The organism is Serratia odorifera (assembly GCF_041448735.1).
Classification (GTDB): Bacteria; Pseudomonadota; Gammaproteobacteria; order Enterobacterales; family Enterobacteriaceae; genus Serratia_F; species Serratia_F odorifera.
The window spans coordinates 173,014-227,540 of the sequence record NZ_JBGMUT010000006.1 but is presented as its reverse complement, the minus strand read 5'-3'; the positions used below and the strand labels follow the sequence as shown (position 1 = coordinate 227,540).

Below are 54,527 nucleotides of genomic sequence, written 5' to 3'. Positions count from 1 at the left end.
CCCTGCGGGCCAACGCCGAGGCGTTGTTCAAAACTGTTCCCGACAGTTTTGTCTTCATCCTCTTATAAAATCCGGGCGTAAAAAAACCCGCTTAAAAGCGGGTTTCTTTGAAAGTGGTCGGCGAGAGAGGATTCGAACCTCCGACCCACTGGTCCCAAACCAGTTGCGCTACCAAGCTGCGCTACTCGCCGATTCTGTGTTGCTGATACTACGCAATTTCAAAGCTTATGTCTATGTAAATATTAAAATTTATCAGACATTTTGTGTGGTGCGAAGAGAGGGACTTGAACCCTCACGTCCGTAAGAACACTAACACCTGAAGCTAGCGCGTCTACCAATTCCGCCACCTTCGCACTGTCACAAAATCGCTTTTACTCTTTCTTTACCCCTTGGGTAAAGTGGGGTGGCTAATGGGACTCGAACCCACGACAACTGGAATCACAATCCAGGGCTCTACCAACTGAGCTATAGCCACCATTTCTTTACTACTTCACGCGGTAATGATACCACCGCAGCTCTTGCGCACAAACTTAATGGCGCGCCCGACAGGATTCGAACCTGAGACCTCTGCCTCCGGAGGGCAGCGCTCTATCCAGCTGAGCTACGGGCGCGTAGCGCCGTTGCGGGTGGGGATACTACGGTTTTATCCCAATCCTGTCTAGTGCTTTTTCGCAGAAATGTTGTGTTTGATTACGCTTTGCGCAGTCCAACGCAGGAAAGGGCTGTCCGTAGCCTGTTTCCATCGCTTATTGCTGCTTTTCTGGCCGAATTTCAGCCTGATGCTGTTTCTTGTGCATGCCGAAAACAACGTAACACAGACTGACCAGCGCCAGGAAAATCGTTCCGACCAGCAGTGAAATACGCGTATCCGGATTGATTCCCATGCCAACCAGCACGCAAAGCAGGAAAGCAATGGTCAGATAGTTTATGTACGGGAACATGATCGACTTGAAGGCGTGGGTCTTGATCGCCTCCTGATGCGCACGACGGAAGTAAAGCTGGCTTATCAGCACCACGAACCATGGCACCATGCCCGGCAGCACGCTGGCGCTGTAGACATAGACGAACACCTGTTGCGGGTTTGGAATCAGGTAGTTCAACGCCGACCCCAGCAACAGGCAGGCAATGGTCACGGCGATACAGTAGACCGGCACGCCGCTGGCGGAGAGTCGGGTCAGCACCGCCGGCAGTTGGCGATTGTTGGCCAACGCGTACAGCATGCGCCCGCCGCTGTACATGCCGCTGTTACAGCCGGACAGCGCGGCGGTCAGCACCACGAAGTTGATAATGCCGGCGGCGGCCACAATGCCGATTTTGGCAAAGGTCAGCACAAACGGACTGCCAGCGGTGCCGATGCCGTTCCATGGGAAGATGGTAACGATCACGAAAATCGCCCCGACGTAAAAAATCAGGATGCGCCACAGGATGTTGTTGATCGCGCGCTTTAACGTCACCTGTGGATTTTTGGCCTCACCGGCGGTAATGCCCACCAGTTCCACGCCCTGATAAGAAGCGACCACGATACACAGTGCAAACAGGAATCCCTTCCAGCCACCGGCAAAGAAGCCGCCGTGCGCCGTCAGGTTGGCAAAACCAATCGGTTGGCCGCCGTTGCCGAAACCAAAGAAAATCACCCCCAGCCCCACCAGGATCATCACGATAATAGTGGTGACCTTGATCATGGCGAACCAGAACTCCAACTCACCGTACAAACGCACCGCCGCCAGGTTGGCCAATGCCACCATCGCCACGGCAATCAACGCCGGCAGCCATTGCGGTATTTCCGGGAACCAGAACTGTACGTAGACGCCGATAGCGGTAATTTCCGAAATGCCGACCGCGATCCACATAAACCAGTATCCCCAGGCGGTCAGATAGCCAAAGTAGGGGCTCATGTACTTATGTGCGTATACCGCGAACGAACCGGCTACCGGCTCCAGGAACAGCATCTCGCCCATCGAACGCATGATAAAGAACACAAACAGCCCGGCAATGATGTAAGCCAGCAGCACCGAAGGCCCCGCCCATTTCAAGGTACTGGCCGATCCCATGAACAGGCCGACGCCAATAGTGCCACCCAGCGCAATCAGTTCGATGTGTCGGGCTTCCAGCCCACGCTGTAGCCCCTGCGGTTTTTCTTTGCTTGCCATAATTCCTCTGTCGTTACTCTTTTGCCGTGTTTGCGTCTGTCGTTATAGTTTTAACCGGCCAGCTGCGGCCAAAATGGTGCCAGACCCGTGGTTTAAGGCCGTGGGGCGCGATCGTTCCGTATTTTGCCGCTATAAGCAAACCGCAATTTAAAATGTTATGAAATAAGCAGAGGGAAAATAGTAACGGCAGGTTATAGATATGCTGGGTATTTATGCAAAAAGCAGGATATTTAAACACTATTGAAGGCCGGAGCAGCATAAGCCGCCCCGGTAACGGCGTTACAATTTGCCGCCGTAATAGTAAGCGACGAATCTCAGCAGTTTGATCTGCCGGCGGATGCGGCTCGGTTGGCTAAGCAGCCGATACAGCCACTCCAGTCCCATGTTCTGCCAAACCTTGGGAGCGCGCTTGACGTGACCGGTAAAGACGTCGTAAGTGCCACCCACGCCCATATACAGCGCCTGTGGATGTACTGCTCGGCAGTCACGCATCAGGATTTCCTGCTTCGGCGACCCCATCGCCACGGTGACGATCGCCGCCCCGCTGGCGTGAATACGCGCAAACAGCGCGTCACGCTGCTCCGGCTTAAAGTAACCGTCCTGCGTGCCGACGATATTCACCTGCCATTGGCGGCGCAGTTTGTCTGCCGTTTCCGCCAGTATCGCCGGCTTGCCGCCAATCAAGAACACCGGCGTGCCTTGCTGACCGGCACGCTGCATCAGCGCCTCCCACAGATCGGCCCCCGCCACGCGTGAAACCTCGGCGCCGGGAAACTTGCGGCGCATTGCCCGCACCATGCTGATACCGTCGGCGTACTTATACTCCGCGCCGTCCAGCAAGGCGCGTAACTCGGCATCCTGCTCGGCCGCCAGTAGCTTTTCCGCATTCATCGCCACCAGGGTGCCCTGCTTCATCTTGCCGCCGTCGAACAAAAAATCCAGACAGTGCGCCATATTACGGAACCCCCATAGGCGAAAACCGCGCAGCGCATATTGAGGAACCGAAACCTTTGTTTCCATTGTTATTGTTACCCTTACAGTAATCCGTCAGCGCGCGGGGCGGCGGCCTGTTGCAGCGTACGGGAACGCATCACCCGCGCCTTGATCAACCCCGCCGCATCAAACAGCCAGTACAGTAGTTTCGCCAGCACCAGGCAGGCGCCAAAAATAAGGCAGAAGAACACCACGCGCGAGACGAACGAATCCAGCCCTTCGCGCGCCAGCACAATCATGTTAAATACCGCGCCAAAACAGAAGGCTTGCAGAATAGCCGCTTTATAGCGGTTCTCTTCGCTGCGTCCCAGCTCATATAGCCAGTCGAACCATTTGATGATCAAACCGACCACCACCGCCCCCAGCGGAATAAACAGCGCCCCGCCCATCACCACCAGCGAACCGATCAGCGTCGGCGAGATCGCCAACCCGGAATTGTTTTCCAGCACTTCCCAGGTAAAGTAGTTGGCGGTATTGAGCACCACGTCCGGCCGGCCCGGCCACAGCCAGGAAGGGATGAACACGTAAAAATCGCGCACGATCGGCGCCAGCCCCTGGAAATCGATTTTGTCGTAGTTTTGCAGCAGCAACGCCAGGTTTTCCCACGGCGAGAAGGTATCGCGCGTCAGGTACAGGAAGGTATAAAACGCCTCTGCGCCGCTGACGTCGAGGCTATAGCGCTTCAGCGCCAGCCAGAACATGCCGACAATGCCGAACACCCCGGCGGCCGCCAGCATCCACAGCGTAATCCAGCCGCGTACGATGCCGATAAACAGGAACAGGGCAAAGGCAATGATGATGTTGGCGCGCGTGCCGCCGACGATGACGTAGGTCAGAATGCCGAACGACACCGTGGCCGCCAGGAAGAAGAACCATGCGCGCACGTCCTGTTTGAGGAAGTACACCACCAGCATCGCCGGAATAAAGAAATAGAAAAAGCGCTTGAGCGCCACGCCGGACACGTCACTGGAGAAAATCTGGCTATAGGAGTTTAGCTTGAACAACAGGAAACCGTTCTGCATAAAGAAAATGCCGACGGTACCGATAGCCACCAGCGCCAACAGTACCCAGGTCAGGTTGGTTTCCACCCGGTTCATGCTAAACACCGGCTTGCGTACTTCGCGGCTGCGCTGGCGCAAGCGGGTTTTGTAGCTGACATAATAAATGGCATAAAAGCAGGTGGCGGACAGCAGCGCATACAGCAGATACTCCACCGGCACGATTTCCACACCGAACTGAAACACCAGCAGGCAGCTCAACGGGAAGCCGAAGAAAAACGTCAGCAGATACAGCAACGAAAAGAACACGTTGAAGTTAAAGCGAATGCGTCGAAACTCCTGATAGGTCAGGGTGAGAATAAACACCAGACCGATCAGGTAAACGACAAACAACCCACCAAATTGCGCTAGCGTCATGGCGTTTCTCCCGCAGCCAGCGCCAACGCCTGCTGCCAGCCATCGACGTAGTTCGGATTGAAGAAGGCGATGTCTTGCTTGTCGACCGCTGCCAACTGGCGCTGCGCTTCGCGTACCACCGCTTCATCCAGCGAGTCACCGTAGAACAGCACCGGCAAATGTTGTTCGGCCAGATCCTGCCAGAACGGGTTCTGACGGCTGAGCACGAACGGCACGCCAAACTGAATCAGCAGGCACAGCGTGCCGATACCCTGCTGGCGATCAAAGATAAAGTACCCCAGATCGCAGCTGCGCAGCATGTTCAGGTAATCGTCGAACGCCACCTGCCGGGTCAGCAACTGCAGGTTTTTGTCGCCGAACAGCTGCACACCCGCCGCCCGCACCTGTTCGATATAGCCGTCGTTGTTGGCCGGATAGCCCATGGGTACTATCACCCGCACGCCAGCGCCAAACTGCTGGTGGATAGCGGTCAGCGCTTCTATATGGCGGTTGGTGCGGTCGCCGGAGTTACCCACCAGAATGGTCATCGGACCGGCGAGGTTTTTTTCGACTTCCACGCCGGTGAGCGCCGGATCCATACGGGTCGGGAAATACAGCAGCGACGCCGGTACCCGGGCGTGGCGTTGCTGGTAATGAATCAGATCGCCGCGCGTGGCAAACACGTGTCCAACCCGCCCTTGTGCAATACGGCGCAGCAGATAGAACAGCCGGAACTTCCAACTGGTGGCGTTTTCGTACAGATCCGCGCCCCAGATATGCCAGCTCACCTGGCGCGGCGCGATTTTACCGCTTAGCAGCGCCAGCCATAGCGTGGGGTTGAACTGTCCATGCCAGAAGTAACGGCTGTCGCGATCGGCGCCGGCGCGAGCTATCACCGCCTGCGCCAGGCTTTTCTTGTCCGGAAAGCTCTCGATCGTCAGCGCAGGAAACTGCCCCAACGCCGCCACGTCCTGCGCCGCGACCATAAAATGGCTCACCTGCCGGGATGGCAGGCGGGTTGCCAGCACGTCATTGAAGAAGCGCAGCACGGTCTGATTGTGATGAGGGATATCAGATCCCAGTACGTGAATCAGTATGGTCATACTCGTCTACGATAAAGAATAAATATCAGGCTACACAGCGTGAAATACACGATGTAGGTGGCCATATAGGCTTGTGCCGCGCCCAACGCCCCGTGCAGCGGGATCAGCCAATGCGCGAACGCCGTCAGCAGGACAAACTGGCTGACTTCGGCCAACAGGTAAAAACGTAGCGACGCTTTGGCGATCACCAGATAACCAAACACGTAGGCGCCGACCTTCAGCACGTCGCCCACCAGTTGCCAGGCGAACAGATCGCGCATGGCGATAAACTTGTCCGAAAACAGCAGCCAGATGGCGAAATCGCGCAGCAGCCAGACGGCAAAGCTCGCGGCGGCCACCGCTGGTAGCACGAACGTCAGCGAGCGGACGATTTCGCGGGTAATCGCCCCTTTGTCACTCAAACGCGACAGCGTCGGCAGCAGATAAACGGTAAACGATGCGGTGATAAACTGCAGGTAGGCATCGGAAATGCTGCTCACCCCCTGCCAAATCCCCACCTCGTCCCAGCTGTAATGCGCCGCCAGCAGGTTACGCATCATGACATAGGCCACCGGCAGCGTCACGGAGGTGATCAGCGCCATGATGGTGAACTTGCCCAGATGGCTGGCCAACGCCTTGTCCCATGCCAGCGCCAGATAGCGCAACGGCAGGTTGTCGCGCCGCCACAGCAGTATGCCCGCCGGCAGCACCACCAGCGCCGGCACCAGCGCCAGTCCGGCCAGCGCCCCCTCGTAACCGCCCAGTTTGAAGCAGATGACAAAGGCGACAACGCCAATCAGGCTGCCGCCAATCACCGCAGCGGCGTTACCCATCGCGTCGCGATAGCCCTTGAGAATGGCTAAAAACAGGTTGGCGTAGGCGATGCCCATCTGAATAAACGCCACCGCGCGTATCACGTTGACGTATTGCGCATGGCCAAACAGCCCAATGCTGATCGGCTGTGCCGCAAACAGAAACACCAACGCCAGCAGCGTCGAAAAGCCGAGCACAATGCTGGACGCGGTGCCGACCGCCATGCGCAGGCGCTGCGGATCCTGGTGAAACTCCGCCACGTACTTGGTGACGCCATTAAAAATCCCGGCGCCGGACAGCACGCCGAGCACGGTAATCAACTGGCGGAAGTTACCCGCCTGGCCAACGCCGCTGGGGCCGAACGCCACCGCCAGCAATTTGACCACCAGCAACCCCACGCCAATCTTGATCAGCGTAGAGCCGGCGGTCCAGACCGATGCTTTTGCCAACGACATATCAGGCGAGGTAGCTCAACACGGTGTTGATGACCGTACGCTGATTGACATCAGACAGGTTATAGAACAGCGGCAGGCGCACCAGACGCTCGCTTTCCTTGCTGGTGAAGCGATCGTCACCGGCAAAACGGCCAAACTTTTCGCCGGCCGGGCAGGCATGCAGCGGAATGTAATGGAACACCGTCATGATTTCCGCTTCTTTCAGGTAGTCGATAAAGGCGGAACGGTCGTTGATGTCCTTCAGCTTGAGGTAGAACATGTGCGCGTTGTGCACGCAGCCCTGCGGGATAACCGGTAAATCGATGCGCCCGGCATCGGCCAGCGGCTTGAAGGCGTCGTAATAGCTCTGCCACAGGCGCAGGCGGCGCTGATTGATACGCTCGGCGGCTTCCAGCTGCGCCCACAGATAGGCGGCCTGCAAGTCGGACATCAGGTAGCTGGAGCCGATATCGCGCCAGGTGTATTTATCCACCTGGCCACGGAAGAACTGGCTGCGGTTGGTGCCTTTTTCACGCACGATTTCCGCCCGGTCAATCAGCGTTGGATCGTTGATCAGCGTGGCACCGCCCTCACCGCCGGCGGTGTAGTTCTTGGTTTCATGGAAACTGAACGCGCCGATGTGGCCGATGGTGCCCAGCGCCTTGCCCTTGTAGGTAGACATCACGCCCTGGGCCGCGTCTTCCACCACGTACAGATTGTACTTGGTGGCCAACGCCATGATGGTGTCCATTTCGCACGCCACGCCGGCGTAATGCACCGGTACGATAACGCGGGTTTTTTCGGTGATGGCCGCTTCGATTTTGCTTTCATCAATATTCATGGTGTCTGGACGTACGTCGACAAACACCATCTTGGCGCCGCGCAGCACAAAGGCGTTGGCGGTAGACACGAAGGTGAAGCTCGGCATGATCACTTCGTCACCCGGCTGAATGTCGAGCAGGATGGCGGCCATTTCCAGCGAGGCGGTACAGGACGGGGTCAACAGCACCTTCGGGCTGGCGAAATGCTGCTCCATCCATTGCTGACAGCGGCGGGTAAAACCGCCGTCGCCGCACAGTTTGCCGCTGCTCATCGCCGCCTGCATATAGTCGAGTTCAGTGCCAACAACCGGTGGTGCGTTAAATGGGATCATGTTTTCCTCGGTATAACCAATACGCGGTGCTTTCAATCAAAGCCCCGTGCCGTTGATAGAGCCGTAGCGCGGCGACGTTACTGATTTGCGTCGCCACCCACAGGCGCTGTATCCGCCGCTGCCGGCACCAGTCGATGGCCGCCGCCATCAGTTGTGCCCCAATGCCCTGCCCGCCAGTGCCAGGCAGCGCCGCCAACAGGCCGATGCGCGCCTGCCCTTCGCCGATATCGCGCAGGCTGACAAAGCCGGTCGGCTGCCGCGCCTCGTTTAACGTCAGCAGGCATTGATGGTCAAAAGTGCCCAGCACCGCTTTTTCGATCCAGGTGGCATAAAATCGCCCACTGTCCTGTGCGGCATACCATGGCATGCGAAAGCGGCTGGCGGTGAAGACGTTTTCTGCCGCCGCCCGCAGTACGGGGATATCCGACGGCGTTGCGACCCGCAGCAGCGGGGGCTGAATAGAAGCACATTCCGTGCCAATAGCTAGCGCAAGGTCAATCTCGCCCTCCGCCAGCCGGAAGCCGTAAGCCGCCAGCGCATCGGCCAGATCCAGCCGCGCGGCAGGAATTTTGGCCTGTACCAGCGCATAGGCGTCCAGCGCGTCGCTGGTCAGCAGCGGCGCGGCGGGGTCAAAATGCAGTTTTGCGCTGCGGCGCTGGAAGTAGTCGCTCTCCCAGCTCAGCGGTTCAATACTGGCGCGGACGGACATGCAGCAAATCCAGTAGATATTTGCCGTAGCCGGTCTTGGACAGCGCCTGCGCGGCGCGCCTGACGCCTTCGTCGTCCAGCCAGCCGTTGCGCCAGGCAATCTCTTCCAGGCAGGCAATCTTGAAGCCCTGGCGCTTTTCCACCGTTTGCACGAAGGTACTGGCCTCGATCAGGCTGTCGTGAGTGCCGGTGTCCAGCCAGGCGAAACCGCGTCCCAGCAGTTCAACGTTCAACTGGCCGCGCTCCATATACATCTGATTGATGGTGGTGATTTCCAGCTCGCCTCGCGCTGACGGCTTGACCTGCTTGGCAAAATCAACCACTTGATTATCATAGAAATACAGGCCGGTTACCGCCCAGTTTGACTTCGGTTTCTGCGGTTTTTCCTCGATGGACAGCGCGCGGAAGTCCTCGTCAAACTCCACCACGCCAAAACGTTCCGGATCCATCACCTGGTAGCCGAACACCGTCGCGCCCTGGTTGCGCGCCACCACGTTTTTCAGTTTTGGGCTAAAGCCCTGGCCGAAATAGATGTTGTCGCCCAGCACCAGGCAGCTCGGCTCGCCGCCGATAAATTCCTCACCGATCAGGAATGCCTGCGCCAGCCCGTCCGGGCTCGGCTGCTCGGCGTAGCTGAGATTGATGCCGAACTCCGCGCCGCTGCCCAGCAGACGGCGGAAAGATGGCAGATCTTCCGGGGTGGAAATAATCAATACGTCCCGAATACCGGCCAGCATCAGCACCGATAACGGGTAGTAAATCATCGGCTTGTCGTAAATCGGCAGTAATTGCTTGGAGATGCCGCGGGTGATGGGATGCAGACGCGTTCCTGAACCACCGGCGAGAATAATACCTTTCATAATGCCCTCCTGAACTGACGACAATGGCGCCGCCGCAACGCCTGCGGCACCTTATCGATATGAGGTTACTGGCTCAGGCCCAGGCGTTCGCCCGCGTAGGAACCGTCCTGCACGCGACGCCACCAGGTTTCATTGGCCAGATACCAGGCTACCGTTTTGCGGATGCCGCTTTCGAAGGTTTCCTGCGGACGCCAACCCAGCTCACGCTCGATTTTACCGGCGTCGATGGCATAACGCATATCGTGGCCCGGACGATCCTTAACGTAGGTGATCAGGTCGCGGTACTGCGCCACGCCCTGCGGTTTGCTCGGAGCCAGCTGTTCCAGCAGATCGCAAATGGTCTGTACTACGTCGATATTCTTGCGCTCGTTGTGGCCGCCAATGTTGTAGGTTTCGCCCACTTTGCCGGTGGTCGCCACCAGATACAGCGCCCGAGCGTGATCTTCAACGTACAGCCAGTCACGTACCTGTGCACCGTCGCCATACACCGGCAGCGGCTTGCCGGAAATCGCGTTCAGAATTACCAGCGGGATCAGTTTTTCCGGGAAGTGATACGGCCCGTAGTTATTGGAACAGTTGGTGATCAGCGTCGGCAAACCGTAGGTACGCAACCAGGCGCGCACCAGATGGTCACTGGAAGCCTTGGAGGCGGAATACGGGCTGCTCGGCGCATACGGCGTGGTTTCGGTGAACAGATCGTCGGTGCCGTGCAGATCGCCGTACACTTCGTCGGTGGAAATATGGTGGAAACGGAAATCCTGCTGCCGCGGCGTGGCCAGCTGCTGCCAGTAATGACGCGCCGCTTCCAGCAGGGTGTAGGTGCCCACCACGTTGGTTTCGATAAACGCCGCCGGGCCGTCGATTGAGCGATCGACGTGGCTTTCCGCCGCCAGGTGCATCACCGCATCCGGCTGGTACTGGGCAAACACCCGATCCAGCGCGGCGCGATCGCAGATGTCCACCTGCTCGAACGCATAGCGCTCGCTGGCGACCGCCGGTGCCAGCGACTCAAGGTTGCCGGCATAGGTCAGTTTATCCACCACCACCACGCTGTCCGCGGTGGCGTCAATGATATGCCTTACCACGGCGGAGCCGATAAAACCTGCGCCGCCGGTAACCAGAATACGACTCAACGCCACACTCCTTTGGTATCGACAATCCAGCTTTGCTTGATGTCTTCAGGCGCAATCGCCTTGAATTCGTTGTGATCGACCAGCATCACCAGCACGTCTGCCTGCTGCAGCGCACCGGCGATGTCTTTCAGCGTGACATGGCCAGCCAGCGTCTTCGGCAGTTGCTCGACGTTCGGCTCCACCACCAGCGTTTCCCCCTGATGCCATTCGGCAATCAGATGCGCCACTTCCACCGCCGGGCTTTCACGCAGATCGTCAATATTGGGTTTGAATGCCAGGCCGAAGCAGGCGATTTTCACTTCGGATGCGCGCTTATCGGTCGCCGCCAGGCAATCCGCTACCGCGGCCTTGACGCGATCGACCACCCACAGCGGTTTGCCGTCGTTCACCAGACGGGCGGTGTGGATCAGGCGCGCCTGTTGCGGATTCTGCGATACGATAAACCACGGGTCGACCGCGATGCAGTGCCCGCCAACGCCCGGACCAGGCTGCAGGATATTGACGCGAGGATGGCGGTTCGCCAGGCGAATCAGCTCCCAGACGTTGATCCCTTGATCGGCGCAGATCAGCGACAGTTCGTTGGCAAAGGCGATATTGACGTCGCGGAAGCTGTTTTCGGTCAGCTTGCACATCTCGGCGGTGCGTGAGTTGGTGATCACACAGTCACCTTCAAGGAAAATCTTGTACAGCGCGCTGGCGCGCTCGGAGCATTTTGGCGTCATGCCGCCAATCACCCGATCGTTTTGAATCAGTTCGACCATCACCTGCCCAGGCAGAACGCGCTCGGGGCAATAGGCGATATTCACGTCGGCGGCTTCGCCGGCGTCCTGCGGGAAGCTCAGATCGCTGCGCGCTTCGGCCAGCCACTGCGCCATCTGTTCGGTCGCGCCCACCGGCGAGGTCGACTCCAGAATCACCAGATCGCCTTTCTTCAGCACCGGCGCCAACGATCTGGCCGCCGCTTCGACATAGGCCAGATCCGGCTGATGATCGCCTTTGAACGGCGTCGGCACCGCGATCAGGAACGCGTCGGCCGGCAGCGGGCTGGTCACCGCCTGCAGGTAGCCGCCGTCAACGGCCGTTTTCACCACTTGGTCCAGATCGGGCTCAACGATATGAATGGCGCCGCGATTGATGGTGTCGACCGCGTGCTGGTTAACATCTACGCCTACCACTTTTTTCTTGCGCGAAGCAAACGCCGCTGCCGTTGGCAGGCCGATGTAGCCCAGGCCGATAACTGAAATAGTGTCAAAACTCATAGTGTCACCTGATGATTCTTCAAAGCTTCGAGGATACGCTGGCAGGCATGCCCGTCACCGTATGGGTTATGCGCGCGGCTCATGGCGTGATATTCGTCGTCGTCCGTCAGCAGACGGCTCACCGAATCGACGATCGTCGCCACATCAGTACCGACCAGGCGCACCGTACCGGCATCAACCGCCTCCGGCCGTTCGGTGGTGTCTCGCATTACCAGCACCGGCTTGCCCAACGACGGGGCCTCTTCTTGAATACCGCCGGAGTCGGTCAAAATAATGGTGGAATGCGCCATCAGATAGACAAACGGCAGATAATCTTGCGGATCGATCAGCATGATGTTGCCGATGCCTTTCAGAATGCGGTTAACCGGTTCGCTGACGTTCGGGTTGAGGTGTACCGGGTAGACGACCTGCACCTCAGGATGCTGGCGGGCAATTTCTGCCAATGCGCTGCAAATGCGCTCAAAGCCGCCGCCGAAGCTTTCGCGCCGGTGGCCGGTCACCAGGATCAGTTTTTTACTGACGTCGAGGAACGGATAGCGTTGCGACAGACTGTCGCGCAGCGCTGCGTCGTTCATGATGCGGTCGCGCACCCAGAACAGCGCATCGATCACCGTGTTGCCGGTGACAAAAATACGTTGATCCGGCAGCGATTCACGCAGCAGGTTTTGCCGCGAATTTTCCGTTGGCGCAAAATGGTACATCGCCAGATGACCGGTAAGCTTGCGGTTGGCTTCTTCAGGCCACGGAGAATAAAGATCGCCGGTACGCAAACCGGCCTCGACGTGGCCAACCGGAATACGTTGATAAAACGCCGCCAGACTGGTCGCCAGCGTGGTGGTGGTGTCACCATGAACCAATACCACGTCCGGTTTGAACTCTTCCAGAACCCCTTTCAGGCCTTCCAGGATCCGGCAGGTGATTTCGCTCAGCCCTTGGCCGGGTTTCATGATATCCAAATCGTAATCGGGAACGATTTCAAATAGCCGTAATACCTGATCCAACATCTCACGATGCTGTGCCGTTACGCAGACTCTTGATTCAAAGGCCTCGTCCTTGGCCAAGGCATGTACCAGCGGTGCCATTTTAATGGCTTCAGGCCTGGTGCCGAAAACAGTCAACACTTTCACAGCGAATCTCTTTTGGTCGGTTAATCGCAGGCGTACCTGCAAATAGGGCGCTTATGCGCCCATCAGAGAATTATTATAATGGTTTTACTTTTTCGGCCGACGCGTCAAGGCAACGCCGGCGCCAAGCAGGCCACCAATTGCGCCCCACAGGATCAACCAGAATACACGCCTTGGGCTATCACGTTTTACCGGTTCTTCCGGCGTTCGCAAATAGCGGTAAGTCTGAAACTTGTCATCCAGCGTCGGCCCGACGTTCAAGGTGGCCAGCATGGCACGGTTTTGGTCGTAATCCAGATCGTAGGTTGGGCCCGAAGCCTGCAACCCTTCCAGACGCGCCTGCAACATCGGCTTGCCCAACAGGAACAGATCGGAATCCGGCAACTGCTCGGCCGGCGTATCGGTCTGCGTACGGCCAATACCCTGCTTTTCAGCGATTTTCAGCGCCTGCTGCACGGTATTCAACTGACGCTTGTAGACCGCATCCGCTACCGCTTCCTGCCGCTTGACCTGTGCCTTCATCGAGGTGGTGCGTGCCGCCCAGGCGCCCTGAATTTCTTCATTCAAATGCAGTGCGGCGCGGTGGCTGGCAAAGGCCACGTACTGACGCAGCAGGCGGTTGGCGTCCGTCGAGGTTTCAGCCGTCAGTTTGACCCCGTCGTTCGGCGTTTTCTTGTCATCACGTGGTGTAAACTGGATATTGGCGATCAGTTCGTCGAGCAGCGCCGCGTCGGCACGCGCATCGCCTTCCTGACGCTGCTTGTAGTAGTCGCTCTGCAACCAGAAATCCCGACGGGTATCATACGCCGCCAGTTGCATAATAAACTCATTATAGGCTTCGTCGGCAATGCTCGGCTGATCGGTCGCCACCGCGGGCATGGTCCGTACATCCAGGTTACGCAAAAACTGCTGCTGAGAATAATAGCCACCCAGCGCATTGACCGTTGGCCTGTCGGTGATGGCCGTAGCGCTCCATTCCTGTTTCACCAGATAAGAAACGATCAGCGCAACCGCGGCGAACAACACCGCAATGCCGACAATCCACGGCTTGCCGCGCCATAGGGTGCGGCACAGACCTCGAATATCAAGCTCGTTATCCATTGTCGGGGTGTTCTTGTCAGTCGTTGTCTCTGGAATCATCTCTGCCCAAAAGCCTCTTTTATAATACTTGCTTATCGCCCGTCGAGCGCCGGATGCGGCGTTTGACGCGCTTGATGTAGCGAGCAACGCGCCAGGCGCGTTTGATGCAATAACCGTAGAAGAAGAAAGCAAGCAAGAACAGTGCCAACATTACCCATTCAGGGATAAATGTTAACCATTCGCCCATCACGCCGATCGCTGCCAGGATGGCTGCCGCCAGCGTGATTAACACAAACGCCTGCCGAGGCGTGAAGCCGGCACGCATGATCAAATGGTGGATGTGCTGACGATCCGGCGAGAACGGGCTCATGCCCTTGCGCAGACGACGGTACATAATGGCAATCATGTCCATCAGCGGTATGGCGATAATCCACAGCGCCGTCACCGGTTTGATCGGATGGCTTGGCCCCTGGGAACTTTGCAGCAGCAGCCAGATGGCGGTAAAGCCAATCAAGGTACTGCCGGCATCACCCATAAAGACTTTATAACGCCGGCCAAGGATGCCGAGGTTGAGCAGGATATAGGGAACAATGGCGGCCAGCATGGCAAAACACCAGAAAGCCAGTTCCGTGTGGCCACTGCCATACAGCAAGACGCCCAACGCGCCAAACGACACACAGGACAGCCCGCCGAGCAGACCGTCGATGCCATCGACCATATTGAAGGCATTAATCGCAGCCCACACTGCGAACAGCGTCACCAGATAGCCAAACGGCCCCAGCAGCATTTCCCAATTGCCGAACACGTAGCCGAAGCTGCGCAGATAGAGACCGGCAAACACCATCATCGCCACGCCAACCAGCGCCTGAATGGTGGCGCGAATTTTAACGCTGATGTCAAAACGGTCGTCCAGAGCACCAACGAACACCAAACACCCGGCACATGCGAGATATAGTTTACCATGCGCAATCGTTTGGTCGGAGATAAGGAAGGCAAAACACAGACCGGCGTAGACGGAAATACCGCCGACCAGAGGGATTAATCCCTGATGACGTTTGCGATAATTTGGCTTGTCAACCAAACCAATACGTTTTGCTACCTTGCGGGCAACAAACAGAAAAGCCAAAGAAAACAGGAAGACAAATAAAATTTCAGTACTCATAGTGAGTAAGTTCACAGTTAACAGGTCTCTCTTGAGGATGAGGTAGCTTATCACGGTCGAAATTTTGCACCATAAATACCACTACCTTTCAGTCATTTCCTATGACGACAGGAATTCATTCTCATTTGGCCACGCCTACCGATAATGCATCAACGCAAATCAATAAATGCCGCAATAAGATGGATTCTCAATAAGTCGCTAGAACAACTTACGTTTCCATTACTTCAATGTATCGTATCCGCCAAAAGCAAAAAACGCCACGGCAAAGGCGTGGCGTTTTTTAAATTTTACTTAAACTATGAGCGCTTCATCATATCGAAGAACTCGTCATTGGTTTTGGTCATTGCCAATTTGTTGATGAGGAATTCCATCGCATCGATTTCGCCCATAGGGTGAATAATCTTACGCAGGATCCACATTTTCTGCAGTTCTTCAGAAGTGGTAAGCAGTTCTTCTTTACGGGTACCGGAACGGTTGTAATCAATCGCCGGGAATACACGCTTCTCGGCGATTTTACGCGCCAGGTGCAGTTCCATGTTGCCGGTACCTTTGAATTCTTCGTAGATGACCTCGTCCATCTTCGAACCGGTATCAACCAGTGCGGTGGCGATAATGGTCAGGCTACCGCCCTCTTCCACGTTACGCGCGGCGCCGAAGAAGCGTTTTGGACGGTGCAGGGCGTTGGCATCAACACCACCGGTCAGTACCTTGCCGGAGGCCGGTACCACGGTGTTGTAGGCGCGCGCCAGACGGGTGATCGAGTCGAGCAGAATGATCACGTCTTTTTTGTGCTCAACCAGGCGCTTGGCCTTTTCGATAACCATTTCCGCAACCTGTACGTGACGGGAAGCCGGTTCGTCGAAGGTTGACGCGACCACTTCGCCCTTCACCAGACGCTGCATTTCGGTCACTTCTTCCGGACGCTCGTCGATCAACAGCACCATCAACACACAGTCTGGGTGGTTGTAGGCGATGTTCTGCGCGATATTCTGCAGCAGCATGGTTTTACCGGCTTTTGGCGGCGCGACGATCAGCCCACGCTGGCCACGGCCAATCGGTGATGCCAGATCCAGTACGCGTGCGGTCAGGTCTTCGGTCGAGCCGTTGCCGCGTTCCATCCGCAGGCGCGAGTTGGCGTGCAGCGGCGTCAGGTTTTCAAACAGAATTTTGCTACGGGCGTTTTCCGGCTTGTCGTAGTTGACTTCGTTGACTTTCAACAGGGCAAAATAACGCTCGCCTTCTTTTGGCGGACGGATCTTCCCGGCGATGGTATCACCTGTACGAAGGTTGAAACGGCGAATTTGGCTAGGAGAAACGTAGATATCGTCGGGACCGGCGAGGTAGGAGCTGTCTGCGGAGCGGAGGAAACCAAATCCATCCTGCAATATCTCCAGCACACCGTCGCCGAAAATATCTTCTCCACTTTTCGCATGCTGCTTGAGAATGGAGAAGATGATGTCCTGCTTACGCAGGCGGGCAAGGTTTTCCAGCCCCATATTTTCGCCGAGAGTAATCAGCTCAGAAACCGGCGTGTTCTTTAATTCGGTAAGATTCATAATGGTGGGTTCTTAAACTCGGGGTATGTCTCGAACTTATAACGTGAATGGTATGGCAGCGTGAGGTACCCGTCATCGGGGTCTTCGTGCCTGTTTACTGGACGTTCGATCACCGGGCCGGGGCCGTCGAGGTAAGAAATGGTTTACCTGGGACAAGCGCGCTGGCGGTTTAAGATCGAAGGTGCCTTAAAATTGATTTTGCAAAACCGTTTGATTGTCAAAACCTTGATTGTCAAAAACACGGGCTGGGCTCAGGTTGATGGCAACGCCAGTGGTTTGACACAGAGTAACGCTTTAGATTCAAACTCTTTAGATTTAAAACTTCGGGCAAGTTCTATATGCAGTATGGTTAAACTTAACACGCTTCTTGGCAGGCGTCTACACCCTTGATCATCGAAGCCGTATCCAGCTGACCGACGCACACTCCCCCGGTATGCCGAACGCCTGGGGAGCGCACTCGCCGTACGATGACAGCGCCGGTTAACGGGCTCTGGCGGTGAATAGGCTTCTCCGCCAGCACGCCGTGCCCCGGGGGCATCCTGCCCGATTACAGATTCGCGTTCAGGAAATCTTTGAGCTGACCCTTGGACAGCGCGCCCACCTTGGTCGCCGCCACTTCACCGTTCTTGAACAGCAACAGCGTTGGAATACCACGGATACCGTACTTCGGTGCGGTGGCCGGGTTTTCGTCGATGTTCAGCTTGCTGATGGTCAACTTGCCGTCGAACTCATCGGCAATTTCATTCAGGATCGGAGCAATCATCTTGCACGGACCACACCATTCAGCCCAGAAATCGACCAGGATTGGCCCGTCGGCCTGCAAGACCTCGGTAGCGAAGCTGTCGTCTGTCAGGTGAATAATTTTATCGCTCATGTTCTACTCCACAGGATTATGTCTACCTTGTTGGTGTAGCATCAACCAACACAAGGTGATTCTCTTTCACCGCGTTTATTTCAACGGATGTGCTTTCGTAAAGCAATAGTTAGCTGATATTCTACCACACTATGAGCAAAACACACTTGACCGAACAGAAGTTTTCCGACTTCGCCCTGCACCCGTTAGTTCTTGAAGCCCTTGAAAAAAAAGGGTTTCACAATTGCACGCCCATTCAGGCGTTAGCATTGCCACTCACGCTCGCTGGGCGTGACGTTGCGGGTCAGGCGCAAACCGGTACCGGAAAGACGCTGGCATTTTTGGCGTCTACTTTTCATTATCTCCTTTCTCATCCGGCAAAACAGGATCGTCAGACCAACCAGCCGCGTGCCTTGATCATGGCACCAACGCGTGAACTGGCGGTGCAGATCCACTCCGATGCTCAGGCGCTGTCCGAAACCACCGGTCTCAAGCTGGGGCTGGCCTACGGCGGTGACGGCTACGACAAGCAGTTGAAAGTGCTGGAGAGCGGCGTTGACATCCTGATCGGTACCACCGGTCGTCTGATCGACTACGCCAAGCAGAACTACATCGATCTGGGCGCAATCCAGGTCGTGGTGCTGGATGAAGCCGACCGGATGTACGATCTGGGCTTTATCAAAGATATTCGCTGGCTGTTCCGCCGCATGCCTGCGGTCGATCAGCGCCTGAACATGCTGTTCTCCGCCACCTTGTCCTACCGCGTACGCGAACTGGCCTTCGAGCAGATGAACAACGCCGAATACGTGGAAGTTGAACCGGAACAAAAAACCGGCCACCGCATCAAAGAAGAGCTGTTTTACCCGTCCAACGAAGAAAAAATGCGTCTGTTGCAGACGTTGATCGAAGAAGAATGGCCGGATCGCGCCATTATCTTCGCCAATACCAAGCACCGCTGCGAAGACATCTGGGGCCACCTGGCCGCTGACGGTCACCGCGTAGGCCTGCTGACCGGCGACGTGGCGCAGAAAAAACGCCTGCGCATTCTGGACGACTTCACCAAAGGCAATCTGGATATTCTGGTCGCCACCGACGTTGCCGCACGCGGCTTGCACATTCCTTTGGTCACCCACGTCTTCAACTACGATTTGCCTGACGACTGCGAAGACTACGTTCACCGCATCGGCCGTACCGGTCGTGCTGGCGAAAGCGGTCATTCCATCAGCCTGGCCTGCGAAGAGTATGCGCTCAACCTGCCGGCGATCGAGACCTATACCGGTCACAGCATCCCGGTGAGCAAGTACAACAGCGACGCGCTGCTGAGCGATCTGCCAGCACCGAAACGTCTGTCGCGCCCGCGCGGCGGCAATGGCCCGCGTCGCAATTCATCGCCGCGCCGCGGCGGCGCACCGCGCAACAACCGTAAACGTTCAGGCTGATATTCATGCTCAGTTCCAGCACGCTATATGCCGCTATCGATCTTGGTTCCAACAGTTTCCATATGTTGGTGGTACGCGAGGTGGCTGGCAGCATCCAGACCCTGGCGCGCATCAAGCGTAAAGTTCGCCTGGCGGCGGGGCTGGATCATGATAATCACCTGTCTCATGAGGCAATGCAGCGCGGTTGGCAGTGTTTGAAGCTGTTTTCCGAACGTTTGCAGGACATCCCGCGCGATCAGATCCGCGTGGTGGCCACCGCCACACTGCGTTTGGCGTCCAACGCCGATCAATTCCTGCACACCGCCGAGCAGATCCTCGGCTGTCCGGTACAGGTGATCAGCGGCGAAGAAGAAGCCCGCCTGATCTACCACGGCGTGGCGCATACCACCGGCGGCCCTGACCAGCGTCTGGTGGTCGACATCGGCGGCGGCAGTACCGAACTGGTCACCGGCACCGGCGCCCAGGCCGCCCAGCTGTACAGCCTGTCGATGGGCTGCGTAACCTGGCTGGAGCGCTTCTTCAGCGATCGCAACCTCGGTCGGGATAATTTCGACCGTGCCGAACTGGCCGCGCGTGAAATGGTGCGCCCGCTGGCGCCGCAGCTGCGCGCGCATGGCTGGCAGATTTGCGTTGGCGCATCCGGCACCGTGCAGGCGTTGCAGGAAATCATGGTGGCGCAGGGTATGGATGAGCGCATCACCCTGCCGAAGCTGCGCCAGCTGAAGCAACGGGCGATTCAGTGCGGCAAGCTGGAAGAGCTGGAAATCGAAGGACTGACGCTGGAGCGCGCGCTGGTATTCCCGAGCGGGCTATCGATCCTGCTGGCAATTTTCCAGGAATTGGGTATCGAAAGCATGACGCTGGCCGGTGGCGCACTGCGCGAAGGCCTGGTGTACGGCATGCTGCATCTGCCGGTTGAGCAGGATATCCGCAGCCGCACCATCCGCAATCTGCAGCGTCGTTATCTGCTGGATACCGAGCAGGCGGCGCGGGTCAGCCAGCTGGCCGGCAATTTTTCGCAGCAGGTGGCCAATGAATGGCAACTGGACGCGCGATGTCGCGAATTGCTGCAGGCCGCCTGTCTGATTCATGAAATCGGTCTGAGCGTCGATTTCAAGCAGGCGCCGCAACATGCCGCCTACCTGATTCGCCATCTGGACCTGCCCGGCTTTACTCCGGCGCAGAAAAAACTGTTAGCCACCCTGCTGCAAAATCAGAGCAACCCCCTCGATTTAACCCTGCTGAGCCAGCAAAATGCCGTTCCGCCGCGTATGGCGCAGCATTTGTGCCGCATTCTGCGTCTGGCGATCATCTTCGCCAGCCGCCGTCGTGACGATACGCTGCCGGCCGTCAGGTTGCGCGCCAACGCCAACGACGAAGCGCTGCATGTCATTCTGCCGCGCGGCTGGCTGGAACAGCATCCGCTGCGCGCCGAAGCGCTGGATCAGGAAAGCCACTGGCAGAGCTACGTCCACTGGCCGCTGATGCTCGAAGAACAGTCTTGATATCAGCGGGTTCGGCCTGCCGAATCCGCTCTCTTGCTTAGTCGCCGCCTTTGGCTTTTGCCAGCATCGCGCGAATATTGGCCACGTTACTTTGCCCTTTCTGCATGCGCTCCTGCGGACTTATCACCTTACGCTCGGTTTCCCATGCCAAATCGTCCTGCGGCAGCTCCAGCAGAAATCGGCTCGGCTCCGGGCGCACCAGTTCACCATACTGGCGTCGTTCACGGCACAGGGTGAAAATCAGCTCTTTCTGGGCGCGGGTTATCCCCACGTAGGCCAGACGCCGCTCTTCATCAACATTATCTTCGTCGATGCTGCTCTGATGCGGCAATAACCCCTCTTCCATCCCCACCAGGAACACATACGGGAACTCCAGCCCCTTCGAGGCGTGCAGCGTCATCAGTTGAACCTGATCCAGCTCTTCATCGCTTTCCCCACGTTCCATCATGTCGCGCAGGGTGAAGCGGGTCACCACCTGGGACAGCGTCATCGGCTCGTCCAGCTCGCTACCTTCGAGCATTTCGCTCATCCAGCCGAACAGCGTATTGACGTTTTTCATCTGCATTTCTGCCGCCTTGGGGCTAGTAGCAGTTTCAAACAGCCAGCTTTCGTAATCTATACCGCGGATCAGATCGCGCACCGCCGCCACCGGCTCACGCTCCGCCAGTTCGGCAATGCCTCTCAGCCAGCCGGTGAAGCGCTGCAAAGACTCCAGCCCACGGCCGGTCAGATGCTGGCCAAGACCCAGATCGAAACTGGCGTCAAACAGGCTCTTGCTGCGCAGGTTGGCCCATTCACCCAGCTTTTGCCGCGTCGTCGGCCCGATTTCACGTTTGGGAGTATTCACGATGCGCAAGAAGGCGCTGTCGTCATCCGGGTTGGTCAGCACCCGTAGATAGGCCAGCAAATCCTTGATTTCCGGCCGCGAGAAAAACGAGGTACCGCCAGAGATCTTGTACGGAATGCGGTTCTGCATCAGCATTTTCTCAAACACCCGCGACTGGTGGTTGCCGCGGTACAGAATCGCATAATCGCGGTAATGGGTTTTTTTGACAAAGTGGTGGGCGATCAGCTCGCCGACCACCCGTTCAGCTTCGTGGTCTTCGTTATTGGCGGTGACCACTTTCAGCTCCTCGCCGTAACCAAGCTCGGAAAACAGTTTCTTTTCGAACACGTGCGGGTTATTGGCGATCAGGATATTTGCCGCTTTCAGGATGCGTTCGCTGGAGCGGTAGTTCTGTTCCAGCTTGATCACCTGCAACGCCGGAAAATCTTCTTTCAGCAGCACCAGGTTTTGCGGCCGCGCGCCGCGCCAGGAGTAGATCGACTGGTCATCATCGCCGACCACGGTAAAGCGTGCGCGGGTGCCCACCAGCAGCTTCACCAGCTCGTACTGGCTGGTGTTGGTGTCTTGATACTCATCCACCAGCAGGTAGCGGATACGCTGTTGCCAACGTTCGCGCACCTCTTCATTACGTTGCAGCAACAGCGTGGGCAGCAGGATCAGATCATCAAAATCCAGCACGTTGCACGCCCGCATGTGGGCGTGGTACAGGCCATAGCAGTGGGCAAAATGCTTGTCGCGCTGCGAACGCGCCAGGTCCATCGCCCGCGCCGGATCGATCAGGTCGTTTTTCCAGTTGGAAATGGTAGTGATCAATTGCGCCAGCAGCGTCTTGTCTTCTTCCAGCCATTGCTTGGTCAGTTCCTTCAGCAACGCCAGCTGATCGCGATCGTCAAACAGCGAAAAGTTGGATTTCATTCCCAGCGCCTTGTATTCGCGCTTGATGATGTCCAGCCCCAGCGTGTGGAAGGTCGATATCATCAGTCCACGCGCTTCCTTGCGACCCAGCGTTTGTGCCACGCGTTCTTTCATTTCGCGCGCGGCCTTGTTGGTGAAAGTCACCGCCGCGATATGACGCGCCTGATAGCCGCAATGGTGGATCAGGTGGGCGATCTTGTTGGTGATGACGCGCGTTTTACCCGACCCGGCGCCGGCCAAAACCAGGCACGGTCCGGTGACAAATTCGACGGCTTGTTGTTGGCTGGGGTTCAATCGCATGGCGCTTTATGGCTCAACTGTCTAAACGTGGGAGGGAAGTGTAGCAGAAAGCGTTAAGCGGTATAATCGCCGCTATTCTTGCAAAACATCACGAAGGCACTCATTCCATGGCAAAGACCGCGAGCGCGCTGCACATACTGGTAGATAATGAAAAGCTGGCCAACGAGCTGCTGGCCAAACTCAAACGTGGCGTCAGCTTCGATACGCTGGCACGCAAATATTCCACCTGCCCGTCAAAACGCAACGGCGGTTCGCTGGGTGAATTCAACAAGGGCACCATGGTGGCGGCGTTTGACAAAGCGGTATTCAGCATACCACTGCTGAAGCCGTATGGGCCGGTCAAGACCCAATTCGGCTATCATATTATCAAAGTGCTCTACCGCAATTGACTACTGCGCGCCGGCTTCCGTCGGCGCAGCGCCTTCCACCGGTTTCACCTCTTCAGTGACCACCGCCGGTGCCGGCATCATGATGCGATTATAATTTTCCTGCAGTTGCTTCATGTTCACTTCCGGCTCGCCTTTTGGCTGCAGCAACACCAGCGTGGCATCTTGTGAAAGCTGCAGCTTCAGCTCCTGGTTCAGCGATTCCAGCGTCAACGTCGACAGGAACGCCTGTCGCAACTGCTGATACTGCTCCGGTGCGATATCAACCACGCCGCTTTGCTGCGAGCGCAGGCGCTGGCTCATCAACACGTCGGTATCGGTACGCGCATAAGTGGCGAACAGCTTGCTCAACTGGGCGGTTTTCTGCGCCAGCAGGCTGTCAAATTCTTGCTGCGTCAGGCCGTTGTTGCGCACGTTGGCCATTTCACCGGCGACAAATTCCAACCCGGGGTTCAGGTTGGCGTTTGGCGTTTCCAGGTGAATGGCGCATTGCGCACGCTGATACTGCACCCGGCAATCAAAGCCCAGCTTGGCGTCTTTCTGCGGGCTTTTTTCCAGCGCCTGCTGCAGGTGCCAGAACAGCGCCTCACGCGCCAAATCGCTGCGCCAGTAGCGGCTCAGATTTTGTGAATCGCGGATCGGGTGCCATGGCGTATCCCACATGATCGACAGCGTATCCTGTTTGACCGCTTCGCTCATCAGGCTGACCGGCTGCGGTGGCAGCGGCGTCAGCGTCGGCATGGTGGCCGGAGTCTCGCGCTTGCCTTCCAGCGGCGAAAACGCCTTGTTGATCTGCTCGCTCAGGCTGCGGCTGTCCACTTTGCCGACCACGTACAGCGTCATCACGTCTGGGGTATACCATTGCTGGTAGAATTTCTTTAGCTGTTCGATATTCACCGGGCGCTTTACCGGCTGACCAGGATCGTGCGCCAGCAGCGTCGAGCCTTTCAGCCGGTAACGCCACCAGGGGTCTTGTGGGTTGGGTGGAAAGATGCCGATCGGATCGGCGCTGGAATTCATCACCGCGCGTACCGTATGTTCGTCAATCGCCAGCTTGCCGGTGGTATCGGACAGCCAGGCCAGCGCTTCCTTCAGCAGATCCGGCCGGTTGTTCGGCAGGCTGAGGTTGTACATCGTGAAATCATAGGAACCGATCGCCGGCGGCAACGGGCGGTCGTTGTCCACGCCCTGCTGCCATAGCGAACGTAGCTGCGCCGGGGTAAAGCTTTCGCTGCGCGCCATTGCCAGGCGCGGCAACAGATGGGCAAAACCGATCTGCTGGGAAGATTCAACCAGCGATCCGGTGTTGACTATCAACCGCAGTTCGACGCGATCGCTCGGCCGCTGCGGCGTATCTAGAATCTGCCAGGAAAACCCGTTGGCAAGCGTACCCTGCTGCCAGGCAGGATCGGGTTGTAGCGCTTCAGCCTGCACGCTGCTGCTGGCCGCGGCCAGCAATAGCCCACCAACCATAAGATGAATTCTGGTGCCCTGCATGTGAACCCCTACTTAATGACTATCCAATTATTTATGCAAATACCGGTATTCCATTCAATGGAATCATAAAAATACGCCCTGAGTTTCACAGTGGGGCGGAAAGCAGAAAGTGTACCACTGTGTTTGACCACATGCCTGGCCGGATGTCACTGGTTGAGGCGAAAAATAATCGTGAGCAGGATGTTTAGTAGAGAAAATACCCAAGGAGGGGAAGAAAACGCCATCGGCTGCGCGTGCAGCCGATGTTTTATACGGGTATTACTTAAGCTTTGTCAGCTTCAGGACGAGGTGCGTGTCTCATCAGCCAGCGCGCCTTTCTTGCTGTTCAGCGTGGCGTGCAGCTGTTTGGCGTCCAGCTGTTTACACCACTTCGCCACCACCACCGTCGCCACGCCGTTACCCACCAGATTGGTCAGCGCACGCGCTTCCGACATAAAGCGGTCAATACCCAGGATCAGCGCCAGTCCGGCCAGCGGCAGATGGCCCACCGCCGAAATGGTGGCCGCCAGGACGATAAAGCCGCTGCCGGTCACCCCTGCCGCGCCTTTCGACGACAGCAGCAGCACCACCAGCAGCGTCACCTGATGCATTACGTCCATATGGGTATTGGTGGCCTGAGCGATAAACACCGCCGCCATCGTCAGGTAAATCGAGGTGCCGTCCAGGTTGAACGAATAGCCGGTGGGGATCACCAGCCCCACCACCGATTTCTTGCAGCCCAGCCGCTCCATCTTGTCCAGCATGCGTGGCAGCGCCGACTCGGAAGACGAGGTGCCCAGTACGATCAGCAGCTCTTCCTTGATGTAATTGACGAACTTGAAAATGCTAAAGCCGTTGGCGCGGGCAATCGAGCCCAGCACCACCACCACAAACAGGATACAGGTAATATAGAAGCACAGAATCAACTGGCCGAGCTGTACCAGCGTGCCGACGCCGTATTTACCGATGGTAAACGCCATGGCACCGAAGGCACCCAGCGGCGCCAGGCGCATGATCATGTTGATAATGCCGAAAATCACGTTGGAGAAACTTTCGATCACATTGAAGATCAACTGCCCCTTGTCACCCAGGCGGTGCAGGGCAAAACCGAACAGCACCGCGAACAGCAGCACCTGAAGAATATTGCCGCTGGCAAAGGCGCCGATCACGCTGCCGGGAATGATGTCGAGCAAGAACGGAATGATGCCCTGCTGCTGCGCCTGTTCGGCGTAAACCGCCACCGCTTTGGCGTCCAGCGTTCCCGGATCGACGTTCATGCCGGCGCCCGGTTGAACCACGTTAACGATCACCAGACCGATAATCAGCGCCAGGGTGCTGACAATTTCGAAATACAGCAACGCAATGGCGCCGGTACGGCCCACCGCCTTCATGCTTTCCATACCGGCGATGCCGGTCACCACGGTGCAGAAAATCACCGGTGCGATGATCATTTTGATCAGTTTAACAAAACCATCGCCCAGTGGTTTCATCTGAGCGCCGAGGTCAGGATAGAAATGCCCAAGCAAGATGCCCAGCGTGATCGCGGTCAATACTTGAAAATAAAGGCTTTTAAAGATAGTTGATTTCATAAGTACATCCTATGGGGTAGCCACGCGCCAGAGACAGATAACGATTTTCCCACTGCTCTTTGCTTGCGCGGAAAATAACACCCGCATAACAACATGGAAATAATTTGTTGCTCCCCTCGGGATTAACGATGTGTTTTTAAGAGCTGAATCGCTTCAACAGGAGTGTATGGATGTAAATTACGTAAGCTTTTCTTTGCACTACCTTAAAAGAGGTAGCAATGAGTGGCGATTTTCGGACATTGATCAACGGCAGGCTACCGGCGACCGCAGCGGCCGCCGGTAAGGGAATTAGCGCCAGACGAACCAGGCAAACAGCGTTACGACCAGCACGCAGATAATGTTCAGCCAGAAGCCGACCCGCACCATTTCACGCTGACGAATTTCGCCGGTACCGTACACGATGGCGTTGGGCGGCGTTGCCACCGGCAGCATAAAGGCGCAGGAGGCACCGATACCGATCACGATAGTCAGCAGCGCCGACGGCATGCCCAACGCTTCCGCGACGGTGGCAAATACCGGCACTAACAGCGCGGCGCTGGCGGTATTACTGGTGAACTCGGTCAAGAAGATGATAAAGGTCGCCACCGCCAGGATGATGATGAACCAGTGGCTGGCGCCGAACAGTGAGGCCATGCCTTGCGCCATTACCGCACTGGCGCCGGAATCCTTCAGGATCACGCTCAGCGTCAGGCCACCGCCGAACAGCATCAGCACGCCCCATTCGGTATTTTGCTGAATCTGCGACCAGCTGGCGACGCCGCTGATGCCGATCAACACCGCCGCCCCCACCGCGACCAGAGTATCAAACTGTTTGATACCGCCCAGCAGACCGCTGAGCTGGCTGCTGAAGATCCAGCAGAATACCGTCAGCAGGAAGATCCCAAGCGTTACCCAGCGCGACTGGGTCCACGGGAAGTTTTCCAGTTGGATATCGAAACGGTGCTTCATGTTCGGCCGCAGCAGCAGGTATAAGGTGCCGACCATCAGCGGCATCAGCACCACCATCACCGGAATGCCGAACTTCATCCAGCCGACAAAATCCAGCCCCAGCTGCGCAGCGGCAATGGCGTTTGGCGGGCTGCCGACCATGGTGCCCAGGCCACCGATGCTGGCGCTGTAGGCAATACCGAGCAGCAGAAATACGTAAGTATTATGGTCGCGCTCGCGGTCGAGATTGCTCAGAATACCCATCGCCAGCGGCAACATCATCGCCGCCGTCGCGGTATTGCTGATCCACATCGACAGCACCGCGGTGGCACCAAACAGCATCAGGGCCGCCAACAGCATCTTGCCGCCGGCCAGCAGCAGCAGCCGGTTGGCGATCAGCCGGTCCAGCTTCTGAATGTGCAGCGCCGTCGCCAGCGCAAAGCCGCCGAAGAACAGGAAAATGGTCGGGTTGGCAAACGACGCCAGCGCCTTGTCCACGTTCAGCATGCCACACGCCACCGCCATGATCGGCACCAGCAGCGCGGTAACGGTGACGTGGATAGCCTCGGTCAGCCAGAGAATACCGATGAATGCCAACAGCGCCAGACCGGTGTTTTCCTGTGGGCTAAACGGCAGTGTTTTCAGCAATACCGCAAAAAGGATAATGTCGGCTACCAGGATCAGCAGCCCACGTCGCGTTGCCGGCGAAGCCGTAGAGGGTGTCAGAGGAGTATCAGCCATGATTATTGTCCCTAGCGCGTGACCTGGCGCTCTTGTAACAAAATGTACCGGAAGGGACTCAGGATAAGGTTTGATGACCGATTTGTTGAGAAAAAGATGTTATTTATGCGAGCGATAACACGTTGATAACAGTTTTGCGCCGCCGGGCGGCGCAAATTCAACCTTTGCCGGCAAACTGCAGTTCAAACGCCTCGCGTGGCAGCGGATGGGAAAACAGGAACCCCTGGCCGTGATAAATGCCGTGCTGCAACAGCCAGTCGCGCTGTGCGGCGGTTTCCACGCCTTCGGCCATCACCGGCAGGTTCAGCACCTCGGAAATCGCGCTGACGATGCGCACCATCGCCTCGTCGCCCGGCAGACCGTGGATAAAGCTTTTGTCGATCTTGATCAGATCGATCGGCAGGCCTTTCAGGCGATTGAGATAGTTGAGGCTGGAGTAACCCATGCCAAAATCATCCAGCGCAATCGACAGGCCGAGTTCATGCAGTTCCCGCAGCAACGCCAACGCATGATCAAGATCGTGAATACGCACCGTTTCGGTAATTTCCAACAGCAGCTTGCGCGGATCGATCGCGTACCGTTGCAGCATCAGCTTCAGCTGCGGCACGAAGTCGGCATCCTGCATTTGCAACGCCGACACGTTGACCGCCAGCGGCAGCGCAATGCCCCGCGCCTGCCAGTCGGCCAAAATGCGACACGAGGCTTCCAGCACCCAGTTGCCAAGCGGCACGATCACCCCCAGCTCTTCGGCCAGCGGGATCACATCGGCCGGCAGGGTAATACTGCCGTCGTACTGCCGCCAGCGCAGCAGCGCTTCGGCGCCAATCACCGCGTTGGTGCGCATGTCCATTTGCGGCTGCAGGTACAGGGTAAACTGGTCCCGTTCGATACCTTGCAAAATTTCGCTTTCCTGCGTCAGGCGCTTTTGCGTCCGGTCGGTCAGGCTGGGTTCGAAGAAGAGAATGTGGTTTTTGCCGTCGCGGTGCGCCGACATCATGGCTGACATCGCGCTGCGCAGCAGCTGTTCGGCGCTTTCGCCGCGATCGAGATAATGCGCAATGCCAATGCTGGCGGTCGGCCGCAGCGACATCTTCTGGATATCCAGCGGCGCGTTGATTTGCGCCATGATGCGCTGCGCCAGCTGCATGGCGTGAAACGGCCGTTCAATGCCCTTGGCCAACACCGCAAACTCGGCGTTGGTCAACTGCGCCAGCACGCTGTCCTTGTCGAGACATTGGTGCAGCTTTTCCGTTAATTTGCGCACCAGCGTTTCACGTTGCGCCGGCGTCAGTACGCCGCTGGCCTCATGCAGCGTTTCAATGCCGATTACCAGCAGATTGAAACGTTCCGGTCGCAGGCTGGAGGCAATATGCTGCTCCAGCAACGCCGTCAACAGCACCTGATTGGGCAGCCCGGTAATCGAGTTGCGGGTGCTGAGGCGGCTCATATCGGCATGGGCGCGGGCCAGCCGCTGCTGATTACGGTTATAGTTGCGCGCCAGCAGGCCAAGCTCGTCATCCTGGTGCAGCGACGGCAACATCAATTGATGATACGGCGCATCCTCCTCGGAGATGTTTTCCAGCTCCCTGGCCATGGCGCGCAGCGGATAGACCATCAGCCGGTTCATGCACCAGGTGATGGCGATCGACAAAATCAGCGCCAGCAGCAGATAGGTGGACAGCATGGTCGACACCGTACTGAGAATGAACTGATACATGCGGAACGAATCGGCCTGTAATACCAGATAGGCCAGCGGCTGCGGATTGGCGGGCACCCGTTCCAGCGAATACAGCGGCACGGAAATTTGCACCGGCAAATCAAAAATGCGCGCAATCAGCGACGGTATCGGCCGTTCCGGCGGGAAATTGGCGTGTAGCGCCTGAAACTCGTTCGGCAACACGATATCGGCACGGGTCAAAATGCCGACCGGCAACAGCGAATTCAGCACCCGTTTGGTTTCCGGCACATCCATGCGCAGCACCGCTTCCGCCAACGGTTGGCGTACCGAATGGGCGATATTCTCCAACTGCTGGGCGTAGTCATCCCTGCGCTGCTGCACAAAGTGGAATAACTGAATGACGATAAAAATGCAGATCGTGACCAGCGCCACCCCGGACACCGTCGCCATCTGCTTAATCGTGAGTGAACGCCTGACCCGCAAACCTGCTCTCCGTTAATCGGGCTGAAAAAATGACCAGTGCTGAAAACAATGCCACGCCCGTGTTCGAATCGGTGTGAGTATACGCGATTGCCTCGCGTTTTTACCTTGCCATAGCGATGGAAGAAGTAAGAAAAGCGCGGGTTTCAGTCTTTTCCTAGCCGAATAAACCTAGGGTAGCAAAACTACCCTGCGGGCGACACTCTGAAAACACCTGGCAACAGGCCGGCCCGCTATTTGAAATCGGCATACGGCGTCAGCGGTTGCGGCGGCAAGTCCAGATCGCCCTGCCAGCCCGCCAGCGAATAACGGACATAAATCAGAGCATGGCTCGGGGTATAGTCCTTCGCCTGCTGGATATCAATGCCGGCACCCAGCGTCCAGTGGGCGCTCAGGCGGCGTTCGACGATGGCACGCAGCGTATAGCCGACGCCGGTAGACGACCCGCCGTCTTCGATAGCCAACTTGTCCGGCAGGCTATCGGGGACCAGCCCCTGCAGCGGATAACGCCGCTGACTGTCGGTTTTGGCATGCGAGAGCGAAACCGAACCGCCCACCTCAAACGACCAGTTCTCGGTGCGCTGGCGGTAGTTGACCGGTATGGACAGCGACATGTATTGCTGCGGGCTGTAATAACCCCCCTGGCCCAGCGAGTAACCGCTCAAATCCTTTTGATAGTGCCACAGCATGGTGTTCAGGCCGACGGTGGCGCGGCGATTATTTTCATTGATCAGTTTGTAGTAATAGCCAGCCATCAGTCTTTCGCGCTGGTTGTCTTCCACGTTCTTGCCGCTGAGCTGGTGCGCACTGAGATCGGCCCACACGCCATGCGCCTCACCGCGATCGTAGCTGGCACTCAGGCTGACGCCGGTGGCGCGCACCCCACCCCAGGTGATGCCGGTGTTCGGATCCCGGGTACCGCCAAACGCCAGCAGCGAGCTGGACATCGGCCGGCGCGATGCGCCAAGCGTCCAGCCAATGTGTTGCCAATCGCCGCTGTAGGCCACGCCGCCGACCCAGTCAACCACCTCGAACCCCATCGGGGTGGTGCCGATATCGGTTTCCCAGCGATCGTTCTTCCAACCCAGCGCCACGCTGGTGCCGGTGGTTTTTTGCCGCTCGTCGCCGCTACAACCCTGGGTATTACAGCTGCCAAAGGTCTCGTAATATTTGCCGTCACCGTCGGTGGAAAATTTACCGGCATTCAGACGCACGGTGTCGGTGCGGAAAAACGCCCGCCCGTCATACAGCGGCATATCCACCTGCAACATGGTGTCGTGCGCCTGGTAGTCCGACACGCCGCCGGTCCCGCTGGATCCCCAATAGTCATGGTCCAGCGTGACGTTAACATCCTGCTGACGGTACAGGTCCGCCGCATCGGCGCGAATGCCGCGCTTTAACCAATCGTCGCCAGCGTTATTGCGCGTCAGGCGAGTGTATTGGTCATTATCCTTTGGCAGCGTTGGCGTGATGCCACTGGCGACCATCGCCTGCTGGAAATCCTGCTGCGCCAGTACCGGCTGTGACCGATCGCGTTCCAGACGCGCCGCATCACGATAGACCAGCGCCTTGCCTTGCCCGGCCGGCTCCTGCTGCGCCGCCGTTTTCAAGCGATGGAAAATATCGGCAGCCTTATCCGGTTCGCCCACCGCCTGCCAGGCATTGGCCACCCGTCGCTCACTGTTAATCGAAGCAGCATCCTGCGGCGTTGCGGTTTGCAACCGCTGCCGCGCCGCCGACATATTGCCCTGCGCCACGTAGGCTTCGATTTCGCCCAGGCGTGCATCCGGATTATTTGGCTCACGCCCCCGCACCCGCTGATAGTCCGCCAGCGCACCGGCGTAATCACCGTCGGCCAACGCCCAGTCCGCCAGCGTCAGATCGATACGCGTATCCGCTGGCTGGCGTTGCAGATAGGTCACCGCCGCCGCCGAGTCACCGCCAGCGCGCAGCCGTTCGGCCTGCGCCAACGTGGCCTGCAGTTGCAGTCGCTGCGCCAGTTCACGCATGTTGTCATTCCACTGCGCGCGCGGCAGGGTAGCCAGATGCGCCAGCGCCTGCGAGTCACGATCGCTGGAAGACAGGTACAACGCATAGGCGTAAACCTGCTGCGGATCGTGGCGCTGCTTTTGCACCAGCGCGTTGAACAGCGCATCCGCCTGCTGTGGTTGACCGGCCTGGCGCAGCACCTGCGCATAACGATAGGTCAGCCACACGTCGTCGGGATCGCGCAACCGTGCCTGTCGGTAAATTTCCGCCGCCTGGTGCCATTGCTGCCGTTGCGCCAACGCCTCCGCCTGCTGTTTCAACATGTCGAGTTGCAGTCCGTCGAGGGTGTCGCGCATCTTGTTGCGCTGGGCTGGCGGCAGCCCGTTGAGGTAAGCCAGCGCCTTTTGCGGAGACTGGCGCTGATAGATATTGGTCAGGCCGCGTACTGCGCTACCGCTGCCGCGATCGAGGCGCAGCGCCTGTTGATAATAACGCTCCGCCGCCGCGTCGTCGTGCCGCGCTACGGCAACGTCGCCCAGGCCAATCAGCGCGTCGGCATCGGCATTATCGATTTGCCGCGCCTGTTGATATTTCTGCTGCGCCAGCGACAGATTATTGGCCTTCAGCGCCTTGTCGCCCTCGTCGATCGCCAGCCAATAGCGGTTGGTGTTGATCAGACTCTGCCATTTGCTGGCGCCGTAGCCATTTTTATCCGCCTGCTGCGCCTGGCGGAACAGCGTCAGCGCCCGCGGCCGATTGCCGGCTCGGGCATAGGCCAGCCCCAGCGCGCCAAGCACCTCCGGGTCGTCCGGCGCCGCCGCCAGCGCTTTGCGCAGTTCGGGGATCGCCGCGCGGCTACCGCCTCTATCCACCTGCGCCAGCCCGCGAGCACGCGCCTGGAAGACCGGATCGGCCAACAGCGTTTGCTGGCGCGCCAGCTCTTCACGTGCGCCGACTGCCTGATCGCCGGTCACAAAGACGCCAAGAAAACGATTGAGCGCCGCCACGCTGGCTGCGCTGACCGGCATGTCCTTGATTTTTTCCAGCCACAAATCGGCAGCATCGCTGCGCCCGCTCGGGTCAGCCGCCGCCTTTTGCAGCTCCTCATACGCCAGCGCGTCCTGTTTCTGGCTGAACAGCAAACGCGCCAGCAGCATGCGCAACGACGCGCTGCCGGGATAACGTTGATCCAGCGCCTGTAATTTCTTGATGGCGGCAGGTTCCTGGCCCGGTAAACGCGCCACCAGCCGCCAATACTCCAGCGCCAGATCGAGCGTCGGCGGTTCGCCCTGGAACAACGCATCATAGGCCGTCTTGGCCTCGGTCAAACGCCCGGCGGTCGCCATCAGCCGCGCCTGCTGCAATTGCTGCCGCGTTTCCGGCTGCGTCAGCAACAGACTCATTTCTGCCTGCCGATAGGCGGCGGATTGCGGCGCAATGCCCTTCAGCTTGTCCAGTTGCTGCTGCGCCAGCGCCTGATTCCCCTGACGTAATGCCAAGCGCATGCGCGCCGAAATCACTTCCGGGTTATTGGGGTCCATCAGTTCCAGACGATATAACGATTGGTTCACCAACTCTTCTTTATGGCTGGCTTCGCCGACGCGCACCTGCTCCAGCAGCCACTGTTCCGGCGACACGGTTTCTGCGCCCTGCGCCGCGGGCGCCAGCAACAGGCCAAGCGACAACAGGCTCAGCCAGTTTATTCTGAAGTTGTGCATTGGCTGCCCCAGGCGGGTTGAAGTTCACCCTGACGAGTAAAACGATAACGTTGCTGATCCCATCCCTGGCCGAACAACGTCAGCGAAGCGCTGAAATAGGCGTCGTCGCCTGGCGGGTTGTCGTTGACACGCTGGCGTTGCCGCGCCAACGCATCGGGTTGATCGGCCAGCAGCGGCAATAGCGCGGCGGCAAACCCCACCGGACCGTCACCACGGGTGGTTCCGGCGGCGGTATCGGTTTTTTCCGGCGGCACGCCCTGCCGTGCGGTCAGCTGCGTCATCGGCAAAAAACGCTCCCGCAACGCGGTACGGAGCGGATCGCCGCTCGCCAGCATGCCGGCCCACAGATAGACGCGGATGGCGTCGTAGCTGCCGATGTTCGGTTTCGCGCCGTCCGCTTGCCAACCCTTGTCACGCTGCCACACCACCCAGTCGGGGGAAAAACCGTGCGGCGCAGTTTCCAGCAACATACGCTGATTAACCTGCTGCATCGCCTGCCATGGCCCGTTCAGCGAGGCAAAGCGCGCCAGCAGTTGCGGTGGCAGATAGCTCGGATTGAGCCGCCAGCGAGGGTCGTCGACAAAGCCCATTTTGCCCGGCAACAGCATTGGCCCCAGGCCGGGAATATCCGCCACTTCTTCACGCGCGATGCGTTGCAATAGCAGGGTGCCCAACGTGAGGTAACGCCGGCTTTGCCATAACCGGCCCGCTTCCAGCAGACTGTAGGCGATCCACAGATCGGCGTCAGAGGCGGAATTGTCATCCAGCACCAGCCAGCGCTGCTTATCATCCTCCCCCCATAGCCAGGCGGGAAGGTGGGCGCCGAGATCGCCCTTCGCCAGATTGTTTTCGGTCCAGTTCAGCAGCCGATCGAAGGTCGGCCGATCGTTGGCAACCAACGCGAAAAACAGCCCGTAGCTTTGCCCCTCCGAGGTGGTAATACGGTTCGGGCTGCTGGGGTCGATCACCCGCCCCCCCTCGCTGATGTAAAACTGCCGGTACTGCTGCCATGCCGGCCACGGGCAGGCCGCCGTGGCGCTGAACGCGCACAGCAGCAGCAGGGTCAAGGTCCATCTTACCCTCAGTCGCATGGCGTTAATCCCGATCTTCCGGTGACAGGCGACGGCGGCTGAAGGCCTTCAGGCCACGCCACAGCATCAGCGCCAGAATCACCACCACGATGACCGCCAGCACCGCCAGCAGCACCGGATGCGTCGACAGTGCATGCCAGACCCGCTCCCACCACGGCAGGTGGCCGACGTAATAAATATCACCGACGCGCAGGCTGTTAACCCCTGATTCACGGATAACCGACACCGAGCCAAACATCGCGGCACGCTTGCCGCTGTCGAGCAGGGCGTTGCCCAGCAATTGATAACCGCGCGGGCTGTCGGCCAGCAGCGCCACTATGCTGCGCTGATCGTTGAACGGAGACTGAACCCCGACGATCGCTGCCATCGCCCCCTCGGAACCGATGGCGGTTCTGCTGTCCGGCTTGCTGTCGTCGGCCATCACCTCCATGCTCGGCAGCGGCGGCTGGCGTCGCGGCTGTTTCACCCAGCTTTCGGTGGCGTCGACCAGCAGGCTGACCTTTTTATCGTCACGCAGCTCAGGGGGAATGGTGCCAATCATCAGAATGTCGGCGTCTTTCTCTTTGGCCTGCGCCCAGTCATCGCTCAGGCTGACCGCCAGCGCCGGATAGCCGGTCTGCGCGCCAATATTGCCCAACGCGTCGAGCAAGGCGCTGACCTGCGCCGGCTGCGGCTGTTTGTTGACCAGCACCAGCGTTTGCGACAGGTCTGCCAGCCGGCTGAACGGGAAGGCCGCATTGGCAAACGCACGCAGATCCGGCATCGCCATAAAGTGACGATAGCCAGAGAAATCGATGGTTGAACTGCCGTCGATCACCGCATGGTTTTGCGTGAAGGAATAGGTTTCACAGCGCCCTTCCGCCCCGCTGGCCAGCAGCGTGGTGTAATCAAAGTCAAAGCGCAGCTGATTGACCGCACCGAGGCGCAACGCCGGAATGGTGACGTTTCGGTCGGAATCGATCAGCCCCTGGGTCAACGGCAGACGCAACAGCTGCGCGCCCTGTTCATGTTCCGGCACCAGCGAATAGGCCTGAATGAACTGATTGTTCAAATTGACGTTAAGGCGCGAGCCATCCTGGATGCGCGGCGGCGTATAACGGTATTTCAGCCGCATATCGATACCGGTGCTACGGATCAGGAACAGATCCGGCGGCAGGTTCATGGTCAGCGAAATCGGACTGGGCTCGATACCGCTGGTTTGCAGCTGTTCGGCGTACTGCTGCAGCTCGGTGAAGGTCATCGGCCGGTCGGTACGTACCCAGTTCGGCGCATCGTAAGGCTGGCGCGGTGCCAGTTGCTCGACCTTGTCCACCGTGACGTTCTGGCCACGGAACAGGATATTGCCCTGCGCGATGCCTTTCACCGCGGTCACCAGATCGTTGTCGTCGCGCCCTTGAATCAGCAACAGTTTGACGTAGGGATTATCGGGGTGGCCGATCATTTCCACCGTCGGGCCGTTGACCGCCGGGTAGTCGCGCAGGAAAGCCGGACGCTGTTGGTTGGTGGCGAACACCACCGCGTGCCGGTCTGGCAACGTATCAAACATTGCCGGGAATGACTGGCCGCGCCACTGGGCCTTGCTGCCGAACCACGACGCCAGAATGCCCGCCGCACGCTGTTGGGTGATGTCCGGCTGGCCGGCAAACACCATCGGCAGCGTCAGCGGACGGTTATCACGGTTGTCGAAAAACGGTTCCGGGAAGTGCGACAGTTCGTTCTTCAGCGGCAGCGTCTGATAACGCAGCTTCAGCGCGCTGGATTTACCGATCTCCAGCCACAGCGTGCTGCTGGCCGGGTTTTCGCAAATGTTTTGATAATGGCCGACGAACACCAGCTTAAGGCGGTTAAAATCGGTGATATAGCGCGGATCGATCGCCATCTCGATATGATTGGGCTTGCCCAACTGCTCTTTGGCGATAGTGGTGACGCCCATCAGTTCATCATTGAGATACACTTTGAGATGTGACTCTACCGGGATCAATGACGGTGACGGCGTAAAAGACAGATCGAGCGTCGCCTGCGATACCACTTCGTCACTGCGTACGCCGAATTCAATCTGGCCGTCCGGGCGCGTGCCGCGCAGGGTGAAGGTGCCCGGCGGCGGCGCGATCTGCGCAAACGACAGCTGTACATCGCGCACCGGCGCATCGGGATCCTGCGGTGCAGCAGGGTTCACCGGCACGGTCAATGGCGCATCGGCGCTCGCCGACGGCACGGCGGTGGTGGGTGCCGGGGGGGATTCAGCCTGGGACAACGTACTGATGCCTAAGGCCAACGCGGTAAACCAGGTTAATTTTCTTGTCATCGTATCATCATCAAAGTTAGTGCCAGTTCACCCTACGGTGAGCGGCAGTGGAAACACGGCCTACACCACGGTCTCTTTTGGGCTTAATGCCGGGTTCCGCCCCACGCTATGCGGAATGAAAGACAGCACCCAGGCAATCAATGTGGTAAACCCGACCAATATGCTGCGCACCAGCGGCGGCGCGTAATCCACCATGCGAAGATAACCGCGAAAGCCCAGTGCCAGCACGTCACGCAGGCTTTCGATCGGCTTATCTTCTGGGAAACCGTCCTGCCATAGCGCCCAGGTATCGGCACGAGCAAAGGTGCACTGTATAAAATCAATGTGTTGTCGCGTCGTCATATCGACCATTCGCAAGCCGACCTTGGCGCCGAAGGCGCGGGTCACCTGGCACGGGAAGCTGTATTCCTGCTGACCACGCTTCAGTAACAGCGCCACCCGATCGCCTTCTTGCCATTGATCCGCCACGCGCATTTCAACCCCGACCCCGCCGTCGGAATAATCGCGCAGCGTGCAGGGGAACAGATGCCCATCGGCGCGTGCCAGCGCCGCTGGCAAGGCGATTTCGACCCGGTGCGACTGGCGTACCTGCTTGGCTTCCACCGCCACCGCCACCGCGCCGCCCAGGATGGTCATGTTGTACAGCACCCACACCAGGCTGACGATCACCGTCATGATTTCATCGGTCGGGCCATGCATGATGCGCCAGACGCCAAAGCACAGGCCCGCCAGATTGAGCAGCACCAGCACCATGTATGGCCGGGTAATCACCCAGTCGACGTGTTCTTCCTCCACCAGCCCGCCTTTGGCGGTGACGTTGAACTTGCCCTTGTGCGGGTTGAACAGTGCCACGGTGGTCGGCCGGGCGATATACCAGGCCAGCACCGTTTCGTAGATTTCACTCCAGAACGAATGGCGGTATTTGCCCTGGATACGCGAGTTGGTCAGGCTGGAGTGGATCATGTGCGGCAGAACGTACAGCGCGATAGCCAACGCCGGGGCGAAAATGATGTATGCGTGCAGCAGCAGAAACGCCAGCGGCGCGGTCAGGAAGATCAGCCGCGGAATGCCCGATAAAAAGTGCAGCATGGCGTTGGCATAACACAGCCGCTGCGCCAGTTTCAGCCCTTTACCAAACAGCGGGTTATCCAGCCGGAAAATCTGCACCATGCCGCGCGCCCAGCGGATACGCTGGCCGATATGCGCCGACAGGCTTTCGGTAGCCAATCCGGCCGCCTGTGGAATGCGAATATACGCCGAGGTATAGCCAAGGCGGTGCAGCCGCAGCGAGGTGTGGGCATCTTCGGTCACGGTTTCCACCGCGATGCCGCCGATTTCGTCCAACGCACTGCGCCGCAGAATGGCGCAGGAACCGCAGAAAAAGGTGGCATCCCACATGTCGTTGCCGTCCTGCACCAGCCCGTAGAACAGCGTGCCTTCGTTGGGGGTCTGGCGGAAGCGCCCCAGGTTGCGTTCAAACGGATCCGGCGAGAAAAAGTGGTGCGGCGTTTGCAACATCGCCAGCTTGTTATCTTTAAAAAACCACCCCATGGTGAGCTGCAAGAATGAACGCGTCGGCACGTGATCGCAGTCGAATATCGCCACAAACTCGCCGCTGGCCTGCTTCAGCGCGTTATTGATGTTGCCGGCCTTGGCATGCTCGTGGGTCGGCCGCGCAATGTACTTCACCCCTACCTCGTCGGCAAAAGCGCGAAACTCGGGGCGGTTGCCGTCGTCAAGAATATAGATATTAATCTTGTCCTGCGGCCAGTCGACGCCCAGTGCGGCATAAATGGTCGGCTTCACCACGCCCAGATCTTCATTATAGGTCGGCACCATCAGATCGATGGTGGGCCAGCTGTCGCTGTTTTCTGGCAACGGCACCGGTTGGCGGTTGAGTGGCCACACGGTCTGGAAATAGCCCAGCACCAGCACCACCCAGGCATAGGTTTCCGCCACCAGCAGCAGCAGACCGCACACCAGGCTGAGCGGGTCGTCCCAGTTGAGGGTCGCGGTGTAACGCCACCACAGATAGCGACAGGAGACGGTGAGCGACAGTACGATCAACATCAGCGCCGGCAGGCGACCCGGCACCCGGCGCACCACCATCGCAATGCCCCACAGCAGCAGCACAAACACAAACTGCGCTGGCAGATCAAACGGTTGCGAAATGCATAACAGCGCCAGGATCGCCGCCACAATGCCGCTGCCAATAAACAGCACGCGGCGCAGGGTGCGGTTCATACCGCCCAAACGCGTGACGGTACGCTGCTCGACGTCGGCGTCTTGCAGCCGATGCGGTAGCCGCTGCAACCAATTAACGTAGCGCAGCTGCAGCTTGCGCCAGCCGGCAAAGGCGTAACGGCCACGCGGCACGCGGCCGGTGCGAAACATCAGCAGCCACAGCGCCTGCACCAGATAGCGCAGGCCGTCCGCCAACCGCGGGCGCAGCGGGGAAATATGCGGGAACCAGTAACTGCGGCCAGCGCGGATACGCTGCCAGGCCGGCGACTCAAAGCGCAAAAATACCCAGCCACAGGCCACCAGCAGCGTGGTAAAGAACGCCGTCAACACCGAGGAACCGTTGCGGCGATAAGTGCGATAGCGACGCTGCACCGCCACATGGGCCGGCGGCATCAGCAGCAGGCTCATTACCCGACTCATTGCCCGGCATCCTGCAGGTGGAGCAGACACCAGTTCGCCAGCGTCAGCACTTCGTCCGCGGCCAGACTGTCCGGGCGGTACTCACCCAGCGGCTGTTTCATCGCCATGGCTTCAGCCAGCGCCTCGTCACGGTGAATGACCATCGGCAGCAGGCCATTCAGCGTTTGCAGCCACAGCTGGTGCAAATCCTGCTGCAGCTGGCTGACAGACGAGTAATGGTTAATCAGAAAATGGCCATTGGCCGGCAGCGCCTGCTGATGCAGACGGGCGTGGCAATTGGCGTCGGGCGTCAGCAGGACAAACACCCGATCGGCGGCGCTCAGCGCCTGGCGCGTCTGCGCATTGTCAATCGCCGGTACGTCCAGCAGGATCCAGCGATGCCGTGCGCTGTGTTGCAATTGTTCCAGCCGCTGTGCCCAGGGTATGGCGAGGTTTTGGCTCTGTTGTTGACGTTCCGTGGCGTCTAACTGGCCAAAGGGCAAAAAGTCGAGCTTTTCGCAGTAACGCATCGCCCCCTGACGCCAGTCGGTGCCGTCCAGCTCTGCCCGTGCCCAGCCTCGCGCCAATGCAAAGGGCGTATTGAAATGCAGACGTAATAAATTATCCGGCGACGCATCAATGGCCAGCGTTGCTTCACCTAATTGCTGTAATGCCCAGGCCAGCGCCGCCGTTATCGACGTCGCGCCAATTCCGCCTCGAATCCCTTGCAGCGCAATCACCGGCATATATTAGTGACTCCCTGATTTCTGGGATAATTCTTCCAGTAACGGCCAACGCGCCATCATTTGCGCCAAACGTTCCTGGCGGGAAATATCAATATAATGTAATTGCGGTAGTGCGAAAACATGACGCAACGTTTCCAGATCGTCCGGCGCCTGCGAGGCCAAAACCGCATTTAAGCGCGTTGGTTGATTATTCATCCTGCCGCCTCGAAAATAGGCTAGTGTTATATAACTATAGCAATAGTATGTAAAAAAATAGCCAATAAGATGAATCTTAACGGATATTATTACACAATGCCGGTTGTTTGTTATTATTGGATGCAATGTTACAATCGTTTATTCGTTAATTCTAGTTTCCAGATATTGACCCGCGGCCTTCTCAACGAAAGTAGAAAACACCTATGGCGCATGCTTTCTCATTAGGAATTCGACAGATTTGGGAAGAACTTTCTGTCATGCAATCCCCGGGATTTTATTGGGTTAATATCGATCGCCAAACAGACGCTGAGCTCCTGTGTCGGCAAATAATTTCCGCACAGCCGGAATCCGCTCGGGCGGCGCTGATTTGCAGCGGCGAAAAGCCGGATAAAGTATTGAATTCTCTGACCTCTGCCAAATTAAACAAACTGCCGCTGTATACGCTGCCGGAGCAAAAGGCGGCGCTACTGCATTTCAGTGACGACCTGATGCGCACGTTGAAACCGCACAATCGGTTGTTGATCCTGCTGGCGCATGCCAGCCTGTGGCAGACCTTCACCCGCGAGGAGATCCACAACTGGATAGCCAGCCTTGGCCGTTGGCTACGCCGCCAGGGGTGTACCCTGGTTATCCTCAGCCACGGCAGCGGCGTGAATAAATTGCGCGGCCAGCTCGGCAACCAGCATCGGTTGCTGGACGGTTTGGCCAACCTGCAATGGCAGCAGGACAGCGCGCAATACCTGGTTAACTGGTGGAGCACCGCCAATGGCATCAACGCCAATCAGTTGATCACGCTGTACCCCGCAGAGCACGGTTGGCAAGGTGAAGATGAAAACCGTAAGCCGTCGCCGAGCGTCGCGCACAATGACGATCACCTCTATCTGGCGGAGCACAGCATTCTGGAAGGTGCGCCGCCGTTGTCTACCCACTGGCAATTGCTGGAAAGCAACGCATTGCTGGCGCAACACGGCATGCTGACCCTGTCGGCGACGCTGATATTTTCGTTATACCAGAGCGATCAGATCGACGCGCTGGCGCATCAGATCCACAACCTGCGCCGCAGCCGCGGTAACGGACTGAAAATCGTGGTGCGCGAAATGAACGCCAGCCTGCGTTACAGCGATGAGCGCCTGCTGCTGGCCTGCGGCGCCAATCTGATCGTGCCGCACGTGGCGCCGCTGTCGCGTTTTCTGACCATGCTGGAAGGCATTCAGGGCCAGCGCTATTCGCGCCACGTGCCGGCGGATATCGACGCCTTGCTGGCCGGTCTGCGGCCGTTGCAGTTAAAGGGCTATCTGCCGCCCGATGATTTCAGCCAGGCGGTATTGTCATTGATGGGCAACACGCTGCTGCCGGAAGACGGCAAGGGCGTGATGGTGGCACTGCGGCCAGCGCCGGGCCTGCGCGCCGAACAGGCCATGACGCTGTGCCATATGCGGCGCTTCGGCGACGTGATGACCGTGGCACAAGGGCGGCTGTTCCTGTTCCTTTCCACCTGCCGCATCAACGATCTGGATACCGCAATGATGCATATTTGTCGTCTGCCGGTGAGCGAAGCCTTCAGCAACCAGCTGGTTTGGCATATGGACGTTGATATCGTGGCGGAAATCAAACGCCTGGCTCACGGCAGCGCCGTAGCCGCACGGCAGGAAACGCCGCTGGTCGCCAAGCCGACCGCCGCTGCCGCCGTTGAAAGCCCGGCGATGCGCCGCCAGCCGGTGGCATGTAACCTGATTGACGGCAGCCAGGAGGATCCGACATGCTGAATCTGACCGATATCGTGCAGTTGGTAATGCTGTGCGCGCTATTTTTCATTCCGCTGGGCTACGCGCTACATCGCCGCTACCCGCACTGGCGGCAACGCTGGCAAAATCGACTGTTCTCACCGCGTTATTTGAAATCGGCCGGCCTGTGGGTGCGCGACGGCTCCTCTTTCCAGATTAAGCGCAAAAAACAATCATGAACGATAAAAACAACACGCAAAACGACAATGCTCTGTGGCGCTACTGGCGTGGCCTCGGTGGCTGGAACTATTACTTTTTGGCCAAATTCGGCCTGCTGTGGTTCGGCTATCTGAATTTCCATCCGCTGGCCAATCTGGTGTTTATGGCCTTTTTGCTAATGCCGATTCCGGCCATGCGCCTGCATCGCTGGCGGCACTGGCTGGCAATCCCCATCGGTCTGGGGCTGTTTTATCATGATACCTGGCTGCCGGGGATCAGCAGCATACTCAGCCAGGGGTCGCAGTTAACCGGCTTTAGCGCCGACTATCTGCTTGAACTGGTGAACCGCTTTATCAACTGGCAGATGGTCGGTGCCGCCTTCGTGATGCTGGTGGCCTATCTGTTCCTGGCACAGTGGCTGCGGGTCACGGTATTTACCGTCGCGGCCATGGTGTGGTTGAACCTGCTGGCCATCGGCGGCCCGGCGATTTCGCTGTTGCCGACCACCACCACCGCCGCCACGCCCGATCCGGCCACCGCACCGGCACCGACCGCCGAAGCCGGCAGCAACCTGCCTGCCGCCAGCGGCCCGCCGACCAGCGCCAACCTGACCGCCTATCTGAATCAGTTTTACGATGGTGAAAAAGGCCGCACCACCGCTTTCCCAGCCACGCTGCCGGCCGACGCCCAGCCGTTCGATCTGCTGGTGATCAACATCTGTTCGCTGGCCTGGTCGGATATCGAAGCCTCCAAGCTGGAAAACCATCCGCTGTGGGCGAAGATGGACATCATGTTCGACAACTTCAATTCGGCCACCGCCTACAGCGGCCCGGCCTCAATACGCCTGCTGCGCGCCAGCTGCGGCCAACCGTCGCATCGCGATCTGTACCAACCGGTGAATCAGCAATGCTATCTGTTTGAGAATCTTTCAAAACTCGGGTTTAAACAACAGCTGATGATGGACCACTCCGGGGTGTTCGGCAATTATCTGAAAGAACTGCGCGAACAGGGTGGCATGCAGGCACCGCTGATGTCGCAAGCCGGCGTCAGCAATGAACTGGCATCGTTTGACGGCGAGCCGATTTTCAACGATCTGGAACTGCTCAACCGCTGGCTGGATCAGCAGACCAAGGCCGGCGACAGCCGCAGCGCCACCTTCTTCAACATCATCCCGCTGCATGACGGCAACCGCTTTGTCGGCTCGAAGAAAACTGCCGAATACGCGCCACGGGCGCAAAAACTGTTCGATCAGCTGAATACCTTCCTCGACGAACTGGAGAAATCCGGACGCAAAGTGATGGTGGTGATCGTGCCGGAACACGGCGCGGCGCTGGTAGGTGACAAAATGCAGATGTCCGGCCTGCGCGATATCCCAAGTCCGAGCATCACCCACATTCCGGTCGGCATCAAGCTGGTGGGCATGACGGCGCCGCACCAGGGCAGTCCACTGCAGATCAAGACGCCAAGCAGCTACCTGGCCATTTCGGAGCTGGTATCTCGCCTGGTGGACGGCAAAGCGTTTACCGCTTCGAGCGTCGATTGGCAAACGCTGACCCAGAGCCTGCCGCAAACCGCGGTTATTTCGGAAAACGACAACGCCATCGTGATGCAGTATCAAGGCAAGTCGTATATCAGGCTGAACGGCGGTGACTGGGTACCTTACCCGCAATAATCCCTCACCACGGGCGGCCACAGCGTCGCCCGTACTTGTCCCAATCACTGCGTAACGCTGCCATCAGCCGTTCCTGCTCCGGAGCAGGCCTGCCATCATGAGGGGGAATCTATTAATCCATTCCCCTTAGCCAGTCCAGCCAGTTAGCGCCCCGCCGACCGCCGGCAGAAGCGCAACACCTATTGAGCGTGCCTTACTGCACAGCGGCGCCGGGTGTGAACAACGCCGAGATACTGATGTTGATGCCATAACCTACAGGTTATATTATTAACCGATTACCCATGGACGATAAGGGACAAGGATGTGGACAATCGTTACCCGGCCGCGGTTTGATCAATGGTTTTACCGACAAACGGATCGCGTGCAGGAAGAAATGTTAGCCGTGTTGACCCTACTACAGCAGGATGGCCCCAATCTCGGACGTCCTCAGGTTGATACGCTGAAGGGCTCCGCCTACGGGAATATGAAGGAACTGCGGGTACAGACGGCAGGCTATCCCATACGTGCATGTTTTGCTTTTGATCCCCACAGGCAGGCGATCGTTTTATGTGCCGCTGACAAAAAAGGCATGGGGCGACGCTTCTATCAGCAGTTGATAAAAACGGCCGATGCCGAGTATGCCGCCCATCTGCAAACTCTGGAGAATGAATAATGGCAACCTTGGAACACCTGTTAGCGCAACGCTCCGCTGAAAGTCGTGAGAGAATCGCGGCCCGGGCCGATGAGATTCGTCAGGAAATTGCCTTGGCGAAAATACGCGAAGAATTGAATATATCGCAGAAACAACTGGCTGACGCCATGGGGATTAAACAGCCCGCCGTCGCGAAGATGGAAAAAGTGGACAACGACCCGAAACTGTCGACATTGAAACGTTATGTCAAAGCGCTTGGCGGAGAGCTGTCTCTCGACGTAACGTTACCGGACGGCAAACGCATCGCATTGCATCTTTGATCTTCATTTTCTTGCACTGCTTGCCGATGGGGCCCCGCGACACGACGATGTCCACCGGTCGGCCAACCCTCACCACGGGCGGTTCCCATCGCCTGACGCCGGATCATACCGATAAAAAATGCCGCTCGGCCTTAACCGAGCGGCATCACGCTACCACTACCATCAATCAAAACGTCAGGCGCTTTGCTGCTCCTGTTCATCCTGATCGACGGCAAAGCAGGCCACCATTTGATCGCCGTACTGCCGCAGCTGTGGCTGCAACTGGCTACAGGTGCCGAACGCACGACGGCAACGGGCGTTGAACGCACAGCCCGGCGGCGGGTTCATCGGGCTTGGCAGTTCGCCGGTCAGCTTGATGCGCTCGCGCCGCATATCCGGGTTCAGGCGCGGCGTCGCGGACAACAGCGCCTGGGTATACGGATGACGCGGGTTGTTGAAGATGGCATCTTTGCTGCCCTTCTCCACGCAACGGCCGAGGTACATCACCATCACTTCATCGGCAATGTGTTCCACCACCGACAGATCGTGCGAAATGAACACGTATGACAGGCCAAGTTCCTGCTGTAGATCCATCATCAGGTTCAACACCTGCGCGCGCACCGATACGTCCAGCGCCGACACCGGTTCGTCAGCAATCACCACGTCGGGGTTGAGCATCAGCCCACGCGCGATGGCGATACGCTGCCGCTGACCGCCGGAAAACATGTGCGGATAGCGATCGTAATGCTCGGTCTTCAGGCCGACCTTGGCCATCATCGCCAGGGCTTTTTCGCGCCGTTCCGCGCTGCTCAAGGTGGTGTTGATCAACAACGGCTCCTCGAGGATCTGTCCAACCTTCTTGCGTGGGTTGAGCGATCCGTAAGGATTCTGGAACACGATCTGGATCTTCTGACGGCGCAGTTTTTCTGCAGTCACGTCCGGTTTCAGCAAATCCTGGCCTTGGTAATACAGTTCGCCGCCGGTCGGCACTTCGATCATGGTCAGCAGTCGGCCCAGGGTTGATTTCCCGCAGCCAGACTCCCCCACCACCGCCAGCGTTTTGCCGCGTTCGAGCGTAAACGAAACGCCATCCAGCGCTTTTACCAGCCGTTCCGGCGCGAACAGCCCCTTCTTGACCGGGTAGTGTTTTTTCAGGTCAATGGCCTGCAACAAGGGTTGATTCTGGCTCATACGGTCGGCCTCCCCGCATCATCCAGCGGTGTGTGACATTTAACCTGACGTCCGGGAATGCTGCGCAGTTCCGGCTCCTCCTGGCGACAACGTTCGCTGGCATACGGGCAACGCGGATTGAGCAAACAGCCGCTTGGCCGGTCATATTTTCCCGGCACCACGCCCGGCAACGACGCCAGACGTGCCTTGTCGGCCGCGAACTCCGGCAGCGCACGCAACAGCGCCTGAGTGTACGGATGGCGTGGCGCACGGAAGATTTCAGCCGCCTTGCCGGATTCCACCACCTGCCCGGCGTACATCACGATGATGTGATGCGCCGCCTCGGCCACCAGTGCCAGATCGTGGGTGATCAGCAGCAGCGCCATATTTTCACGCTGTTGCAGCTCAAGCAGCAGCTCGATGATCTGCGCCTGAATGGTCACGTCGAGCGCGGTGGTCGGCTCATCGGCGATCAGCAGTTTTGGCCGACAGGCGATCGCCATGGCGATCATCACGCGCTGGCTCATACCGCCGGAAAGCTGGTGCGGATACACGTCCAACCGCGAAGCCGGATCGGGAATACCTACCTGATTCAGCAAGTCGATGGCGCGTTGGCGACGGGTACGGCGGTTGCCGCCCTGATGCACCTTCAGCGCCTCCATAATTTGGAAGCCGACGGTGTAGCACGGGTTCAGGCTGGTCATCGGATCCTGGAAAATCATCGCCACTTCGGAGCCCACCAGTTGGCGGCGCTCTTTTTCGGAGATCTTGCGCAGGTCCTGCCCATTGAATTCCAGCTTGTCGGCCATCACTTTGCCGGGATAGTCGATCAAGCCCATGATGGCCAGCGAACTGACCGATTTTCCGGAGCCGGATTCGCCGACGATGCCGACTACCTGCCCCTGTTCCACGCTGTAACTGATTCGGTCTACCGCGCGAAACGGCGTGCCTTCGTCACCGAAGTGCACCGAAAGCTTGTCTACATTCAATAACGCCATGTTCGGGTCCTCGGTTACTGCTTGAGTTTGGGGTCGAGGGCATCACGCAGGCCATCCCCCATCAGGTTAAACGCCAGTACCGTCAGCAGAATCGCCACGCCGGGGAAGGTCACGACCCACCAGGCGCTTTGCGCGAACTGCAGCACGTCGGAGAGCATAGTGCCCCATTCTGGCGTTGGCGGCTGAGCACCCATGCCGAGGAAGCCGAGAGCGGCCATATCGAGAATTGCGTTGGAAAAACCCAGAGAAGCCTGCACGATCAGCGGAGCCAGACAGTTCGGCAAAATATTGACGAACATCTGGCGCAGTGCGCCGGCCCCCGCCACGCGGGAAGCGGTAACATAGTCACGGTTGACTTCCACCAGCACCGCCGCGCGCGTCAGGCGCACATAGTGCGGCAGGGCAACGAAGGTCAGCGCCAGTGAGGCATTGACTATCGACGGACCAAATACCGCCACCAGCACCAGCGCCAACAGCAGGCTTGGCAACGCCAGCATGATGTCGACGACGCGCATGATAATCGCATCCACCACGCCGCCGAAGTAGCCGGCCAGCAGGCCGAAAATCACCCCCATGATCAGCGACAGCACCACCACCAGACAGCCGACCAGCAGCGACAGCCGGGCGCCGTACATCAGACGCGACAGCACGTCGCGCCCCACGTCGTCGGTGCCGAGAATGTATTGCCAACTGCCGCCGTCCTGCCAGACCGGCGGTTTGAGCAATGCGTCGCGGAACTGCTCCGCCGGGGCATGCGGCGCCAGGAAGCCCGCGCCGATGGCGATGACGAACATCAGAATGATGTATACCAGGCCGACAACGGCCCCTTTATTGCGCTTGAAATAGTGCCAAAACTCCTGCAAGGGAGTCATTGGCTTCGGCGCGCCGGTTACCACCGGCTCGGTCACTTGAGTCATCGCGGCGCCCCTTATTTCTTGTGACGAATACGTGGGTTGACCACGCCGTAGAGCACGTCTACCAGCAGGTTAACCAGAATGATCATACAGGCGACCAACAGCACGCCCCCTTGCACTACCGGATAGTCGCGGCGTTGCAGCGCATCCATCAGCCAACGCCCCAGCCCCGGCCAGGAGAAGATGGTTTCGGTCAGGATCGCCCCCGCCAGCATGGTACCGACCTGCAGGCCGATCACCGTCACCACCGGCAGCAGCGCATTACGCAGCGCATGCACCACAATCACCCGCATGCGGCTCACGCCCTTGGCGCGCGCGGTACGGATGTAATCCTCGCCCAGCACTTCCAGCATCGAGGAACGGGTCATACGCACGATCACCGCCAGCGGGATGGTACCCAGCACGATAGCTGGCAGAATCATGTGCATCACCGCGTCAAGGAAGTCGCCCGGTTCACCCCAGAACAGGGTGTCGATCAGCATAAAACCGGTCAGCGGCAAGGTGTCATCAAGAAACACCGTGTCGCTGATGCGCCCCGACACCGGCGTCAGGTTGAGCTGCACCGACACCAGCATGATCAGCATCATGCCCCACCAGAAAATCGGCATCGAATAGCCAGTCAGTGAGATGCCCACCGCCGTGTGATCGAAGATAGAACCCCGACGCACCGCCGCCAGCACGCCGACCTGTATGCCGACAATCACCGCGAAAATCATCGCGCAGATGCCCAGCTCCAGCGTCGCCTTGAAGCGCGGTACGAACTCGTCCCAAACGGAAATACGGCTCTTGAGTGACGTCCCCAGATCGCCATGCAGCACGTTGGTGACGTAAGTGAAGTATTGTTGATAGAGCGGCTTGTCCAGCCCCATCTCGGCCATGATCTGCGCATGGCGCTCTGCGGATATCCCGCGTTCCCCGGCCATGATGGTCACCGGGTCGCCGGGGATCATATGGACGAATGCAAAAGTCAGCAAGGTAATGCCGATAAACGTTGGGATAACTAACCCCAAACGCCGGAGTATGAACTGCAACATATCCCGAACTCTCTGTATAGTTGCCCGGCGGCTCGTGGGCCGCCAGGCTTATTAAAGCTCACATACTTCTGATGTTTCCGCCGGGGCACAAACCCCGGCGTCGATGTCGGCCCGGCTAGCGGGTCGATGATCAATCGACTGAAACGTTCTCAAAGTGATGTTTACCCAGCGGATCCACAACGTAACCTTTAACTTCTTTACGCACAGGCTCATAAACGGTCGAGTGGGCGACAATCAGCGCTGGCGCCTGATCGTGCATCACCACCTGCGCCTGCTTGTACAGCTCGATACGTTTGTTGTGGTCGGATTCGGCGCGTGCCGGCTGGATCAGCGCTTCAAACGACTTGTCGCACCAGCGAGAGTAGTTGGAGCCGTCTTTGGCCGCCGCACAGCTGAACAGCGTAGCGAAGAAGTTGTCCGGATCCCCGTTATCGCCGGTCCAGCCCATCATCACCGTCTGGTGCTCACCGTCTTTGGCGCGCTTGAGGTATTCACCCCACTCATAGGAAACAATTTTGGCTTTCACGCCGATCTTCGCCCAGTCCGACTGAATCATCTCGGCCATGCGGCGGGCATTCGGGTTGTACGGACGCTGTACCGGCATCGCCCACAGGTCGATGGAGAAACCGTCCGGCAGGCCCGCTTCCTTCAGCAGTTCCTTGGCTTTGGCTGGATCGTACGCGTAGTCTTGCACCGCATCGTTATAGCCCCACATGGTTGGTGGGATCAGGTTTTTGGCCGCCTGGCCCGCCCCCTGGTACACCGCTTCAATGATCGCCTGCTTGTTTACCGCCATGGTCAGCGCCTGACGCACCTTCACGTTATCCAGCGGTTTTTTCTCGACGTTGAACGACACATAGCCGACGTTCAGCCCCGGTTGTTCCATCAGATTGATGTTTTTGTCCTGCTTCATACGCGCGATGTCAGCCGGGTTCGGGTACGGCATGACCTGACACTCGTTCTTTTGCAGTTTGGCATAACGCACAGAGGCATCTGGGGTGATGGAGAACACCAGACGATCGATTTGCGGCTTGGTGCCCCAGAAACCGTCAAACGCCTTGTAGAGAATTTTGGAGTCTTTCTGGTATTGCAACAGCTGGAACGGGCCGGTACCGACCGGATTCAGGTCCACTTTTTCCGGCGTGCCGGCCTTCATCATGTTGTCGGCATATTCCGCAGACAGGATCGAGGCGAAGTCCATACCCAGGTCGGCCAGGAACGGCGCTTCTGGACGGGTCAGGGTGAAGCGAACGGTGTTGTCGTCCACTTTTTCGATCTTGGCGATCAGATCCTGCATGCCCATGCCCTGGAAGTACTCATAGCTGCCGCCGGACACCTTGTGGTAGGGGTGCTTCGGATCCAGCTGTCGTTCGAAGGAGTAGACCACGTCGTCGGCGTTGAAATCACGGGTAGGTTTGAAGCCTTTGGTGTTTTGCCACTTCACGCCCTTGCGCAGGTGGAAGGTATAGACCTTGCCATCTTCGCTGACGTCCCATTTCTCCGCCAGGCCCGGCTGCAATTCGGTGGTGCCGATCTTGAATTCGACCAGACGGTTATAGATAGGTACCGAACTGGCGTCATAAGTGGTGCCGGAGGTGAACAACTGCGGGTTAAAGCCTTCCGGCGAGCCTTCAGAACAGTAAACCAGCGTTTTTGCCTGCACGCTGGCCGCAACGGTCAACGCAACCAGCCCAATGCCGAATTTCAGAATCCCCGATTTTCCCAAGGAACTTGTCATCATTAGTGCTCCGTTAGTGTGATGTGTGTGTAAACCCTTTAGCTGTCACCGCGCTGGCGCGTTGGCTACCCTTGCCCGCCGCGGTCGCTTACCGAGGTAAGTAGCGGGGAGTCGCTGGGTTGCCGCCTTCCTGCAGCGTGACGTCTATTGGGTTATTCCCGCCAGCCCTGTATTTTTTATTGCGTGGTCTGTGCGGCAGTTGCCCGAAGGCAGAAGAGTTGAGCGCGAAGAACCGGATGGAACGCATCCTTGTGTGGGAGTTTGAGCGCGTGGAAGTCACTCAAACAGCTCTCGCTCTACCCATGAGGTTAACAAATTGCCAACTGTTTTGGGTGGCGTCAATATAACCAGTGGGGTTTTACGCAGTCTGTGAGAAACAGCAAACAAACATAAAAAAAACCTTTTTTTAACAGATGCAGCATGAAAACTTATGCTATGCCGTTGAGTTTGGTTCAATACACTGCCGTATGAGTATTGACCGGAGTTATACTCCGATAAAAAACTAAAAAAGTTTGTTGCTGAATGATGAATATCTGAACGGTTATTTTTGTGATCGCGGTTAAAGACAGGACGAAATGCTGACCCCTTACTCGAAAGAGTGAGTCCGAAGTGCGTTTAATGCGCCAGTGCCTGTAACAATCTATGCTACGTAAAAAAACTTTTAACTATTAAAAAGCCGAGAGCAAAATGATATCTCTCGGCAACGTTTGACTACCGATTATTGCGCCGCGGTGTGGATAGGGGTCGTGGCCGGCAAAACAGCCTGAATAACGGGCGTAAAAAAACCCGCTTAAAAGCAGGTTTCTTTGAAAGTGGTCGGCGAGAGAGGATTACGCGCATCTGCGATGCTTGCCCTGCGGGCCAACGCCGAGGCGTTGTTCAAAACTGTTCCCGACAGTTTTGTCTTCATCCTCTTATAAAATCCGGGCGTAAAAAAACCCGCTTAAAAGCGGGTTTCTTTGAAAATGGTCGGCGAGAGAGGATTCGAACCTCCGACCCACTGGTCCCAAACCAGTTGCGCTACCAAGCTGCGCTACTCGCCGATGCGGGGCGCATCTTACTGCTGGCGTACCAGAGCGTCAATCACTTTTTTATTCCCCTACGCCAAGTGGTGATAAAAGCGCCGTATTAGCGAAAAAGCCACCGCCAGTCAGCGTAATGCCAACGGCAAAACCGGGCGAATCAGCGCCCGGCCGGGAAGATTACGGCTTGGCTACCGCCGCAGGTGCCGGTGCCGACGGCACTGGCGACGCCTTGGCCGATTCCGCAGCCGCATTCGGGTTATGACACCAGTTGTTCTTGGCAACGATGCCGCCATCCGGCGAGCTGTAGCCCAGACAGCCGAGAATGGTATCGAACAGCTCTACGTGGCGATGGGTCTTGCCAATCCGCTGCTGCGCCTGCAACTGTTCAAACGCGCTGCGGTGGTTCGCATCCTCCAGATACTTGTCGGAGGCCCACACGATCATCGGTACGCGGAACTGCTCCGGCGGCGCCATTTCTCGCGGGGTGCCGTGCAGGTGCGAGTTCTCACCGATCGACTCGCCATGGTCGGCCGCGTAGAACACAATCGCCTTCTTATCACGTACCTGATCGATCACCTTATCAATAAAGGTGTCGGTATACAGCACGGTGTTGTCGTAAGCGTTGATCAGCTGATCTTTCGAACAGAAATCATCTACCCCCATGCATTCAGGCTGGTAGCGGGCGTATTCGCGCGGATAACGCTGTGAATACAGATAATGCGAGCCTTTGGTATGCAGAATCACCAGGTGCTTGCCTTGCGGGTAGCGCTTCAATGACTCCTTCATCTCGTTCACCAACAGCATGTCATCAACCGACTTACCGTCGTTACGCTTCTCGGAGGCGATCATTTCACGGAAAGAGTAGTTATTGACGTCGGTGTTGTTGTAGAACCACACCTCGCTCTGCATGGCGAACAGCTCGGAAGTGAAGCCAAGCTCCTTCAACACCGCAAAAATGTTCTGCTCTTTCAAGGTGCGCTGCGGGTTGTCGGCGGCACCGCCTTCACGCACGAACATGCAACGCAGGGAGAGTTTGGTCGAGGTATCGCAGGATTCGCCGCGGAACGCCACCAGGTTCTTCTCTTTGGACAGCTTCGGCGTGGTATCACGATCGTAGCCCAGCATACCCATATGATCCCAGCGGGTGGTTTCGCCAATGATAAACACCACGTAGGTGTCGTCGATGCCCGGCGGCGCCACATAGGTGAAGTGCTTGGCCGGATCGAACATGTTGGCGGCGTCCTGGCTTTCATCATAGCGGGTGTAGGCAAACAGCCCCAGCGCCGAAATCCAGTTGGACGGCAGGTAGGAGTGTGCCACCACCCCGCCGTAGCTCGGCAGGTCGATATTGGTGATCTTTTCCTGTGCGCTCTGCTCTTTGTCCAGCGTGCGCAACGGCAACCACACCAGCGCCACCACCGCCAACAGCACCAGCAGCGGCTTCAGGCGATGGCCTGGGGTTTTCAGCTGTTCAATCAGCGTATAGCGCAGCGTGTTTTTCCAGATCAGCAGCAGCGGCAACGCGCTGACCACGATCATCCACAGCACGAAATGCATGCCGATCACTTCTTTCGACAAATCGATGTCGGTGGTCATCACCGAGACGATAATGCCGTAGCCAATCACCACGTTGAAGAAAGTCATGTAGTAACTGGCGGCGACCGATATCAGCACCAGCAGTGAGGCAACGATGCGGTAAAACAGCCGGCCGCCAAGCGACACCAGCCGCATGATAAAGAAGGTGAAAAGAACGATGGCGATAACTTCCGTTACCGCCGAAATAACCTTGATCCCCTGAATGCCGTGCGTAAATGAATCAAAACGACGATAGAAAACGGACAGGTTCAAAAATATGCCGATATAGATCGCTAACAATAACGATAAATTCTGCTGTGATAGCGATTTAACTTTGTTCATGTAACGCGGTGGCTCCGGGGACTTTTTAACAGTTCTGAAACAGTCAGACACTCGATGCGGCGGCAGGTTCAGCCGATCGGCAATAAGCGCTATTTTTGGGGCAAGAATCAAGAGATTTCTCAAAAAATCGGCATTTTTTGCCGCTTTCTGTGATGACGATTGCCGAGCAGGCGAGAGAAAAAGGGAGGGTTTCCCCTCCCGATGAGCTTGGGCGAGCGGTTTATTTTACGTTCAGCGTGACGTCGATATTGCCACGGGTGGCGTTGGAGTACGGGCACACCACGTGCGCTTTCTTCACCAGATCTTCCGCTACGCTGCGCTCAACGCCCGGCAGGCTGATATCCAACTGCACTTCAATACCGAAGCCGTTGGGGATTTCGCCAATGCCGACGGTGCCTTCGATAGACGCCTCGGCCGGGATTTTAACGTGTTCCTTGGACGCAACAAACTTCAACGCACCCA

At 57.9% G+C, this 54,527-nt stretch carries 41 protein-coding genes and 5 tRNA genes (1 of these 46 running past the window's edge); 8 read left to right on the top strand and 38 right to left on the bottom strand.

Annotated elements, in window-relative coordinates; translation table 11 throughout:
* Nucleotides 1-114: 114 nt before the first annotated feature.
* From ACCC84_RS16660 to trxA, 19 genes are all read right to left on the bottom strand, one after another.
* Nucleotides 115-191: transfer RNA gene (locus ACCC84_RS16660), tRNA-Pro, on the bottom strand.
* A 75-nt stretch (nt 192-266) separates the two neighbouring features.
* Nucleotides 267-353, bottom strand: a tRNA-Leu gene (locus ACCC84_RS16655).
* A 46-nt stretch (nt 354-399) separates the two neighbouring features.
* Nucleotides 400-475: transfer RNA gene (locus ACCC84_RS16650), tRNA-His, on the bottom strand.
* Nucleotides 476-534: 59 nt separating this feature from the next.
* A tRNA-Arg gene (locus ACCC84_RS16645) sits at nt 535-611 on the bottom strand.
* Between the two features lie 135 nt (nt 612-746).
* A complete protein-coding gene (thrP, locus tag ACCC84_RS16640; protein ID WP_004957344.1) occupies nt 747-2,150 on the bottom strand; it encodes a bifunctional threonine/serine APC transporter ThrP in 1,404 nt (467 codons plus the stop codon).
* Nucleotides 2,151-2,429: 279 nt separating this feature from the next.
* Complete coding sequence (wecG, locus tag ACCC84_RS16635) at nt 2,430-3,170, bottom strand: lipopolysaccharide N-acetylmannosaminouronosyltransferase (RefSeq protein ID WP_004957341.1); 741 nt, start codon at nt 3,168-3,170, stop codon at nt 2,430-2,432.
* Between the two features lie 14 nt (nt 3,171-3,184).
* Complete coding sequence (gene wzyE, locus ACCC84_RS16630) at nt 3,185-4,558, bottom strand: ECA oligosaccharide polymerase (RefSeq protein ID WP_004957338.1); 1,374 nt, start codon at nt 4,556-4,558, stop codon at nt 3,185-3,187.
* Nucleotides 4,555-5,640 (bottom strand): TDP-N-acetylfucosamine:lipid II N-acetylfucosaminyltransferase, encoded by a 1,086-nt coding sequence (locus ACCC84_RS16625; protein ID WP_004957337.1) that lies wholly within the window; start codon nt 5,638-5,640, stop codon nt 4,555-4,557. Before ACCC84_RS16625 ends, wzyE begins: the two co-directional genes overlap by 4 nt.
* Complete coding sequence (wzxE, locus tag ACCC84_RS16620) at nt 5,637-6,887, bottom strand: lipid III flippase WzxE (protein WP_004957335.1); 1,251 nt, start codon at nt 6,885-6,887, stop codon at nt 5,637-5,639. The genes ACCC84_RS16625 and wzxE overlap by 4 nt, the downstream gene beginning before the upstream one ends.
* A 1-nt stretch (nt 6,888) precedes the next feature.
* The gene (gene rffA, locus ACCC84_RS16615) at nt 6,889-8,019 is read right to left on the bottom strand and encodes a dTDP-4-amino-4,6-dideoxygalactose transaminase (RefSeq protein WP_004957330.1); all 1,131 of its coding nucleotides are present in this window, start codon (nt 8,017-8,019) and stop codon (nt 6,889-6,891) included.
* Complete coding sequence (rffC, locus tag ACCC84_RS16610) at nt 8,006-8,728, bottom strand: dTDP-4-amino-4,6-dideoxy-D-galactose acyltransferase (RefSeq protein WP_004957329.1); 723 nt, start codon at nt 8,726-8,728, stop codon at nt 8,006-8,008. The genes rffA and rffC overlap by 14 nt, the downstream gene beginning before the upstream one ends.
* A complete protein-coding gene (rfbA, locus tag ACCC84_RS16605; RefSeq protein WP_004957327.1) occupies nt 8,706-9,587 on the bottom strand; it encodes a glucose-1-phosphate thymidylyltransferase RfbA in 882 nt (293 codons plus the stop codon). The genes rffC and rfbA overlap by 23 nt, the downstream gene beginning before the upstream one ends.
* Nucleotides 9,588-9,652: 65 nt before the next feature.
* Nucleotides 9,653-10,720, bottom strand: coding sequence for a dTDP-glucose 4,6-dehydratase (rffG, locus tag ACCC84_RS16600; RefSeq protein WP_198773601.1), 1,068 nt, complete (start codon nt 10,718-10,720; stop codon nt 9,653-9,655).
* The gene (gene wecC, locus ACCC84_RS16595) at nt 10,717-11,979 is read right to left on the bottom strand and encodes a UDP-N-acetyl-D-mannosamine dehydrogenase (protein WP_004957323.1); all 1,263 of its coding nucleotides are present in this window, start codon (nt 11,977-11,979) and stop codon (nt 10,717-10,719) included. The genes rffG and wecC overlap by 4 nt, the downstream gene beginning before the upstream one ends.
* On the bottom strand, nt 11,976-13,106 hold the full coding sequence (wecB, locus tag ACCC84_RS16590; RefSeq protein ID WP_039991518.1) for a non-hydrolyzing UDP-N-acetylglucosamine 2-epimerase: 1,131 nt from the start codon (nt 13,104-13,106) through the stop codon (nt 11,976-11,978). Before wecB ends, wecC begins: the two co-directional genes overlap by 4 nt.
* A gap of 84 nt (nt 13,107-13,190) precedes the next feature.
* Nucleotides 13,191-14,243 carry an ECA polysaccharide chain length modulation protein gene (wzzE, locus tag ACCC84_RS16585; RefSeq protein ID WP_004957317.1) on the bottom strand — a complete coding sequence of 351 codons (1,053 nt, stop codon included), beginning with the start codon at nt 14,241-14,243 and terminating at the stop codon, nt 13,191-13,193.
* A 19-nt stretch (nt 14,244-14,262) separates the two neighbouring features.
* A complete protein-coding gene (wecA, locus tag ACCC84_RS16580; RefSeq protein WP_071586646.1) occupies nt 14,263-15,360 on the bottom strand; it encodes a UDP-N-acetylglucosamine--undecaprenyl-phosphate N-acetylglucosaminephosphotransferase in 1,098 nt (365 codons plus the stop codon).
* Between the two features lie 281 nt (nt 15,361-15,641).
* Nucleotides 15,642-16,901 (bottom strand): transcription termination factor Rho, encoded by a 1,260-nt coding sequence (gene rho, locus ACCC84_RS16575; RefSeq protein WP_004957310.1) that lies wholly within the window; start codon nt 16,899-16,901, stop codon nt 15,642-15,644.
* Between the two features lie 547 nt (nt 16,902-17,448).
* Entirely contained in the window at nt 17,449-17,775 is a 327-nt protein-coding gene (gene trxA / locus ACCC84_RS16570; RefSeq protein ID WP_004957307.1) for a thioredoxin TrxA, read from the bottom strand.
* Nucleotides 17,776-17,906: 131 nt separating this feature from the next.
* Here trxA and rhlB point away from each other — a divergent pair, with 131 nt between their 5' ends.
* Together rhlB and ppx are read left to right on the top strand one after the other, a co-directional pair.
* The gene (gene rhlB / locus ACCC84_RS16565) at nt 17,907-19,193 is read left to right on the top strand and encodes an ATP-dependent RNA helicase RhlB (protein WP_088499815.1); all 1,287 of its coding nucleotides are present in this window, start codon (nt 17,907-17,909) and stop codon (nt 19,191-19,193) included.
* Nucleotides 19,194-19,198: 5 nt separating this feature from the next.
* A complete protein-coding gene (gene ppx / locus ACCC84_RS16560) occupies nt 19,199-20,698 on the top strand; it encodes an exopolyphosphatase (protein ID WP_198773600.1) in 1,500 nt (499 codons plus the stop codon).
* A gap of 37 nt (nt 20,699-20,735) precedes the next feature.
* Here ppx and rep read toward each other — a convergent pair whose 3' ends face one another.
* Nucleotides 20,736-22,760, bottom strand: a complete 2,025-nt coding sequence (gene rep / locus ACCC84_RS16555; RefSeq protein ID WP_198773599.1) for a DNA helicase Rep — start codon at nt 22,758-22,760, stop codon at nt 20,736-20,738.
* A 107-nt stretch (nt 22,761-22,867) separates the two neighbouring features.
* On the opposite strand from rep, the gene ppiC reads away from it, so the two are divergent.
* Entirely contained in the window at nt 22,868-23,149 is a 282-nt protein-coding gene (ppiC, locus tag ACCC84_RS16550; protein WP_004957292.1) for a peptidylprolyl isomerase PpiC, read from the top strand.
* Here ppiC and ACCC84_RS16545 read toward each other — a convergent pair whose 3' ends face one another.
* The 10 genes from ACCC84_RS16545 to bcsR form a co-directional block, all read right to left on the bottom strand.
* A complete protein-coding gene (locus tag ACCC84_RS16545; RefSeq protein WP_004957289.1) occupies nt 23,150-24,643 on the bottom strand; it encodes a M16 family metallopeptidase in 1,494 nt (497 codons plus the stop codon). It abuts the gene before it with no gap.
* 278 nt (nt 24,644-24,921) lie between these two features.
* Entirely contained in the window at nt 24,922-26,211 is a 1,290-nt protein-coding gene (locus ACCC84_RS16540; RefSeq protein ID WP_004957288.1) for a dicarboxylate/amino acid:cation symporter, read from the bottom strand.
* Between the two features lie 288 nt (nt 26,212-26,499).
* Nucleotides 26,500-27,879, bottom strand: a complete 1,380-nt coding sequence (locus tag ACCC84_RS16535; RefSeq protein WP_004957284.1) for an SLC13 family permease — start codon at nt 27,877-27,879, stop codon at nt 26,500-26,502.
* A 157-nt stretch (nt 27,880-28,036) separates the two neighbouring features.
* On the bottom strand, nt 28,037-30,040 hold the full coding sequence (hmsP, locus tag ACCC84_RS16530) for a biofilm formation regulator HmsP (protein ID WP_198773597.1): 2,004 nt from the start codon (nt 30,038-30,040) through the stop codon (nt 28,037-28,039).
* 230 nt (nt 30,041-30,270) lie between these two features.
* On the bottom strand, nt 30,271-33,744 hold the full coding sequence (gene bcsC, locus ACCC84_RS16525; protein WP_273868582.1) for a cellulose synthase complex outer membrane protein BcsC: 3,474 nt from the start codon (nt 33,742-33,744) through the stop codon (nt 30,271-30,273).
* Complete coding sequence (bcsZ, locus tag ACCC84_RS16520) at nt 33,726-34,835, bottom strand: cellulose synthase complex periplasmic endoglucanase BcsZ (protein WP_088499816.1); 1,110 nt, start codon at nt 34,833-34,835, stop codon at nt 33,726-33,728. Before bcsZ ends, bcsC begins: the two co-directional genes overlap by 19 nt.
* A gap of 4 nt (nt 34,836-34,839) precedes the next feature.
* Nucleotides 34,840-37,140, bottom strand: a complete 2,301-nt coding sequence (bcsB, locus tag ACCC84_RS16515; RefSeq protein ID WP_004957275.1) for a cellulose biosynthesis cyclic di-GMP-binding regulatory protein BcsB — start codon at nt 37,138-37,140, stop codon at nt 34,840-34,842.
* 60 nt (nt 37,141-37,200) lie between these two features.
* Nucleotides 37,201-39,804 carry a UDP-forming cellulose synthase catalytic subunit gene (gene bcsA / locus ACCC84_RS16510; protein ID WP_198773594.1) on the bottom strand — a complete coding sequence of 868 codons (2,604 nt, stop codon included), beginning with the start codon at nt 39,802-39,804 and terminating at the stop codon, nt 37,201-37,203.
* Complete coding sequence (gene bcsQ, locus ACCC84_RS16505; protein ID WP_004957269.1) at nt 39,801-40,529, bottom strand: cellulose biosynthesis protein BcsQ; 729 nt, start codon at nt 40,527-40,529, stop codon at nt 39,801-39,803. Before bcsQ ends, bcsA begins: the two co-directional genes overlap by 4 nt.
* A gap of 3 nt (nt 40,530-40,532) precedes the next feature.
* On the bottom strand, nt 40,533-40,724 hold the full coding sequence (gene bcsR / locus ACCC84_RS16500) for a cellulose biosynthesis protein BcsR (RefSeq protein WP_004957267.1): 192 nt from the start codon (nt 40,722-40,724) through the stop codon (nt 40,533-40,535).
* A 203-nt stretch (nt 40,725-40,927) separates the two neighbouring features.
* Between bcsR and bcsE the strand changes: the two genes are divergently transcribed.
* From bcsE to ACCC84_RS16475, 5 genes are all read left to right on the top strand, one after another.
* Complete coding sequence (gene bcsE / locus ACCC84_RS16495; RefSeq protein ID WP_004957260.1) at nt 40,928-42,490, top strand: cellulose biosynthesis protein BcsE; 1,563 nt, start codon at nt 40,928-40,930, stop codon at nt 42,488-42,490.
* Nucleotides 42,484-42,687 carry a cellulose biosynthesis protein BcsF gene (gene bcsF / locus ACCC84_RS16490; RefSeq protein WP_004957257.1) on the top strand — a complete coding sequence of 68 codons (204 nt, stop codon included), beginning with the start codon at nt 42,484-42,486 and terminating at the stop codon, nt 42,685-42,687. Before bcsE ends, bcsF begins: the two co-directional genes overlap by 7 nt.
* The gene (gene bcsG / locus ACCC84_RS16485) at nt 42,684-44,339 is read left to right on the top strand and encodes a cellulose biosynthesis protein BcsG (protein ID WP_004957254.1); all 1,656 of its coding nucleotides are present in this window, start codon (nt 42,684-42,686) and stop codon (nt 44,337-44,339) included. The genes bcsF and bcsG overlap by 4 nt, the downstream gene beginning before the upstream one ends.
* A gap of 301 nt (nt 44,340-44,640) precedes the next feature.
* Nucleotides 44,641-44,991, top strand: a complete 351-nt coding sequence (locus ACCC84_RS16480; protein ID WP_371902073.1) for a type II toxin-antitoxin system RelE/ParE family toxin — start codon at nt 44,641-44,643, stop codon at nt 44,989-44,991.
* On the top strand, nt 44,991-45,290 hold the full coding sequence (locus ACCC84_RS16475) for a helix-turn-helix domain-containing protein (protein WP_004957249.1): 300 nt from the start codon (nt 44,991-44,993) through the stop codon (nt 45,288-45,290). The genes ACCC84_RS16480 and ACCC84_RS16475 overlap by 1 nt, the downstream gene beginning before the upstream one ends.
* A gap of 174 nt (nt 45,291-45,464) precedes the next feature.
* Here ACCC84_RS16475 and dppF read toward each other — a convergent pair whose 3' ends face one another.
* The 8 genes from dppF to ACCC84_RS16435 all read right to left on the bottom strand — a co-directional run.
* Entirely contained in the window at nt 45,465-46,460 is a 996-nt protein-coding gene (gene dppF, locus ACCC84_RS16470) for a dipeptide ABC transporter ATP-binding subunit DppF (protein WP_004957246.1), read from the bottom strand.
* Nucleotides 46,457-47,437, bottom strand: a complete 981-nt coding sequence (gene dppD / locus ACCC84_RS16465; protein ID WP_004957243.1) for a dipeptide ABC transporter ATP-binding protein — start codon at nt 47,435-47,437, stop codon at nt 46,457-46,459. Before dppD ends, dppF begins: the two co-directional genes overlap by 4 nt.
* Before the next feature lie 14 nt (nt 47,438-47,451).
* Nucleotides 47,452-48,354 carry a dipeptide ABC transporter permease DppC gene (gene dppC / locus ACCC84_RS16460; RefSeq protein ID WP_004957240.1) on the bottom strand — a complete coding sequence of 301 codons (903 nt, stop codon included), beginning with the start codon at nt 48,352-48,354 and terminating at the stop codon, nt 47,452-47,454.
* Between the two features lie 11 nt (nt 48,355-48,365).
* On the bottom strand, nt 48,366-49,385 hold the full coding sequence (gene dppB, locus ACCC84_RS16455; protein WP_371902072.1) for a dipeptide ABC transporter permease DppB: 1,020 nt from the start codon (nt 49,383-49,385) through the stop codon (nt 48,366-48,368).
* A 130-nt stretch (nt 49,386-49,515) separates the two neighbouring features.
* Entirely contained in the window at nt 49,516-51,123 is a 1,608-nt protein-coding gene (gene dppA / locus ACCC84_RS16450; protein WP_198773623.1) for a dipeptide ABC transporter periplasmic-binding protein DppA, read from the bottom strand.
* 966 nt (nt 51,124-52,089) lie between these two features.
* Nucleotides 52,090-52,166: transfer RNA gene (locus tag ACCC84_RS16445), tRNA-Pro, on the bottom strand.
* Nucleotides 52,167-52,325: 159 nt separating this feature from the next.
* Nucleotides 52,326-54,065 carry a kdo(2)-lipid A phosphoethanolamine 7''-transferase gene (gene eptB, locus ACCC84_RS16440; protein ID WP_004957235.1) on the bottom strand — a complete coding sequence of 580 codons (1,740 nt, stop codon included), beginning with the start codon at nt 54,063-54,065 and terminating at the stop codon, nt 52,326-52,328.
* Nucleotides 54,066-54,285: 220 nt separating this feature from the next.
* A protein-coding gene (locus ACCC84_RS16435) for an organic hydroperoxide resistance protein (protein ID WP_004957233.1) crosses the window boundary here: on the bottom strand, nt 54,286-54,527 show its 3' portion. 184 nt of this gene lie beyond the right edge of the window; the window shows 242 of its 426 coding nt (coding positions 185-426); its start codon lies beyond the right edge, outside the window; the stop codon is at nt 54,286-54,288.

Bases quoted from the DNA above. Each gene is read 5' to 3' on its own strand.
- thrP (WP_004957344.1), bottom strand. From the start codon at position 2,150: ATGGCAAGCAAAGAAAAACCGCAGGGGCTACAGCGTGGGCTGGAAGCC.
- wecG (WP_004957341.1), bottom strand. From the start codon at position 3,170: ATGGAAACAAAGGTTTCGGTTCCTCAATATGCGCTGCGCGGTTTTCGC.
- wzyE (WP_004957338.1), bottom strand. From the start codon at position 4,558: ATGACGCTAGCGCAATTTGGTGGGTTGTTTGTCGTTTACCTGATCGGT.
- ACCC84_RS16625 (WP_004957337.1), bottom strand. From the start codon at position 5,640: ATGACCATACTGATTCACGTACTGGGATCTGATATCCCTCATCACAAT.
- wzxE (WP_004957335.1), bottom strand. From the start codon at position 6,887: ATGTCGTTGGCAAAAGCATCGGTCTGGACCGCCGGCTCTACGCTGATC.
- rffA (WP_004957330.1), bottom strand. From the start codon at position 8,019: ATGATCCCATTTAACGCACCACCGGTTGTTGGCACTGAACTCGACTAT.
- rffC (WP_004957329.1), bottom strand. From the start codon at position 8,728: ATGTCCGTCCGCGCCAGTATTGAACCGCTGAGCTGGGAGAGCGACTAC.
- rfbA (WP_004957327.1), bottom strand. From the start codon at position 9,587: ATGAAAGGTATTATTCTCGCCGGTGGTTCAGGAACGCGTCTGCATCCC.
- wecC (WP_004957323.1), bottom strand. From the start codon at position 11,979: ATGAGTTTTGACACTATTTCAGTTATCGGCCTGGGCTACATCGGCCTG.
- wzzE (WP_004957317.1), bottom strand. From the start codon at position 14,243: ATGATTCCAGAGACAACGACTGACAAGAACACCCCGACAATGGATAAC.
- rho (WP_004957310.1), bottom strand. From the start codon at position 16,901: ATGAATCTTACCGAATTAAAGAACACGCCGGTTTCTGAGCTGATTACT.
- trxA (WP_004957307.1), bottom strand. From the start codon at position 17,775: ATGAGCGATAAAATTATTCACCTGACAGACGACAGCTTCGCTACCGAG.
- rhlB (WP_088499815.1), top strand. From the start codon at position 17,907: ATGAGCAAAACACACTTGACCGAACAGAAGTTTTCCGACTTCGCCCTG.
- ppx (WP_198773600.1), top strand. From the start codon at position 19,199: ATGCTCAGTTCCAGCACGCTATATGCCGCTATCGATCTTGGTTCCAAC.
- rep (WP_198773599.1), bottom strand. From the start codon at position 22,760: ATGCGATTGAACCCCAGCCAACAACAAGCCGTCGAATTTGTCACCGGA.
- ppiC (WP_004957292.1), top strand. From the start codon at position 22,868: ATGGCAAAGACCGCGAGCGCGCTGCACATACTGGTAGATAATGAAAAG.
- ACCC84_RS16545 (WP_004957289.1), bottom strand. From the start codon at position 24,643: ATGCAGGGCACCAGAATTCATCTTATGGTTGGTGGGCTATTGCTGGCC.
- ACCC84_RS16540 (WP_004957288.1), bottom strand. From the start codon at position 26,211: ATGAAATCAACTATCTTTAAAAGCCTTTATTTTCAAGTATTGACCGCG.
- ACCC84_RS16535 (WP_004957284.1), bottom strand. From the start codon at position 27,879: ATGGCTGATACTCCTCTGACACCCTCTACGGCTTCGCCGGCAACGCGA.
- bcsC (WP_273868582.1), bottom strand. From the start codon at position 33,744: ATGCACAACTTCAGAATAAACTGGCTGAGCCTGTTGTCGCTTGGCCTG.
- bcsZ (WP_088499816.1), bottom strand. From the start codon at position 34,835: ATGCGACTGAGGGTAAGATGGACCTTGACCCTGCTGCTGCTGTGCGCG.
- bcsB (WP_004957275.1), bottom strand. From the start codon at position 37,140: ATGACAAGAAAATTAACCTGGTTTACCGCGTTGGCCTTAGGCATCAGT.
- bcsA (WP_198773594.1), bottom strand. From the start codon at position 39,804: ATGAGTCGGGTAATGAGCCTGCTGCTGATGCCGCCGGCCCATGTGGCG.
- bcsQ (WP_004957269.1), bottom strand. From the start codon at position 40,529: ATGCCGGTGATTGCGCTGCAAGGGATTCGAGGCGGAATTGGCGCGACG.
- bcsR (WP_004957267.1), bottom strand. From the start codon at position 40,724: ATGAATAATCAACCAACGCGCTTAAATGCGGTTTTGGCCTCGCAGGCG.
- bcsE (WP_004957260.1), top strand. From the start codon at position 40,928: ATGGCGCATGCTTTCTCATTAGGAATTCGACAGATTTGGGAAGAACTT.
- bcsF (WP_004957257.1), top strand. From the start codon at position 42,484: ATGCTGAATCTGACCGATATCGTGCAGTTGGTAATGCTGTGCGCGCTA.
- bcsG (WP_004957254.1), top strand. From the start codon at position 42,684: ATGAACGATAAAAACAACACGCAAAACGACAATGCTCTGTGGCGCTAC.
- ACCC84_RS16480 (WP_371902073.1), top strand. From the start codon at position 44,641: ATGTGGACAATCGTTACCCGGCCGCGGTTTGATCAATGGTTTTACCGA.
- ACCC84_RS16475 (WP_004957249.1), top strand. From the start codon at position 44,991: ATGGCAACCTTGGAACACCTGTTAGCGCAACGCTCCGCTGAAAGTCGT.
- dppF (WP_004957246.1), bottom strand. From the start codon at position 46,460: ATGAGCCAGAATCAACCCTTGTTGCAGGCCATTGACCTGAAAAAACAC.
- dppD (WP_004957243.1), bottom strand. From the start codon at position 47,437: ATGGCGTTATTGAATGTAGACAAGCTTTCGGTGCACTTCGGTGACGAA.
- dppC (WP_004957240.1), bottom strand. From the start codon at position 48,354: ATGACTCAAGTGACCGAGCCGGTGGTAACCGGCGCGCCGAAGCCAATG.
- dppB (WP_371902072.1), bottom strand. From the start codon at position 49,385: ATGTTGCAGTTCATACTCCGGCGTTTGGGGTTAGTTATCCCAACGTTT.
- dppA (WP_198773623.1), bottom strand. From the start codon at position 51,123: ATGACAAGTTCCTTGGGAAAATCGGGGATTCTGAAATTCGGCATTGGG.
- eptB (WP_004957235.1), bottom strand. From the start codon at position 54,065: ATGAACAAAGTTAAATCGCTATCACAGCAGAATTTATCGTTATTGTTA.